We start from the raw sequence: 57,671 nt of genomic DNA, 5'->3' as shown, positions 1-57,671 counted from the left end.
TCATATGTGGAGACAAACTAGTGGTTGTGAGGATAACTCTTTTCAGTATAGTATAGGACCTGCAAGGTACCAAAATATTTTTAAGGAATAACGTTATGACACAGTTCAGGCAGGAATGGGATACAGAAACGGCAATGGAAATCCTCAACCATCCGACAGTGGACAGTAAGGTATGGGCTGAAGCGGTGGAATGGCTCCTTGTTTATGGCCCTCCGGAAATACAGGAACTGCTCAAACACGCATCCGGCCATGCCACCATGGAAAGTTTTCCAGAGTTAGAACCTCTCGGCTATGGCAAAGACGGAACCCCCTGCTATTCATTGTCACAATTAGCCGACTCACTGGATATAAGTGAAGAGGAAGCCGAGGCAATCATCAGCGAAAAAGAGAAAAAACACGGTATCAGCCACCGGGTTGACAACAGCGACACAACCTCACTCCAGTAACCCTATACAAACAGAGGGCCTCATCCACAGCTTGAAAATTTACCCGCCCAAACAGTTCTCTGCTTTCAAACAGATGCGGTATGGTAGGGTATGAGCTCAAAAATCCGCTTATGCGGGTTGATCTGAATGTGATAATAACGGTTTTGCGGCATATAAATGTAGGGTATTTCTTTTTCCTGGCGAGAAAGAAATTTGGACAGAATCATCCTGTTCACGGCCTTATGGCCGACAATCATAATATTTTCATCGTAATTGTTGAGATAAAATACTTTTTTCAGACCACGATGCACCCGCTCTTCCATGGTCTTATACCCCTCGCCTTCAGGATAAATATAATTATATTTATTCAATCTTCTTGCCCTGGCGACATGCGGCATTTGCTCGCTGATCTGCTTATAGGTCATCCCTTCGCAAACACCGCCATGAATTTCATTAAATTCAGGTAAAGCAATAATTGAGCAAAAATCCTGACGTTCCCTTATAGTTTCTGCTGTTTGCAGGGTTCGCTTATAATTGGAAGTGAATATGATAGGAATGCGCTGGGTGGCAAAATGCTCGGCCAAAGATTTGGCCTGCTCAAACCCTTTGTCAGTGAGCTCACTGTTGCCGCCGATGCGGTCTTCCACATTAAAAAAAGTCTCTCCATGACGAACCAGGAAAAGATTCCGCACCACCCTGGTGGTTAAAATATCACGAATACGGTCATAATAAGGCACCTCATAGCTGGCTTGTTCCTGCAAAATACAACTTTCAAACGAATCCACCAGAATGCGGTTGGGTTCCACATCCAAAGGCTCATAGATGGATTCGTAGTATTTGATCCTTTTTAAAAAACTTGCTATCGCCTCTTCTTTGGTGCGATCGCTGAATTCACTGAGACCTGCCTTACGTTCAAGATTGGCTTCCAAAGCTTCATCATCCGCATTCATACATTCAATGAACAGTAAAGGTGTTTCAGAAAACGTATCTTGAATTTTCCGGCGCCGTTTACGAGTCACGTTACTGGCATCTAAAATGGCAACACAGCCCCCTTCGCGAAGAAATTTATGGGCATTCTCAATATTTACCGAAGATATTTTCTCTCGAAAAGCAACACCTTCAGGATTCCCCGGCGAAAAAAATATTGATGAAGAAGTATTCTCTTCACTCATCCGCCGGCGAAGGTCACCATTATTAAAAATCGTGCTTTTTACTCCATCAAGTTCCAACGTACGGCTTAACTTTCGCGCCATGGTCGATTTACCGCGGGCGGGCAGCCCCATCATCACTATTACGAGCTTTCTATTCATTGTTTCCTGCCTCTCTCCGTAAGCGCCTTTATCCCGGGTTGCTCATGCCTGCAGTATCAATTTGTTCAATTACATACATGTGCTTTACGCTGGGTAAATTCCTTTCTGATTACGTACAAAACTCAGCCAATTATCTACCGAAACAGACAGGGGACTGATTTTTTTCATGGTTTTTTATGAAAATTAGATAGCGAAGACTCCGATCTGTCTCCCGAGTCCCACAAAAAATGGCTGAGTTTCATGGGTAATCAGAAATTCCTATGCAATTCCCACTTTCAACAGTGGTAATGAAAAATCCAAGCTGTTGATTCAATATCTATTGTACGCATAACCAGCAAACAAGCAAACAATAAAGTATAACTGGCTGTTCTAACGAGTTGTTTACGAGAGAACTAAACCTTGGAGATGCAACGCAAGAGATTACGATCACTGGGGATGAACCGGGAAGAAGAATGCCGATGTCAGGAACACTGGTAGTGAAATAACATATTACCTAAATCCTACAATTGCCAAGTTTGCCGAAGGTGCGAGGCTGCGTACACGCAGACGTACTGTAGTACTTCAAGTGTACGCAAACAAAATAGATTCGGTAAAATCGGCAATCCCGATAGGTGGCAAGATTTAGGCATTACAGTTCCATGAGCGTAACGGAGGGATAAATCAAAGAATTCTCAGCCCGGTGAGTTACCTTTAGATAATCCTTAGAGTTCATACAATTTATCGTCATACACTGGTGGTTTTGGTCCTTTTTTCACTTTCTTTTTCATTGCTTCAAGGCTGAATGCATCATCCGAATCCATTAAGTCGCCCATTTCCTGCTCTATTTGTTCAGGGTCCTCGCCTGCTTCCATACGAGCGATGGCTTCTTCCATCTGTTCGCCAAGAGAAAGCCCGGTTTTCTCTGAAAAACGGCGCATTAAATTTGCCATCTGCCGCGGATCGTCTTCGTTCATTCCTTCGGCATCACGCATAAGTCCTTCAAAGGCCTGTTCCATTTTTGACTCATCCATGCCGGCCAAAGGATCACTCCCGTCATCCTCTTTTGCTTTGCCGATAGTGGCAAAGGTCGACATCATTTTCTCTAGCTCTACTTTACCGCACTTGGGACAATCTGGGCGTTTTTCGGTATTGACCCTTTGTGAAAAAAAATTAAAGACTGTGTTGCACTGGTCGCAGTAAAATTCGTAAATGGGCATAATGATTTTAATGTAATTATGAGATTGAAAGAGGAGTTAGCTTATAAAAAGTCAATTTTAACTATTACCAAGCACAAGGTCAATATCCTCGGGTCTCACCTGATCAGTAATAATGACCTTGCCTATCTCTTCCGGTAGGACGAAAAAAATATGGCCACCAACAGTTTTTTTATCTGTCTGTAAATAGGCTCTTATCTTTTTTCGATCGAGCTCAGCAGGAATTTCCAAAGGTAGGTTGTAGGCACCTAGTAAGTTATCCAGGGTTTGCAACACCGGATCCGTGGTGTATCCACCCTGGATTGCCAGTTGCGTTACCGCATGCATACCGATGGACACTGCCAGGCCATGGATAATTTTAAATCCGGAAGCGGCTTCAACCGCGTGCCCGATGGTATGCCCGAAATTTAAAATTCTCCTTAATCCGCCTTCTCGTTCATCCTGCTCAACAACGTTGGCCTTGATTTGGCAGCAAGTATAAATCATGGAAACAAGCGTTTCAGGTTCCATGGCCCTTATTGCCTTTTGGTTTTCTTCTAAAAAGGCAAAGAAATCCTTATCAATAATGACACCGTACTTAATCACTTCGGCCAAACCTCCACGAAATTCTTCGGGAGGTAATGTTTTCAATACGTCTATATCAATATACACGGCCTTGGGTTGATAAAAGGTACCTATCAGATTTTTCCCCTCAGGGATATCAACGCCTGTCTTGCCGCCGACAGAACTATCAACTTGAGCAAGTAAAGAGGTTGGAACTTGCACAAAAGGAATACCCCGCATGTAGATAGAGGCAAGAAAACCGGTGATATCACCAACAACACCACCACCAAGGGCAACAAGAGCATCACCGCGATCAAATCCTCGCCCGGCAAGCTCACTGGCTAGGTCGGTGACTGTCAGTGTGTGTTTCTGTTCTTCACCGGCTGGGAAGACGATCAACTCGCAAGCAAGGCCTGCGTCGGTTAACGAAGCGATTATTTGCTGACCGTATAGTTCTGCAACATTATCGTCACTGATGATCCCGTATCGCTTTCCTACCGGATCAGCAGCTAGAGTAGGACCAATTTGATTGAGCACGCCACTACCTATGTGAATAGGATAGCTACGCTCATCCAGACCGACTATGAGAGTTTGTTCCTTCATGATGCCCTTAACCTTTGGTAATCTTTTATGATACGAATCTTCTGGCGGTGCTACTTCTGTGTAGGGTGGATAAGCGTAGCGCATCCACCAATTCCAGGCATCTGATGCCGCGTGGATGCGCTGCGCTTATCGACTCTGTCGTAGGGGACGAACAGTATGAAAAACCGAGGGCCTCGGTGACCTATCACATTTTTTATGATAGGAATCGTTTACCCGTATATTGAAACAATGAAAAGAAAAAAAAGAGGGGATACCGTAACCCGGTACCCCCTCAAACAACAAACGCTAAAAGAAGAAGCGTTAATTACATGGATTCACCAGAAGCGGCACCCTGCATCTTAACTTCAACTTTTTCGGTAAGTCCTGCGTAGTAAGCTTTGAGGTGATCAAGAACTTCATCACGACCAAAGTGATCAACAATCTCAGCACCTTCAGAAAGTGCTTTACGCAGCTTGGTACCGGAAAGGATAACACGGTCATCTTTGGTATGCGGACATGTACGCAGACTAGCCATACCATCACATTTGTGACAATAGAATGTCCAGTCAATCTTCATTGGCTTACACTGGAGATCTTTAGCAGCATCACCAGTTTCAGGAATGCGATCAAAGATTTCCTGAGCTTCAAACAGACCATAGAAGTCACCAACGCCAGCGTGGTCACGACCGATCAGCATGTTATTTACACCGTAGTTCTGACGGAAGGTAGCATGGAGCAGACCTTCACGAGGACCAGCATAGCGCATATCAAGTGGGTAACCGGCATTGATAACGTTCTCTTTAACAAAGTAGTTTTCAATGAGAATTTCAATAGCTTTAACGCGAGTTTCCGCAGGAATATCGCCAGGCTTAAGGTTACCGATCAGAGAGTGAATCAAAACGCCGTCACATACTTCTACAGCAATCTTGGCAAGAAACTCATGAGAACGATGCATTGGGTTACGAAGCTGCAGTGCTGCAACGTTTGCCCATCCACGCTCATCAAACATAGCACGGGTTTCTGCAGGCTTCAGGTATACGCCAGGGTATTCTTTTTTGTACTCGCCTTCAGAAAGTACTTTTACAGGTCCGGCAAGGTTGAACTCTTTCTGGTTCATAACCATGATTACGCCAGGATGATCTTCAGGAGCGATTTCCCAGAATTTGCCGTCTACAGACTCTTCACCTTCGCCCATGAATACTTTTTCGCATTCCCACTTCTTGTCGGCTTCGGTCATTTCGTATTTTTCGGTAACTTTCATGGTGGCATATACTTCGCCATCATTTACCAGAGCAATTTCGTCACCTTCATTAATTTCACCGGCATCAGCAGCAGATACATCGAGGGTAATAGGTACAGGCCAGAATGTACCATCTGCCATCTGGAAATTTTCACAAACGCCTTTCCAGTCAGCTTTTGCCATAAATCCTTCAAGAGGGGAAAATCCACCGATACCCATCATGATCAAATCGCCTTTAGCGCGATCTGTAACTTCTACCTGCTTGAGACCTTTTGCTTTTGCCAATTCAGCTTCAAGCTCGGCACCTTCAAGTAAAGCACAAACAAGACCTTTACCGCCGTGAGGCGCAACTAACTTACTCATAATGTTTCCTCTCTGTTTAGTTATCAATAGGGATTAAAGCCTATAATAAATATCCGTTCTGACATCATCAAATGTGAATGTAGCAGCAGAACGATAAACTGAACCGCTATTCAGTAAATGATACTATTTAAATGGGAGTGAAGGAGAAGTCAAGAGAAAAAATTATGGATTTAATCAAAGAAAATGATAAAGCGCCTCCCCTACTGTTTAAAGTAAAGAAAGCGCTATATTTGAGCTAGTAATTTGAAATGAAGAGAAAGTGGGCTACCTCCTTTCCAACCAACTTGATTTACCAGATTTGGTAGCGCCAGGGGTGTCCTGCTGCTCTATCTTGATAGCACCGGTACTTGTTTGCAAAACAGCCTTGGAGCCATCGCTGCGCCCAACGTGCAGGTTAGGTGAAATAGCGAGCCCTTTACCTACACTGATACTTTTTGTTATTTTTGCAGGATCTCCCCCATCACCACCATCATTAAAAATGTGATTAGTATACGAGGTGCCAGTCTCATAGTATAATGCATACAGAAAACTTTCACCATCAACGAGGCATGGATTATTTATTACATCGGGTGGAACATAGGTAGTAAAAGTAAGCACCTCACCTAACAAAGCAGCTTGGCCGATGTTGCGCTCACCATCCCGAGAAAAATCAAGATACCAGCCAGCGCTATCATCCACCTCACCTAACAGGTCCTCCCAATTATCAAGGGTGGAATTATCGTCTGTTATAGTATCGTCGGTAAAGACCCAAACATCGGTCGCGTTAAACAAATCATCACGATTAACGGTTGACCAAGTGAATTCACCATCGTCATCTTGTGGCTCTTTTACCCCATAATAACTTTGCTGGTCCAGGTTTGCCTCATCACTTTCAACAAAATAACGACCTGTACCGAAGAACACCCACCTATTCATATCCTTATCAAGTGCAACAGATGCTGCAGCGGTGATTGGTTGCCCAACGTCAAGGACATCATTTCCATCAGTATCAAAAACAGTGGTAAGGTCGAGGAAGACACTATCCAAATCCCAATAGGATGGTGTAAACATGTCTACACTGTTTTCAACTACCAACCGGCGCATTTTTCCGGACCAACCATCATCTTCAGATCCCGTCACTGTTCCGAAATAAACAACGTCTGCTTTAAAATCAAGATCATAGTCAACCGCTACAGGATCAGTGACAAAAGACTGGTTCGCAAATTGCTGTGCATAAGCGTTCTCTGTGGAGTCTGTTGGATCGTATTCCTGGAGGGTACCATCTGTTCTTAAGGTGAACAACGTCCGATCTGTAGTATTTTTTCCAAGTCTGTTTAAATCAACCACATACAGTTTCCCAGTGTCTGTACTGGTCGCAGAATCTAAATCATCCGGACCATTGCCAAACACTAAATACCACTTGTTCCAGGTTGTAGTAGTCTCATCAAACTCATCCCCATCATCTTCTGCCTCATCTCTAGCTGTATCTTCACTCTCGTGGTCTCTTACAGGCACAGCTGTTGGGTAACACGTAGTAAAACCCAGTCCAGGAAAATTGAACTCAGCTAATACCTCGGGTGGAGCCTCTGGATTCGTGATATCTAAAACAAAATAGGCTGAAGACATCGTCCTGTCGGTGTCAGCGTCATATGTTGTATATGTGCTATCATCAGCCTTGTCCATATCCACCCGTATTTCGCCACCACCCAGTCGCATACCTCCAACTAAAACAGTTCCCCAGCCATATGGGTGAATACACTCCTCATGGGCACGCCCTTTAGCAGGATTGGTACAGGCATCCTCTTCCTCAAAAATTTTGGCATCAAACACCCTCGGCTTTAGATCAGCATAATAGACATGCGTTGCATCATAATCAGCCTCAGTTAACCAAAAAAGATGAGGCAAAAGGTTATAAGGGATATACCCCCATAATTCAGCTCCCAGATCTATATATTTACTATTATCATCACAGATTAAGGTATCAGTGTCATCAAGTTCACAATTTTCCCAAAATTTATTATAAATATACTCATATTGAACATCATCGGGATCGGTATCGTCTACTTCTATATACTCTTCCCTGAAAAAACCTGCATTGAAGGCGTGGAAAATACCGTCATTCGTCCCCATATACACAACACCTCGACGATACTGGTGTCTTGCTGCAAAAACTGCATACGTTAGGTCTCTGTATAAGAGGTGATATCCTTCTGTAGGACCAGCAAGCATTGTAGGAGTCGAATATACTGCATCCCCTAGGCGCCACTCAGTGTCGTCTACCGTACGCTTTCTGAAAGCGGGAATCACATACTCACCATCTTCCCCGTCTATGGTAGTCAGGTCGTCCTCAAGGTCGGCATCATCACCATCTTTGTCCTGGTCTTCTCCTCGTACAAATTCGACAAGACGCATGGATTGCTTTTGCAAATACTCTGTGAATGGGCGATTTGCATCACCATCTGTAATCGCACTCTTTTCTTCAGCCATCATGCCGCTTATACTATCGGGAAATGACCAAGGGTCACCGCTCTCACCACTGCCATCTAAAGATGAATAAAGGGTCAGATAAGGAAACACCAATGAAGAATTAGTTAATGAAGCTACAGTTGCTCCATCTTCTGTGCACCCCTCACATGTAAAAGGAATCTGCTCATCGGCATCTGCCACCATATCCTTATCAGTATCTACAAAGGTGAACAGGTAACGCCTGTCATTGGGATCGCCACCATCAGCTCCATACTCAGTAAAATCTGTCGACGAACGCTGAAGTTGCGGATCCACTACGGCATTTATCCAGTTAGAACCCTTCCAGAGAAAGTCAACATCGTCTATAGCAACTCCACATTCAGTGCAGGCTGTAAAATCACGGCACTCCACAAGATCATCGAGACAATCAATATCGCCAGCACAAAGCTCTTCATCGGCATCCCGGTAACCATTACAATCTAAATCTGCATTAAATCCGCAACTAATTGGCGCTGGAATGGCGTCTTTTTCCTCACAATCATAATAAACTTCTCCGATTCCTAGCGGATCAAGATAGAGATCAACAGTACCATCGTCTTGAAAGACGACTATTTTGTCAGTTTCAAGAGTTAATTTATGATCAAGATCAGTGTCTTCCCTCAGGTTTCCATAATCATCGATGAGCAAGGTTTGCAGCTCACCAATCCATTCGGCGGCATCTTTTTTCTGATAAAAAAGTGCCTGATAAATAGCTCCTACACCGGATCGAGACTGGGAGACGACACCAGCGGCAGTACCCGATGAAGCCTGATTTTGGATTTTAATGAAAATATTGGCAAGCACACTTGAGAGTGTTTTTCCATCTTGGGCGGCGTAGGCCTGACCGCCGGCATTATCTGCAGTATCTTGTAAAATTGGTCGAATATTACCATCTGCAAAGCCAACGGTATAAATGATCAAGTTTTGAACATTATCGATATCATCTCTTAAATCTGTTTCGTAAACGTATTTTCCAACGTCATCTAAATTATCTTCGGCATCTCGTTCATTGCCAAAATAATCAGCATATCCTTCGTCGCCGGAGTTTAACTGGTCGCAAATTCTGCCATCATCCGCATTCTCATCCTCGTCAAAATCAATATACTCAGTGGGGACACATCCATCCTTATAGGGATACCCGTCAGTAAAAACAAGAACATATGAATCAAGACAGTCAATTTTTTCCCTGTCATCCGGATCAACAGCATCATGGTTAATAACAAAAGGATCCCAAGCATCATCGACTTCATAAGGTGCGTAATCGACTTGATCGCCATACTCAGAATCAGCATTTTGCATAAAATAATTTGCCACTTCAACAAGATTTTCTGCTATTGGGGTTGTTCCCCACACCAGTGGATAGTGCTCGATAGCATCAACAATATTAAGTAAACCTGCTTCCCCTTCGGTAGCATCAGTGGGCTTGCCTTTTACGTAGGTATCAACAGTTCTAAATCGTGCTTCAGCCTCGGTACGCTCTGTAGCATTGTTCGGTGAGTTGCCGTCATCGGCGATCCACGCTTTTTTGACAAAAGGATTAAGAGGCATTTTCAGGCGTAACGTACCGCCATCATTGGTTTCACTATTATAGATGTTATTTGAACGATACTGATAATTGTAGAAACTGACACCTAAACGAACGTCTTCATACACATCATGCATAAGCCCGCTTGGTTCTTCGGTAACAAGAACCGCCACGTTATATTCAAGCTCAGCATCAATGGTCAGATGAAAATACCCAATGTCTTCTTCCACATGATTCCCATCATCATCCAATGATGTATCTTCTTCAACCAGGATAGTGTTATCGGTCATACGCAGTCCGACGGGGTCACTACCTTTATAGGTTTGCAGAGAAGCGAGTAGAAAACCACCACTCAAATCATGGGTAAAATCTCCTCTATTCTTTTCATCTTCAATGGGGTCCACCCCAACCCCGATTTGTCCATATTCCCAATCAACGAATTCACCCTGTTCAACGGCCAGGTAAGCCACTTTCTCTGCTGCTACAGCTGTTCCCACAGTTGCTTCTTGCGGTTGCAAGCCAATTTCAAAACCTGTATCGTCTATATCTCTTAAGCGTACCGTCAATGTCCTTGTTACTCTTTCCGTCACAGGTGTAGCAAGTACAATTGGATTAGATGCAAATGTACCTACAGTTGCATCCAGGCTATAGTTTTCATCAGTAAAGCCACCGGCCTCAAGATCATCGGCATAAATCAATGGACCATCGGCAATCTGGTGCGTGCCTCTTTCGATAGCTATGTAGTAAGCCGTTTCCTCTGTATGGGCCTGATTATGTGTTGCCTGATCTTTCAATTCATATTCGTCAACGCGGATTTGAAAGTCAGTAGTGGTAATGTTCTGGATTCGCAAAACAGACGGATCAGCACCTTCATAAGACAACGGGCCAGCCACCACAATCGGCGGAGCGGTAAAGGGCGTCGCAAAAGTAACAGTTGTCCATTCATCATCAAATTCAGGTGTTTGTCCGATTTCTCCAACAACGTCTGTCAGGTAGGTAGGGTTGCCATCGTCATCTAGTACAGGATTACCATCACCATCTTCTTCCACCGCAAAGACAGGATCACCGGAACCATCAACCCCATCGCTTTGCAAGGCTTCTAATATAGCGACACCAGGAACAACCAATAATTTACCGTATGGGTCATATCCTGGATCAGTGTCTCCTGTGGGAACAACACTTCCATTTTTTGCAGGACTTGACAGGGTGAAAGAGGCATTAGGAAAAGGGGAAAGGGTCGCACTGTTGGCATTACTTTTCGAAAGGTCCCTGTCTTCCGGTTCATTATTACCGACAATTTTCCAAGTATCAGCAATACCATCCGAGCTGGTATCGATACCGTCTCTATTCTCAACCTTGCCACCTACCAAAACCATACGAGCTGAGTCTATGCGCCGTGTGGTTAACCAATTCAAAAAATTTCCGCTCCAACAATTCCCGGCAGGTTCAATAACGCAAACATCGTCGACAACAAAAGCACCGGCTTTGGTCGTATCAATCTTTACATCATAGATGTCTCCATCTTCACCACCATATTGGCTATCATCTACAGCTACAGCTGGATTTCCAACAACATCAGTTACATATGCATAGTTACGGTTGGAGTTAAACATACCATAATATTCATTATCCGGATTAAATGAATTGCCATACATACTCGACTTCATACTTCCTGAGTTATCGAGCATAACCACAACGTTAGGTGGCACGGATGCCGTACTGAAAGGTGGATTGGAAATGTAATCCTCAACCTTTGCAGCACCAGCTGACTGAACCATGAAAACAGCAACGGTAATCAGCATAATGTGCAGAGAAAAAATGCATCTCAAGTATCTCATAGTTACCACCTAATTAATATTTACAGCCCACAAGGCTGCTTATAATATGACGCCATTGGAGAGCAACAATAGACTCACTGTTATTTTTGCCGACATGCTGTGAGTGCACCTCATATAAAATTGCCCCCCCACCGCTTGCAGCACCCTTCCCCTTTCCTTCGTAGCCGGCTGCCATCTGGATAGCACTCCCCGCTATATATTGGGTTTCACCCCAGATGGCCATATTGGTGTGTGTATCAGCATCACTTGGAACGGCAGGATCAAGAGGAAGACGCAACGAACGAATAGCATCTGAAGGAACGTCCCCTAAAGTAGTTGCACCGGTTGCACCAGCGACATCATCAATTGTCTCATCAAGGGCAAAATTGTTATCAAATACATTAACACCACTAATAGAAAAGAAGGTGGTTGCATCAGCGTTATCAAAGCCTGCTGGTGCCAGGGAAAATCCAGTAGGGCAACGAATATTCTGTTCGAGCACTTCAATGCTTGCTTCAAGGCCACCATCAGCTTTATGAAAAGACTCACCTGCCGTTTTATCGTTACCAGCTATTTTCAACTCAATATTCGTGGTTGAGGTAGCAGCTATGCCTATCAGGGTTAAGACCACCAGCATCAACAGGGCAGCGACCAATACAAACCCATCATCATTATGAAAATCCATTTTCATTCCACTTCGCATATCGGTTACCGTTAAATGATATCTGTTTTAATATAATCGTAAACAACACGGCGGCTTTTCCCCTGTTGATCAGAAACCACTATAACTCGGATGGTTTTATCATTAGGCATGGGCACGTCCTCTGCAATATTCCAGTAAATGGTATATACACCGTCTGGAGATACAGCCATGTGGTCAGCGGTCGCTGCCGTATCATTATCTAAACCAAAATTAGTATCGGCTCCAACACTATCCACCCCATCACGGTCAGGATCCTGATCAGTACCGTCTCCTGTACGATCACACATTGGATCATTAACGCATGTTAAAGATCCATCACTATACGGTGCGGCATACAATTGCTCCATCCTATCTGTTGCCCATGCAGAACCAGCGGTAATCCGATTTGCATGCGCATTGCCTTTGATGGCAGTAACCTGCATTGTCTGCAGGGTAAGTATACCAACAGTTAAAATGAACATGGCAATTACCGCTTCAATTAAGGTAAACCCTTCATCTCGTCTATTTTTATAATCCATCTCAGAGCCCCATATTTCGTGCTTGGATAGTCATGGTAACATAACGCCGACGATAATTATCATTGAAGGGTCCCCATACAACACCTGACGGTGTGGTGTATGATTGGCGATGTGTGAATTTTCGATCGGCCTGATCAGCTCTTGCCAAAAGGGCCACTTCAATCGTTCTTACAGCACCGGGATCAAGAGGGGTTAAAGTTTGCGTATCATCATTCAGCGTGTAATAAAATTCTATGCCTTCGATATTTTCTGCTATAGGTTGAAGGCCGCCGGCACCGCCAGATTCACGTGCAAGGGTAAACAAATGGTTACTAGAGTCTAACGTGCCATCTCCATCAGCATCTCCAGGAGTTCCGCCTGCCCATTGCCCATCAGCTCCACTCCCATTGGATAAATCATCGTATGATATAGCGTATCGGACTTGTTCGTTTGTAGCAGGAGTACCAATTAAATCATCCAACGTATTCTCGTCTGCTTCATCTATCTCACCATCGCCGTCATCATCAACTCCGTTACCAATATTCCTTGTTAGCTCAAAATCGCTGGCAGTAGCAGTTAATATTGACGCTCCCGCTTTCTTAGTTGGATCATACCCTGCCATTCGTATATCAGCCATCATCAGCTCTAAAGCTGCTCGCAAATTCTGTTGCATTTCAGCAACCTGCTCCTGTGCGAGATAACTATCCTGTTGTGACCTATACGCAGCGTAAAGCCCAGCCATAATAAAAGCGGAAAGAAGGAGGGCTACAAGTAATTCAATAAGAGTAAAGCCTGCTTCCTGCTTCAACTTCATCGCACTATAATCCATTACTTCCACCCCGTCCCCGCCCATTTTTTTACCCGAATAACACCGCTAACCAATGTACCAAGAGCATAAGAGGTTGTATTATCTTCGTGCTCAAGATAAACATACCCTGCAGCATTGCCGGTTCCTCTGGAATTAAAAACCAATGGCGCGCCATAGCTAATACCATCTGCCGGGCATGCACCACCTCCATCAGTGGCATTGGTTGTTGCTGCACCAGAACCAAATTGGATCCCGCTTTTATAACTTTCGAGCTCAACACTTTCCACCTTACTGTTATCGCCAAGTGTTGCCCAGTCGCCATCAGCGCCACTGTCTGAACAGATAAAATAACTGTTATTAGCAGCATCAAAGACTATTGCAAAAGATTGATTTTGCTGAATTGCTTCAAATCGAGTCTTCTGCATATTTGCCCTGAGGTCCTGCGCCGCTGTTTTCAACCGCATATTTGGCAACCATTTCAGGTAAGTAGGTATAGTAATTGCTGCCATAATAGATATGACGACCATAACGACAACGACCTCAATAAATGTAAATCCACCAATAGATGAAACAACTATGGGGGGTAACACTACGTCTTTATGTTGTGAAGTTTTACTAGCTCGTCTTTTCATTAGGTTTCCTGATACGGGAAGAAATATTAACTTGCGCTCAACTTTCAATGCACATCCTATACCAAAAAAAAAGAATGCTAATATTGTGAAATTTGGACACAAACATCAATTGAGGAGTGCACCTCCTGTTAACATTTTTAACAATGACAACAAAACTATTAATTTATTTTACACCCTTCCCATTTAGAGAAGGATAATATTGCTTGAGCTTACTCAATAGAGCAGGATAGCTAATCTCAAGCATCCTCGCGGCCATACTTTTATTGCCGCTTGCGGCCTCCATTGCCCTTGATATCATCTTCTCCTCCATAATAATTTTGGCTTTCTTTAACGAATAAGTCCCAAAAAAATCATTAATCCGCCGGTTCATGGATGTCGCACCAAAACTCTCGGGAAAAATCTCCGGCAAGACAGTTTCACTCTCGGTTAAAACAACGGCACGTTCAATTACATTTTCCAGCTCCCTCACATTGCCAGGCCATTCATGCTTGACAATAAGTTCCATGGCTTTTGATGAGATATCAACAACTTTTTTCCCGAAACGGATATTCATCTTTTTAATAAAATGTTCACACAGCAATGCAAGATCATCACGTCTATCACGTAGTGGCGGCACAACGATATTGACAATATTCAACCTGTAGAAAAGATCTTCTCGAAAGGTTTTCTCCTGCACCATACTCTCCAGGTCACGAGCTGTGGCTGCCAATACCCTTACATCGATTGGCGTGCTCTTTGCTGCGCCAATCCGTCTAATTTCATGCTCCTGAAGGACCCGTAACAATTTGACCTGCATCGCAAGGGGCAGTTCGCCTACCTCATCAAGAAAGAGGGTCCCTGTGGATGCTTCTTCAAAAAGGCCGGGCTTATCCCTGTTCGCACCGGTGAAAGCACCCTTCACAAAACCAAACAACTCACTTTCCAATAAATTCTCAGGGATTGACCCACAATTAATAGCTACAAAAGGACCGTCTTTTCGAAGACTGCGATTATGGATGCCCCGGGCAACAAGCTCTTTGCCAGTACCCGACTCACCAGTAATGAGGACGGTAGTGTTATACGGCGCCACCTTTTCAGAAATATCGAAAACGACTCGCATCAAAGGAGACTTCCCAATCATCCCTTCAAATCCAGAACTAACGGAGCACTCAACTTTTGCTCTTAATCGCTTATTTTCTTCTATGAGATGGGTCCGCTCTGTCGCTTTGTGCAAAACAAGCAAAATTTCATCTTCTTTAAATGGTTTTGCAATATAATCGTAAGCGCCCAGTTTCATTGCCTGGACAGCATCCTCGATAGTACCGTAAGCCGACATCATAATGACGGTAATATCGGGAACTTGTTTTTTTGCAGCCTGTAAAAACGTAAGCCCGTCCATCTCAGGCATACGAACATCACAGAGTGCAAAATCAAATGTCTGTTGTTCTAACAGCTGCAGCCCCTGCCTTCCATTGCTCGCTTCAAAAACGGTATAGCCATGCCGTTTCAGCAGATATGCGAGCATATGACGCATGTTTTCTTCATCATCAATAACAAGCAGTGGTTTGAGAATGTTGTCCATATCGTTTTAACGCTTTAACCCAGAAACAACTAAACGAGTTCATCACCATGAATAGCAAGCGGAAGAGACAACTCCATTATTGTCCCCTTGGAATCACTACTGGTACATGCAAGTTCCCCACCAAAAGATTCCATTATTGAACGTGACACAGTTAACCCCAGCCCGGTACCACTCCCAGGGGATTTAGTAGTGAAAAATGGGTCAAAAATACAATCAAGCTGTTCAGTTGGTATCCCTGACCCATTGTCGATAATCTGCAGCACTAATAAATCAGCCTTATCACTCTTTCTATTTTTCGATAGTATAGTTACGCGCCCTCCATTTTTGCCGTGCCGTTCTTTCACAGCATCAACAGCATTGAGCAGGCAATTAAGCAACACCTGTTTCAAGCCATCAATCCGAGCTTCAATTTCGTCGTCAACCGCATTCCATTCGACGACAAGCTCAATATCTTTATTCCCTTTTCCATATCGAAGCGTCTCGACAACACCTTCAACAATCGGCTGAGCATGAAAAAATTCCTTGCCTCCAAGAGCAGGACGGCCACAATCAACAAGCTGCTTAACAAGACCATGCAACCGGGTTAACTCCCCTTCCGCCCTGTCAATAAATTCTATTTTTTCCGCCGACGGAACATCACTTTTTTTGATTAACTCTAAATACCCGCCTATTATGCCTAAAGGATTGCCTATTTCATGGGCCAGCCCGGCTGCCAGCCTGCCTGTGACAGCCATCTTCTCAGCCTGAACCATTTCACGTCTGCCAGTTCTCAATTCCTGATTGGCCACTTCAAGCTGCTCAATCGTACTCCGCAAAGCTTGTCGATCGGTTTCAATCCTTTCCAGCATGGCTTGCATTGACCGGGAAAGCTGAACAAATTCATTACTATTGCCGGTATTGAGGAGTTCATATTGCCCATCTCCTTTGTATGCGTCAGCAAGTCCGACCAATTTATCCAATGGACGCAAAATAGTTTTTGATAACCTGAAAAAAAGAAGAACAGCAAGAACCAAAGCATTAACGAGGAGGTATACAACAATAATTTTTTCTTTGGCAAATAACTCTTGAGTGACGGGGCGTAATGGCGTTGCAAGGGCAACGAAAATTGGCTCCGCTCCCTGAGCTGTAATACTAGTAGCAACACTAAACCATTTATCGCTGCTCCAAAAAGGAGCCTGCACTGGTGTTATGCGACCAACTAATCCTTTTCGGGATGCGGCTTCAGTAGTAATACCCTCAAGAGATTTTTTACACATAGGATTTTCCCGAATCCATATTGGTTGCTCTTGTTTTATATAAATACATTCTGCGTGAGCATTTTCACCTATATGTACAAGCGCTCTTTTAACACTGTCCAGTCCAACAAAAGTATTTGCTTGATACAGAGCAGCAACCGATTCAAGCTGTTTTTCAACACTGCCTGTTTCCCTGACAATCGCATCCTTGTACCAGAAAAGAAGAACAAGACCATTGGCGAGCAACATGGAAACAAGAGCAAGAAAAAAACTTATGAACCCAAAAGAAATTTTTAGATTTTTCACAGGAGCTATTAAAAAAATTAACACATAGGATTCGAATCAATAATTATTTATATAGTTAGTACTACGTTAAAAAATAGGATGAATCAAGAATGAAACGCTATTGCCCATTATTTTCCCGAGGAAACACTCCCAACCAAGTGACCTTTTTTGTCACTCCCAACTACGACAGTGCCTATTTCGGTCACAAACTTCTACTACAAACCGCATGAAGGCAACTTGCAAAAGAGAATAGATGTTCCTCAACGTGAGGTCAGAGCGGCATAATTGAACAACAAACAACATAAAAAAAACTTTGGCACGCAACATGCTTAGTGGAGAGAAATTGAAAATCAGATTCACAAGCTAACATAATATTAACCAAAGGAGGATCGTATGATTCAAGCATTCAACAGGCAACTGAAAAGAAGAAACGGAGAAAAAGGTTTCACTCTGATCGAGCTTATGATCGTTGTCGCTATTATCGGTATCTTGGCTGCTATCGCCATCCCACAGTTCACCCGCTATCGTGTCCGTGCGATGAACAAGGCTGCCGTAGCTGACGCACGTAACATGTCTACAGAACTCCATGCGTACGCTGCCGACGAACAGGCTTTTCCAAACTGATCCATGCCTGAAAAAAACAACTATCTATTCTTACATATAAGGAGACACAAAATGAAAAAAAGATATTTACTGTTGGCAGGAGTATTAACTGTATCAATGATAGGGCAAGCTCAGGCGGCTAACTTGGATACCGGTGCACCAGGTCAAGCAATAAGTGTTGCGGCCGCCGACTTAAATACTGATGAGACCTTTAATTTTCAACCTTCTCCAAACGTAAACATTCTCTGCACAACCTCAGCTTCGCAATATGCCATGATGACTTGGCACGAGAGTGCCGTCAACTCATCCGGCGGTGAAGGCTACGGTATGACCTCAGAGGCAAGTGGCTTATACACCATTCCTATCGAAGCCCTGGCTGACTCAACTGCTGTCGCAGGGAAAGTTACGGTTGCGGAAACTGACGCTGCTTTTTTCAGTGATGCTGCATGGGTAAGCCCTTCTGACACCTGAGCCGTTGATTTGATAACCCTTTTTCAGTATCTTACTGCTCTTCCCGGTCTTCCGGGAGGAGCTTTTTTAGTTTCTGCAATTCTATGAATATTATTTCCTGCATACATCTTAGTAAAACCTATCGACATGGCTTCTTACAAAAAAAGAATAAACCTGCACTGAAAGACCTTAACCTTACGGTCCAACGGGGAGAGGTGTTTGGCATTATCGGACCCAATGGTGCCGGAAAATCAACGACCATTAAAGCCATCATGGGCTTTATCCGGCCAGACAGTGGTACGGTCAGTATTGACGAGGTTGCAGCAAACGATCCTCATAGCCATGCTCATATCGGTTATCTTCCGGAAACACCATGTCTGTACAAGCATCTCTCCATTACTGATCACCTCTACTTTGCCGCCAAACTAGCACAAATTAACAGAAAACAAGCCGCTCAGAAAATAGAAGAAGTTCTTACCATCGTCAACTTGGACCATGTGCCCAAAATACCCATCCGACAATATTCAAAAGGCATGACCCAACGAGCAGCCCTAGCATACGCCCTGCTGCTTGAACCGAATATTCTTATCCTCGACGAACCCATGTCCGGCCTGGACCCCTTGGGCAGGCACCTTGTAGTGAATATTATTCGTGACTATCACGCAAAGGGCAATACCATCCTGTTCTGCTCCCATGTTCTTTCTGATGTAGAGCGAATCTGCACCCGTATCGGTATTATGCACCAGGGTGAATTGGCCACCATTACCACCCCTCAATTCTTGCAGGATAATATCACCCCACACACGCCTGACACAACCCCTCTGGAATCCTTTTTCCTGAAAACAGTGCAAGGAATCACCAATGAATAATGCCCTACAGATAGCGCTGCTCTGTTACAAAGAAAGCTTACATCACAAACTCATTTACGGCATTTTAACCATCAGCTGCCTATTAATGGCCTTTTCTGTCCTCATCAGCGGCCTTTTCATGCGAGATATCTTAAAAATTATTCTCGACATTTGTTTGGCAGCCACGACCATCGGCGGATTGCTCGTACCCTTTTTCCTGGCAGTTAATGTCCTCGCTGGTGATATCGATCAAAAAACGATTTACACTATACTGGCCAAACAGGTTTCAAAACCTTCTTATATCATTGGTAAGTTTCTTGGTTTAGGCATGCTGACAGCTACAATCATGGGCATGCTGACAATAGCAACCCTTCTTGCAGTGGCTACAGCCTATTCGATATATCCATCCGCTTTTTTTGTCGATTTATCGATTTCTTCCATCCTGATTACCATAATAATCAAATCCCTCGGCATCCTTGTTCTCAACAGCGTAGTCTTACTCTGGTCGGCAGTGACAACCAGTACATTTTTGGTGACCCTACTCACCCTGCTCACCTATTTCATCGGACAAACTGTTGAAGATGTGGTTCGGTTCATTACCCTCAACCCTGAAGGGATAGAGTTTACAGCCTTGATGGAAACAATTGCAAAAGGGAGTCTTTACATCTTCCCCAATCTCGCCGCCTTTGACTTTTCCTATCAAGCCGCATACGGATTGCCAATCCCTATAGGCCTCATTGGTATCGCCGTTCTCTATGGTACAGCATACATCGCAGCCATTATATCACTGACCACCTTTCTCTTCCAACGAAGGGATCTCCCATGAAACGCAACCTTTCCTTTTTTCTTCTTTTTACCCTCGCCATTTTCACAGCTACTTTATGCAACCAATTTCTGTACAAAGAACACCAACGAAATCCGACAAACGCCATCAGTCGCCTCATTTACCTGCCTGGTTACGTGGCCAAAGCTGTCAGCCTTGAATTTTCAGGCCCATTGTCTGACTATCTATTTCTTAAAACCATGGTCTTTCTTGGGGAAAAGGTTGCATTCAAAAAAAAACCAACCAAAGAAGAATGGAAAGCCACCTACATTGCCCTTAACCAGGTAACAAACCTTGACCCAAGATTTTGGGATCCTTACGTGCTTGCCGCCATGACCTTTCCCTGGGAAGCAGGCATGATAAAAGAAACCAACACCTTGCTCGAAAAGGCTGCAGCCGTCAGAACGGAGGACCATAGACCCTATTTCTTTCTATGGTTTATGAAATATTATTTTGAAAAGGACATGCAGACAGCAGGGCAGTACTTAAAAAAAGCCTCTTTAAAGCCGAAAGCTCCAACCTATTACGCAAAACTTGCCGCACGGATGGACCTCTATGCTGGCAATACGATCACCGGAGCCCTGTTTCTTGAAGATTTATTGCGTAAAAACCCAAACCCGACAACTCAAAAAATATTAGAGATACGCATTGACGCGTTGAAAAAAATCGCCTTTTTGGAAGAAAAAGTAAGGCATTATAAAAAAGAAAAAGGATCTCGTCCAGAAACGCTAAAGACACTAGTGGAAGAAAAAATCATACCACGAATCCCCACCGATCCCTACGGAGGGACTTTTTATATAATGGAAAATGGACGCGTTTACTCAACCTCTAAATTGGTACACATCAAAACAGATAAAAAATAGCTTATCTTATATACAAATGCTAATTCTCACTTAGTCGATGCCAAAAGAGCCCCAAAAAAAACCTCTAAAACTTAACTACAAAGATCCATCTTTCCAAAATCCAGGACTATCCCGACCCTTATTTGATACAATTTCCCCTGTTTGTTTGAATCCATAATGGGTATCAGCAAGATAGTGTAGCATAGCCCCAAGAGACAACAGCAAAAGCAGACACATTATCCCCCCCCCTCGCTGCCATTGCATACAATGACGAGTAGTTTCCATATCTATGGGGTATCTTTCTTCCTTTTCTTGCAACGACCTATAATCAAGGTATGCCAAGGTAAGCATGAGAAATCCTGCAGCATGGCTGGATGGCATAAGATAGATACCACTCAGCATACTATGAACAAACGCCACTGTCACTGCAGTTAATAAACCATAACTTTGAATTAATCGTTCAAAAGACAACCGACTGACTGCCCCACTGATTGCTTGTTGATACCGCCACATTCCCCAACAAATGAAACCGAAAAGTAATAAAGTGAAAAGCAAACCACACTCGGTGAGTAGCCAGAGAAGAAAATTATGAGGATGACTAAATCGAGCTGAATAATGGGCATATGCCAACGGGCCAGAACCAAACACAGGACTATCAAGCCACAGATCGAATGCGAAAGACCATATGTCAAGTCTTCCTGAACTGGTAATACGTGCTAAGAGAATACGCGGCGCCTCCGTGGACAACAACCATGGTAGAAAGTCATTAAAGAAAAAATAAACCAGTGTTCCTGTCAACAGAACCCCTACTGCACACTTGACAACGGGGAAATAATTGCGACCAAACCATAAAGAGAACATTACCAGTGTAAAGGTCCAGGCAGCTAGCATCCCGCGGCCTCCGGTAAAGAACAATATGCAAACATATACCCCTATAAGCAACCAGAACAAGCCCTTAACGAACCCCTTAACGGAACGAGACAAAGGCACAGGAACCTGGACAAATAGGGGCAACAAACAGACAACGGGCAAAAGCCAGGACTGCACCTGATTTAAAAAACGTTGATTCACAAAGCCTTGGTACATCGTTGTATCGAGAAAAAAAGGTTGTTCAAAAACTATAAGAGCAACCATATATTCCACAAATGAAAATGCGTAAAAGGCAACAGCAAGGCCGACAACGGCTAATGGGTACTGCGCATCAAAAGTTGTATTACCTTTTACCAACCCTTGAAAGGCCAAAAGAGCAATTAAACAGTAGGATAAAAAGGCCAGAGACTTTGCCGGGTTGACAGATATAGCAGAAGAAAAAAAAGCACAACAGAGTAGCAAAAACAGCCCTACAGAAGCGGCATTAATTTTGAAATTAAAAGAGTATAAAAAGCGGAAGGTAACAAAAAGGGTAGCGGTAATACTTATAAACAGAATAAAAAGTAGCCGCTTGAGATTATAAATACTCAAGGCTTCAACTGGTACAAATACTAACAGGCCTGAGGCTTGAACGGCAACAAGTAGTACCAAGAAACCTAACAATACTGATTGGATTCGTTTCGCCACCATCGACTTTCACCTCGCGATTACTATCACCTATGTGATTTTTTCCTAGTATTTAGCCTAATCATTTCCGCAAAACTTGATACAAAACCATCGAAACAATAGGGGGAAGGCTGGCAGCTATGTCCACAGGAAGGCTAACACATCAATCAAAAATTGCACAAGGCATCATGAATGAATACATATTGGGAAATCGCATGATTTATCTAAGTTGGGCAGAAAAAGGATGCATTTTACCAAAGTAAAATACACAAACCGTTAGTAAATCATCTTGTAGCTGGCTGGGAGACAGGGATTCGAACCCCGATAAGCGGAGTCAGAGTCCGCTGTCTTGCCATTAGACCATCTCCCAGTGGCAAAAAAAGGTGGCGTGAAATTAGATGAATTCGACTTACTTGTCAAGAAAAATAAGTGCTCAAAATCAGGTTAACTGACAATTAATCTAGCATAGCCGACAACTTGGTTTGTGTCGACCCCAGAGTAAACTGATTTAAATCAGTTTTACTTGAAAGCGCCTAGAGTAATTCAAATGTGTCATGGTTTATTGTCTTTAATTGCAGCATCTGAATTTTGTTCTCTCTAACCCAAAGTATCTACTCAAAAAACACAATTTTTTTTTATCCAAGGATCGTATCTGGACAACCTCCTGCATCATTCTTTCTCTGTTGTATAGTTTTTTGAGTAGATACCAGTCTTCCAGAGTGCCCCTGGTAACAACCCGCGTTATGATGAACCTGGAGTGTTCCTCAATATCTAGGGTATCAAAATGAATATCCCAAAAAAGGGCTTTAAATTCAGGTGGCACGTTTTGTAGTAGCATGTTCAATGCCTGATCAAATTATGAGATTAAACTTAAGAGTTACGTTAATGCCGTTTGGGATTCAAATAGGCAGGCTGAATAAACAATAGCGCATCCGCAAAATCGAGGCATCGCATCCCGCGCGGATGCGCTGTACTTATCCACCCAGTCAAGCTGGGCAGATCGCGGCCAACAATGGGTGCCGGTTAACGATTACGATAAGTTATTCTACCGGTGATCACGGGTATGCCACAATCGCAGGACATAGATAGTCGATTCCTGGATCTCATAACACACTTTATATGTCCCCACAAAAATTCGCCGTATCTCGCGCGGTTCAAACTCAAATAATTGTTCACTAAGGCGCGATTTTGTCTGCAAAGTGGTCGTCGCCTTAGCCAAAGCTTGCACAACATGTGCAGCAGCCGGCTGGTTTACAGGTGCCGGAAACTCATACAGTCGTGCCAGATCGGATATTGCCTTACGGGTCCACTTCACCTCCATCAACGCGGTGTAGGCAACGGATCGTCAGTGCTGAGGCTATCGGTCCATGCCAGTACAGCCTGGTGGTCTATCACACGACCAGCGTCTACGTCGGCAAGCGCCTCACGTGTCAACCGATTACGTTCTTCTTCTTGATTAATCCAGGCTGATAGTGCTTGCTTCATTATACAACCACGCGAACGTTTAAGCCGAGCAGCCATTTGATCGACCTTTTCGGCAAGCGGTAGCGGCACATGGGTAGTTAATACTTTGGTTTCAGTTTTCGCCATTGCCATCACTCTCTATTAGTCTTGATTTAAATTTAATCATAGTGATTAAACACAAATAAATCACTTGCATTTTCGGATATCAGATTAACCATCCCCCAACCTCACGTCAGAACACCTGGCTCAAATACGTGGGCATTAAAACCCAACTTTGTGAAAGGAAACCAAAATGCCATGTATGAGCCTGTTGATTTTCCGTCTTTTCGCCCAATCTCTTCGTTATGCTGAAAAAATAATTCTCGGAATATCAACTATATGCCTGTGGTTATTTTTTCAGCATGCCTTGACCTTGAACGAAAACCCTAGGAAATCAAGAGACTCATGTATTTCAAACATGTTAGCGGCAATGTGCCGCTCAGTATGGCACTATTTATTGTGTTAGAAATAAAAGACAGTCTCTGCGGTACCAGGAATGTCCGTTTGTTAAGCTTGCCCGTTTTCTTCTACCTTTATTCCTTGCTAACCAACCACACAAAGTGTGTATTAACGATATATACTAAGGAGGTGTAATATTATGGAAACTGCTAAACTTTTTCGGAACGGAAATTCACAAGCCGTAAGAATTCCAAAAGAATTTAGAATGCCTGGTGAAACGGTAAAAATATCCAGAAAAGGCAATCAGATCATTCTCGAGCCGTTAGAAACGACGTGGGATGCATTTTTCGAATCTCTCCGCGATTTTCCCGATGACTTTATGCAAGAAGGACGTGACCAACCCTCCATGCAAAAAAGGAAATCATTCTAATGCATTACCTGCTTGACACCAATATCTGTATATACCTTATAAAAAAAACGACCAATGGAGGTGCTTGACCAATTCAGGCAACATCCTCTGCAGGATGTTGCTCTCTCAACTATCACGCTTTTTGAACTTGAATATGGAACACAAAAAAGCCAACAAATCAAACGTACCCAAAAGGCCCTTGCCAGGTTTTTCCTCCCGCTCACTATCATTGACATCGACCGCCCCGCTGCTGCCGATGCCGCTATCATCCGAGCCAAGCTCGAAAGTAAAGGCACCCCTATTGGCCCTTATGACTTGCTGATCGCTGGCCTTGCCAGATCTCGCAAAATGACCTTAGTGACTAATAATACAAAGAAATTCGAAAGAATTGATGATCTGCTCCTGGAAAACTGGGTTGAGAACACCATGGGGTAATCTTGATTCTTCCTTTTCTGAACAAAAGGGACACCCATTAAGAGACTCTTAAATCAACAGGCTCATAGAGTAGATTTAAAAGATACAGAGGACAAAAAAGGGGGGCTGATTTTAACGACCAAGCGAATGCAACCGGCCTTTAAACGGCAGCCTATCAGTCTGGCAAGCCCGTTCCTTGCCAAAGGATAAGTGCTCAAAATTAGGTTAACTGACAATTAATCCAGCATAGCCAACAACCTGGTTTGTATCGCCGCTGGCTTCCCCTGAATCGGTATAGCGCACCAGCTCAACTTTCTCGCTTTTCAGCTCTCTTGATGCCAGCAACGTTATCACCGTCGGGACTACACCGCACATGGATATCCGGCGTGCATGGACTGTTTCGTACAATCCCTTAGGATCAAAAGCCAGCATATTTTCAATGGCCAAATGATCCTGAGCTGAGGCCTGCTCCCTTGATTTATAATGGGTCATGTCTGTGGATGCCACGAGCAGCACCGGTCTTGACACTGCTTGTACGGCCTTTGCGATGTCTTTAGCCACCTCTTCGCATTCAGCGTAGGGAATATGCGATACACAGAGAGGAACTATATGCAGGTTGTTTTGCATAAACTGCAAAAACGGCACCTGGACTTCCAAAGAATGCTCGCTGCTATGGGCCTGCTCATCTTGCGTGATAATCTGCGAGATTTGTAAAAGCTGGGTGGCCAATTCCTGATCAATCGGCACGGTTCCCATGGGCATCTGCCAGGCAACAGTGCCCAGGGCAACAGCTGCACCACGACCATGATGATTGGGACCAAGGATGATAACCGTTTCCGGAACCTGGACACGGCTGATGGTCAGTCCAGCTGTTGCACCGGAATAGACATACCCTGCATGGGGCATAATCACCGCCGTTGCGGCTATTTTCTTGTTCTCATCAACTACAGGGGTGAGGCCGGCAACGGTTTGCTCAAGTTGCGCAGGATCTCCAGGATAAAATTGATTGGCAACAACTGGTTGGCGCATCATATTTCCTCCTTATCGTGATGAAAACTACAGCAATTCAGATACAACCAAGCGAGTTATTTCACATCCCAGGTTGTTCCATCCGGGCCATCTTTGAGCACAATATTACTTGCCAGCAACGTGTCACGGACCTCGTCACTTGTGGCCCAGTCCTTATTCGCCCTGGCCTGGTTGCGTTTTTCAATCAAATGAGTAATCTCTTCTTCTGTGAGCTCAATGGCTGCCAGTAATTGCTCTTTCTTCTGCTGCATCACCTCAACAGGGTCATGCTGAAGAATGCCAACCACCTCACCAAGCTGTTTAATGGTCGCTGCAGTAGTGGTAAGCAAATTATAATCATCTGTAGCGACTTGACCACCAGCAGCTCGCAAAACCTTGTTCAAGGTCTTGACCGCATCAAACAACAGACCAAGTGCTTGGGCGGTATTAAAATCATTGTCCATGGCATGCTGAAAACGCTCTTCGAGCGATTCCAGCTTATCCCGATCCTTCTTGCCGACAACCTGCGGCCCCTGCTCGTCCCCGGCTGGTAACTGTTCGATCTTGGCTAAACAATCGTACATCCGCTCCAATCCGGCGCGAGCGTCCTGTAATGCATGTTCGGAAAAATCTAAAGGATTGCGATACTGGGTGGAAAAAATAAACAGTCGCAGTTCTTCTGCACTGTACTGTTGCAGTACATCACGGATGGTTAAAAAGTTGCCAAGGGATTTTGACATCTTTTCATCTTTGATGGTCACAAAACCATGATGCATCCACAGGTTCGCAAACTCCATTCCCGAGGCGCCGCAACTCTGGGCAATCTCGTTTTCATGATGGGGAAAAATAAGATCCTTGCCACCACCATGGATATCAAACGTTGCACCCAGGTATTTTTTGCTCATGGCAGAACATTCTATATGCCAGCCAGGCCTCCCGGCTCCCCAAGGGCTCGTCCATTTTGGTTCTCCAGGTTTGGCAGCTTTCCAGAGGACAAAATCCATGGGATTTTCTTTCTGCTCGTTCACCTCAATACGTGCACCAGCCTGCATATCTTCTAAAGAACGGCCGGACAGGCGTCCATATCCATCGTAACGATCCACCCTAAAATACACATCGCCTCCGGATGGATAGGCCATGCCTTTATCAATCAGGGTTTGGATGAGCTCTGTCATCTCACCGATATGTTCGGTAGCTTTTGGTTCGATATCAGGGCGCACCGTGCCCAAAGCGTCCATATCCGTATAAAACTCGTCAATGAACCTCAACGCCAAGGCTGCGGAGTCAATATCCTGTTCATTGGCTCGTTTGATAATTTTATCGTCAATGTCGGTAAAATTGCGCACAAAAGTCACTTTATAGCCCCGATAACGTAAATAACGGACCACCATGTCAAACACAAGTGCTGACCGAGCATGACCAATATGACAGTAGTCGTAAGAGGTAATGCCGCACACGTACAGTTTCACGTGATTGTCTTCTATGGGCTGCAGCAGTTCTTTTTTGCGAGTAAGGGTGTTGTAGATTCGTAAAGGCATAGGGGCAATGTTGGCTATTTTTAATCTGATTACGTACAAAACTCAGCCAATTATCTACCGAAACAGACAGGGGACTGATTTTATTTCTCTTTAAACCCGGGAGACAGATTAATTTTCATAAAAAACCATGAAAAAAAATCAGTCCCCTACCTCAGTACTGAGAAATTTAGGTAAGCGAAGACTCCGATCTGTCTATCGAGTCCCAAAAAAAATGGCTGAGTTTCATGGGTAATCAGAATTTTTAATGTGACTATTCAGCAGCACCCCACGGAGTCTGCGCTTACCTCTCCGCACAAACAGGCAGGAAAACACAGCGTTACTATACTTATCCTACCTGCGGGCACGCATCTGGAGCACCGCTGAGCAGTTACAGATCGAGAACAAGGCGTGGTTATTTTTATAATTTGCTGACCAGTTACAGTATATTAATCTATGTGTAAGACCTGTCGGGAAAAATTGCAATCATCGGCGGAAAAGTATCATCTGTATTCGTAGGGTGGGGTAAGCGCAGCGCATCCACCAATGCAAGCCATCAATTCCGCGTGGATGCGCTGCGCTTATCCACCCTACGTACCTGCACAGCTACACAGTAGTTACACGATTACGTTAAATATCGACACAAACGAGCACTCATTTATAATGGTACAGCTTTGCCACCCAGTGTAACAGAAACAGGCCAGGGATGGCAACTACTGTACAACAAAAGAAAAATCCGACCCACCCTATTGACTCGGCCATAAATCCTGTGGGGGCGGAGGCGAGCACCCGGGGGATTCCCATCAGGCTGGATAACAGCGCATACTGGGTAGCTGTAAATTTTTTATTGGTCAGCGATGCCATATAGGCAACGTACGCAGCCGTGCCCATACCACCGCTCAGATTTTCAAAAGCTATAACGGCTGCCAACCCGCTGAGACTGGGACCGATAAGGGCAAGCAGAGAAAATCCGGCAGTAGAAATAGCCTGGAGTATACCAAACAGCCAAAGGCTTCGAATAATGCCGGTTCGTAAAATGACCAACCCACCAACCAAACCGCCGATAATAGTTGCCCAAAAACCAAACAGTTTAGCCACCGCGCCGATCTGGGTTTTAGTAAAGCCAATATCCAGATAAAAAGGAATGGTCATGGTGGAAGCCATCTGGTCGCCTATTTTATAAAACAGGACAAAGAGCAGGATGAGTAAAGCGCCATTCCTGCTGAAATATTCTACAAAAGGTTGAACCACCGATTCTTGAAAATTGGTTGGTGCTGCCTCCTCCACCTGTGGTTCTCTGGACAAGAGAGTAGTTATAATTCCGATCCCCAGACTCGCAGCCATAAATAAATATACCTGGGCGAAAGAAAAATAGTCAGCAAGGATCAAACCACCGCTGCCCGCAAGCAGCATCCCCACCCTATACCCATTGACATACAGCGAACTTCCCAACCCTAACTCGTTGTCAGCGAGATCTTCACGGCGATAAGCATCGACAACAATATCCTGGGACGCGGAGAAAAAAGTAACAAAAAGGGCAGCCAAGGCAACTAACCATGGTGCTTGACTGGGATTGGTCATCCCAAGCAGGACCAGAGCCCCCATAAGCAACAACTGAAATACCAGCAACCAGCCACGCCTTCTGCCCAAAAAAGGCAAGGTGAAACGATCCAGTACCGGCGCCCACAAAAACTTAAGAGTATAGGGCAAGCCTACCAACGAAAAAAGACCTATTACCGAGAGATCAACCCCCTCTTCCTTCATCCATGCCTGGAGTACGGAAAGAGTCAACAGCAATGGCACCCCACAAGAAAACCCCATGAGAAAGGACACCAGCATCCGCGGTGAAAAAATCTGTCTATAAATGGGGATATTCATGTTGTACCGGGCGTGAAGAAGTGGTTGGAAAAAAAATAGGTGGTATTGCTCCTGGGTACTTCTTACGGAGCTTCTCCTTTTACAACAAACAGGTGTAATTCCCTTGGACCATGCGCACCATGAACCATGACCAACTCGATGTCTCCAGTCTTACTTGGACCGGAGATGAGCGACAGACAGTTGGTCAACCCTTGAGCCTGTTCTTCCGGATCCCACTTCAAAAGCGTGTACAGCTCCTCCAGGTTGGCCAGTAATTTCTCTTCCTCAAGCACCACAATATGAATGGACGGCACCAAAGAAGCTGAACGGGCATGGCCTGGTCTGCTTCGCATGGCCAGGGTGGCAGTAGCAGCAACAAGATAATCGGCAGAGGTGATGCCGATAAAAGAAGCTTCAACATTTTCCCTTATAGCTGAGCGCTGCGCAGCTGCTGAAACCTTAGCATCAAGTCCCCCCGACACACAATCGGTTGTATGGAGAGTAACTCCATCAAGCTCGGCAAGGGATTCCAGGTGCAACCGGCTCAAAAGAGGATGGTCCCAGCGAACAACACTTTTCTCTGTCCCCCACTCTGGATCTTTTTCAAGAATCAACCTGCCAATGGCACCTGCAATATCGTCCAGGTTGTCCTCAGGATGAAAATCAATGTGTAGCGGCCCTGCTACCTGCTCAACGATGCCCCGCAGTTGTTTTCTCTCTGCTGCTAATCGTGTTTTGATTCTTGCAAGCAGTGCTTCCTGTTCCGGCGAGGCTGTTGTGGTGAAAATATCTGCATCAGCAGCATTCCCTGCCCCTCTTCCCAGTGCCTTACCAATGGTTTGTATAAACTCTGTTCGCCCCGGCATTACTGTTTTCCTCCCTCTCGCTCTTTCCATCTCTGCATAAAGGTCTTGGCAGCCAAAGGCTTTAGGTTGCGATTATTGGTCCAGCCGTTAAATGGAAAAGGAAGACGACGGATCATACCATCCTGTGCAGGCAATATTTTCTGCAGCACATAGCCGATTTTAAAAAAAAGGTCATACACCTTGCGCCGCTTGATGATTTTCTGCCATGCTTCAAACATCAGTTTTTCCGACTTTCCTTTGGGCTGCACCTCCCACTTGGCATCACCTTCAGAGAGCTTCGCACGCAAGGCCAACAGCATCCTTGGCAGGTTAATTTCCAACGGACATGCCTGCCGACAGGCTCCGCACAACGTCTCGCCGGTGCAGAGATCAGCAGCATTGTTCACCCCAAAAAGAAGTGGAGTGACCACCGCACCAACCGGTCCGGAATAGGCAGATCCATACGCTTGTCCGCCAATCTTGCCGTACACCGGGCAGACATTTAAACAGGCTCCACATCGAATGCAACAAAGCATCTCTCGAAATTCTTCATCTGCAAGAATTTTTGACCGGCCATTGTCCACTATAATCAGATGAAAAGCCTGTGGCCCGTCGCAGTGATCTTCTGCTGCCGGCCCGCCTATATAACTCACATAGCCACCGATCTGTTGACCTGCAGCGCCCATGGACATCAACCTGAGGATGGACTGCTGCTCTTCCAGGTTGGCAACGATCCGTTCCATGCCCATAAAGGCTACATGCACCTTGGGCAAGGTCGTGGACATCCTGATGTTCCCCTCATTGGAAACCGTTGTAATATGTCCTGTTTCCGCACAGGCTAGATTGCAGCCTGTAATGCCCATATCAGCAGTCAAAAATTTCTCACGCAGGGCCTTTCGCGCGTCAAAGGTCAAGGAGGGAGGGTCTTCCGTATATGGGGTACCAAGTTTTTCTGAAAAAAGTTTCCCAACCTGCTGCCTGGTCTTATGGATGGCAGGAGCAACAATGTGAGTCGGCTTTTCGTCTGCGAGCTGGATGATGAATTCACCAAGATCAGTTTCGGCAACGTCAATACCCGCCTCTTCAAGGGCGTGATTGAGGCCGATTTCTTCGGTGACCATGGACTTCCCTTTAACCACTTTTTTTACATTGTGGTCGCGGGCTATGTTTAAACAGATGTCCACAGCTTCCTTATCCGTTGCTGCAAAATGTACCGTGCCGCCATTTTTCTGTACATTATCAGCCAGGGCTTCGAGAAGGATATCTAAATTATCGATTGCCTTACGCCTGTACCCATGGGCTATCTTCCGTAATTCCTGCCCTTCGGGAAGATTCTGATAAAGATTCTGCGTTGCCGGGCCAAGCCGGGACTGGAGACTTTCCAGTGCAGACTGCAGTACTGGATCTGCAATGGAATGGCCTGCTACTTTTTTATACTCTGCTGATGTTATTTCACTCATAACTCTTTCCTGCAAGCAGCTCTGCAATATGCATAACCTTTACCGGCGACTGCTTTCTGCTCAGCATCCCTTCAATATTCATCAAACATCCCATATCACAACCAGCTACCACATCGGCTCCTGAAGCGATAATATTGTTGACCTTGTCCTCTACCAGCGCCTCGGATATCTCTGAAAACTTGACCGCAAAGGTGCCGCCAAAACCGCAGCATTTATCCGCATCTTTCATTTCGACAAGTGTCATATCACTAATGTTGGCAAGCAATGCTCGCGGTTGCCGGTCAATATGCAGAAATCGATTAAGATGGCAGGACGCATGGTAGGTCACCTTGCCGTTGAATCGTGCCCCGACATCTTCAACCCCCAGCACATCCACTATATACTCGGTAAATTCAAAGGTCCGTTCACCGATAGCTTTGACACGGGCCAGCATTGCAGGGTCATCCTTAAATAAATCCTGATAGTGATTTCTCACCATATTCACGCAAGAACCTGATGGGGAGACAATGGTTTGCGCCCCTTCAAAAATGGTGATAAATTTTTCAGCCGCAGCACGTGCAACCTGCTGGTGCCCGGCATTAAAAGCAGGCTGCCCGCAGCAGGTTTGTTCAGTGGGACAGTCAACATGCAGGCCCAGGCCCTCAAGCACATCAACCATTGACTCGGCAACTTCGGGATACATCGTATCCACAATACATTGCACAAAAAGGGTGACGTTATCTTTTTTCTGCATTGTAGGTCTCGCTTAATATATAAGATGGGATGGTAACCATGTAATTAATGAAGGAAAGATAATTAAAAGAATGATAGCAAGCACCTGCAGCCCGACAAAAGGCATCACCCCGCGATAGATATCAATAGTCTCGACATTTGGCGGCGCAATGCCTTTTAAATAAAAGATGGAATACGCAAAAGGCGGGGTGAGAAAAGAAATCTGTAGATTCACCATCACCAACACTGCAAACCATACCGGATCAAAACCCAGCTCTGCTGCAATGGGGGTTATTAAGGGCACGATAATAAACAAAATGCCCATCCAATCGATGAACATACCGCAAAAAACCAAAAGCAGCATGATCGTGAAGAGAATACCCCATTTGCCTATGGGCAGGTTCATAAACATACTGGTGATCACCTCGTCTCCACCAAGTGCCACAAAAACAGTGGAAAAGAAAGTCGCGCCAATGGCGATCATCATGATCATGGCTGTAATGCTCAGGGTCTGCCGGCAGGCATCTTTTACGACCCCGACATTGAGCTTACCATAGGAAGCAGCCAGAACCATACTGGCAGCAGCGCCCACAGCAGCAGCCTCGGTAACCGCAGCAATTCCGAAAAAAATACTCCCCAGTACAGAAAAAATAATGAGGGCCGGGGGAATGACAGAAGTTGTCAAAATTAATATTTTTTCCTTAACCGTTGCCTGACGTTCTTCAACCGGCATTGGTGGGCCATCTTGAGGCCTGAAGTAACAGCGAATGCCAATATACAACATATAGAGCAGGGTCAGTAACAGGCCGGGGACAAGGCACCCAAGAAAGAGCTTGCCCACGGATATCCGGGCAATGGGGCCGTAGACAATAATCATGACACTCGGCGGAATGAGGATGCCCAAGGTACCACCGGCGCAAATAGCACCACACGCCATGGATTTATTGTATTTTTTGGCAAGCATGACCGGCAGTGCCATGAGACCGATGGTAATCTCAGAAGCTCCGACAACACCAGTTGCAGCAGCAAAAATAGCGGAAATGGCTATGGTAGAGATGCCAAGTCCACCCCTGAAACGACCCCACAAGATGTGCATCGCATTAAAAAGACGCTCAGCCATCCCGGATTTTTCCATAAATACCCCCATAAACAAAAACAGGGGCACTGCGAGCAGGGTGTAGTTTTTCATCAACCCGAATAATCGAGCAATAAAAAGGCCGTAAATATCGGCTCCCATAAAATTGGCCCCAAAAAGAAAGGCCACTCCACCCAACACAAATGCCGTGGGAAAACCGAGAAAAATTCCGGTAAACAGCGTTGCAAACATCAGTGCAACAGATATCTCAGGACTCATCGTATCTCACCGCCATTGCAGACAAAAACAATGTTGCGCAAAAACTCTGCAAAACCTTGCAATACAAGTAAACCAACACCAATGGGCATCACCGTTTTAAAGGGATATATAATGGGCTGCCAATACCCCTGCATCGATCTTTCTCCGATTTCCCAGGAAAATGCCACATACGGAAGCAAGGCATAAAAGAGACCACCCCACAACGGAAAGAAAAAAACAAGATACAGCACGGCATCGACCAGCGCCTTTGTTTTCGGTGAGAACCGATTGTACAAGATATCTATCCGTACATGGTGTTTCTTCTTAAGCGTCCATGCCTCGCCCAGCAGAAAAAAAGTACCGCCAATCATATAGCTGAGATCAAAAGACCACTTTGTCGGCTGATTCAGGACATAACGGGAAAAAATTTCATACCCAATAACAACGGTCAGCAGCATAACCAACCAGATGATAATTTTAGCCGAAGTTTCGCTGATGGCATCAATCGCCTTCACAATACTACGTATTATTTTCATCTCGGAAAAACCTGTGCTCCAACAAATAAAGGAGCCGCCGGGTATGCCCGGCGGCTCCTTTAATGAATGAATATATTTTTATTATTTAAAAGAGGGAGTCATAAGTGCTTTGTACTGATCATATCCAGTGCGGAATTTTTTCTGGGATTCGTACACCTTTTTAAAGAAAGGATCATTTGCGCTCTTTTTCTCCATCAATGCGGCGGCCTTCACAGCCAAAGCTCTCTGGATTTCCGGATCGAGGTACTCAATTTTCACACCCTTTTCCTTGAAAAAGTCGAGGGCAGGCACATCTCTTACGATGCATTTGGTTAGTAGTTCTATGGTTGTAGCCTTTGCAGCAACACGAACGATCTCTTTAAGATCTTCGGGAAGTTTATTCCAGGAACGCTTGTTAATCTTGAGGTCAAGAATGGTACTTGTCTGGTGAATGCCCGGAACCAGCAGGTAATCTGCAATTTCGTAAAAGGCAAGGTCCTTATCAATGTTGGGAATGCTGAACTCTCCGGCATCCAACACTTTCCGTTGCAGTGCTTCGTATACCTCACCGGCTGGAAGCATCATCACAGAGGCGCCTGCTTCGCTTAAGATTTCACCCCAGTACCCGGAAGTACGAAACTTCAACCCTTTGAAGTCTTCCATCTTGGTAATGGGTTTATTGGACCAGGCAAGATTCTCACTGGGGATAATACCACAGGGAGCAACATAACCAAGATCAAATTTCGCATACAATTCATCAAGTAACTGACTCCCTTCCCCTTCGTACAGCCAGGTAAGATACGGAATCGCTTCCATGCCAAAAGGAATATAGCCAAACAAAGGAGCGGCAGGCAACTGGCCGACCGAGTAACTTGGCGAGGAGTGGGCAGCATCGATAACGCCCATCCGCACCGAATCGGTTACCTCCAACGCACCCATAAGCACTCCGGCAGGGTAGGTTTTAATGGTCAGCCGACCATTACTCATTTTCGTTACTTGATCGGCAAAAGAAGTAGCTGATTCCTGAAGAATTGTCCCATCCGGCCATGATGTAGCCATTTTCCAGACAAATTTATCAGCTCCCAGCACGCTGGTGGTCGTGACAGTCGAGACAAAAAACAAAGCCGCCACAGTCAAAATTACTTTTTTGAGTTGCATCCAAACCCCCTTGAGATTGATGATAATCCAATACCTTTAGCCCGGATTTCTCATCAGTGAAGTTTTTCGCAGATCGAGGCGCAGGACATGCAGCTGTAGTAAGCTACAGCAAATGGCCTGCAACAAAGAGTCTGCGGAAAAATCCGCTGACCCGGAGGGTGAGTTTTTGATTATCGACGAAAAAAACAGTCTGTTTATTTAGTGCTGCCGTATTTTTTATCAATATCAGTAGGTTAATTCGGAAATAAAAAAACTCATGAGAAATCCGGGTTAGTATCTAAAATAGGGAGTTAAATAAACGCCGGAGCTGCAAATTGTCAATGATTTTATGCGATGGGACTGAATAACAATTCAGTATCAGCCGGAGGGGCTACAGGTAAGCACCAGGCAGGACGCATGCTGCTGGAAACCTATCGCTTGCGATATAGCTACGTGTAATTTCAGTTCAATAAATGCCAAAAGCAGGGTAAATAGCCCAGAAATGAAAGTTATTTTTTTTGGCTCTAGATCCCCTTTACATATCCATATAAAATGTATTTAAATTTCCGCTCTTTTAATAAGCTACGCATTGTAACGGCTGTCATTGTTTTCCTTCTTGCCATCATTTATCTTAATGGAGGAGAAAAATTCTCCCTTGTCGGTTTTGCGACGCTCAGCACTGTCGTTGCATTCCTCTGCAACAAAATCCGAAAAGGAATCATGCCCGCCGCCTGTGATCTCTGCGGCGCCAAGGCAACAATGAAGGCTGAATATGGCGCCGGCTTTTCCAATGCAAAGCTGGTGATCGATTGCCCCAGGTGCGGCAGGGTGATTAATCAAGCCAAACAGGGGGTCAATCCACAAAAAGAAAAAACGTAATTGTTTAGATAAGCCACAGCTGTTCAGGGTGGATAAGCGTAGCGCATCTCCAATGCCAGGCATCGGATTCAGCGTGGATGCGCTACGCTTATCCACCCTGAACACTGGACGGATCGCGGAAAAAAACAGCTGCCGGTAAACAGTTACGACAATTAGGGCTTGTTAAACAGCAAATCTGGTGATGTAGCACTCTTTCAACTCGCCGCGCAACGGGAAACCAAAGCAAGGGCGAGAAGTACGGTGTTATTTTTTCTCAGTCAGCGATACAGATAACGTTGCCAACGATTGCAAAAGAATGTCGATAACATCGGTAACGCGCTCTGCAATCAGCGGGGAAAGGTCCATTCCAGGTTCCAGGGTCTGCGGGACAACGGTTATAAACTGCACCTGCTCCGGTACCTTTCCTCTGATTTTACAGATATCAAGAATCTCCAGCATTCCTATTTGGTGGGGTGACATTCTCGTCTGCACATCCCCTGCCCTGACATCTTCCTCTGTAAAAAGATGAACAGAACCTGGATCGTCTTCCAGATCAATCACATCCAAAACATAAAGTCGATCACACTGCTCTATAAACGGCGCGAGCAATATGCCGGCTGTACCGCCATCGAAAACACGTATATTTTCAGGTATCTCATAGCGCTGTTCAATGTGCTGCACACAGTGAACCCCGAAACCTTCATCACCCAGCAGCAAATTACCGATGCCGAGTATGCCAATGGTTTTATTGTGCAAACAGGTCATATTTTAAACCTTAAAAAGAGGACAACCCCACCACTTAACCAATGTAACAGGAAATCAAGTGATGGGGCAGCCGAGTTACAATAAGTCTCGCTGGTTGTCAGACGTGCGAAAAATCCTACATCACCTTGATGGTAGACAATTTCCCCCCTTCAGGGTTTAACATATGCACGGCACAAGCCATACATGGGTCAAAAGAGTGAATGGTCCGCAGGATTTCAAGCGGCTTTTCCGGATCAGCAACCGGGTTGCCGACCAGGCAACGCTCATAGTATCCGGGTTCATCATTGGTTCCCCTTGGGCAAGCAAGCCAGGTAGACGGAACAACTGCCTGGTAATTCCTGATTTTGCCGTTTTCAATCACGATCCAATGAGAGAGGGTACCCCTTGGGGCCTCATGAATGCCGACACCGCGCTGCTCACCTTCTGGGAAATGAGGCTCATTGAAGGTTGTATTGTCGCCGGAATCAATATTGGAAATCAGTGCCTCCCACTGCTCGGCCATGGCATCCTGAACCACTGCCGCCCTGATGCTCCTTGAGATATGGCGCCCCATGGTTGATGGAAGAATATCCGTATCAAATGTGGTCTGACCAATGGACGCCATTGTTTCCAGCATCGTGTTGGTATACTTAACAGCAGGTGCATGCCGTGCTGCAAGCATGGCAAGCACACTTGCCACTGGACCGACTTCGGCCGGTTCATTCTGAAATGATGGTGATTTAACCCAGGAGTACTTGCCATCCGCCTCCTTCCCTGTAAAGTTAGGCTCTGTTTCCTCTACATAAGGATGCCGTGTCCAGTCACCTGCATAGTAGGAATGCTTAACACTTTCTTTGACATTATCCTCAAAAAATGGGTCTTGAGAGCTGCTTATTCTTCTGAAGCTCTCCATATCGCTGCCCTTTATATAGCCGCCAGGCATGGCAAAGTTCTTGCCTTGCTCATCCATAGGCATTTCCGGAACAGAAAGATAATTGCCGTTACCTTTACCATAAGCACACCACTCGGGATACATTGCCCCGATTGCAGCAACATCAACCATATACACCTGCTGAACAAAATCCCGCACCTCATCCATCAGGGTCTTGATGTAATACAGTCTTTCCATGGTCAGCGTAGCCGGGCTGTCCAGATTAATGGGGTTGGCAACACCGCCCACAGCAAGATTCTGGATATGCGGTGTCTTTGATCCTAGCACCGTCACAACCTTGTTTATTTTTCGCTGATACTCCAGTGCCTGGAAATAATGCACAGCAGCGATAAGATTAACATCAGGATCAAGCTGCATTGCCGGATGGCCCCAATAGCCACTTGAAAAAGGACCCAGTTGGCCCGAGCTTATAAATTTCTTTAGTTTATCCTGGGTCTGTTTAAACTCCTGGTAGCTGTTATTTTTCCAGGGAGAAAGCTTCTGGGCCAAAGCCGCCGCTGTTTTGGGGTCTGCTTTGGTGGCTGCCGATGCAATATCTACCCAGTCAACTGCGGAAAGGATGTAGAAATGAATGATATTATCGGCAAGACAATGGGCACCAACAATCATATTCCTGATGTACTGCGCATTAACAGGGACTTCAAGGCCCAATGCATTTTCAACAGCACGTACGGAAGCCATTGCATGGACAGTGGTACATACCCCGCAGATGCGCTGCACGATCAGCCAGGCCTCACGAGGGTCCCTACCTTTTAAAATGGTTTCAATACCGCGCCACATGGTTCCGATGGATCGGGCATCCAGTACTTGGCCGTTTTCCACCTCACACTCAATGCGAAGATGCCCCTCAATTCTGGTTATAGGATCTATTACAATTTGTTCAGACATGACAAAACTCCTTACTAATTCAATTCAGCCGACTTATGAACGCTGAAAACAGGGAAAACTTTTACAAAGAGTGTATACGCTGCAATTTCGAAGGCAATAAGCCCGTAGGTAATCATTTGTTCACCGATGGATGGAAAATATTTCCATCCCGTTCCAGGATCAAAACCAATGATATAGGTGTTGAATCTGAACAAGGAACCACCGATCAACACCGCCACTGCAGCAACAAAAAGCAATCGCGGATTAGAGCGGTAGTTGGGATAGGCTAAAATGAAAAGGCCAATGAGAAGCATCAAGTTTTCAACAAGAAACATGTTGCCGAGGAAAGTGCCTGAGAAGGCATTGGCCATCTCGCCGCGCATAAAAATATTCTGAAAACGGATGATAAGATAAAACCCTAAAACCCAGGACATTATCCGCGCGACCTTGGAAAGCATATTGGTCTCATCGCCAAGAGCATAGACCCGGGAAGAAATGGTCGCTTCAAACACCACCATGGCAAACCCCATGAACAAGGCAGTAAGCAAAAAAAGTAACGGCAGTGTGCTTGTATGCCACAGGGGAGAAAGTTTATACCCTGCCATGAGCATCATTGTTCCCAGCGAAGACTGGTGCATGGTCGGCAGCAGCACTCCGAGGGCAATCAAGGCAAAAATCACTCGATTGAGTCTTTTGCCGAAATTTTTTAACTTCCATTTTTCAACAAAAGCCGGCGTAAACTCCAACCACAGGACAAAGATATAGGTCCCGATGCACATGGCCACCTCAAACATGACCGAATGAAAATTCATCTGCCAAGGCAGGTAAAGGTTATAGACATTCAGGTACCTGCCGATATCGAGAAAAACGGAAACACCGGCAAGAGTATAACCAAACATGGATGCCAGGAGCGCAGGTCTTACCAGAGGATGAAATTGACCTTTATTTAAAATATAGACAAGCAGAGCCATCACGTAGCCGCCGCAGGCAAAGGCGGTACCGACAACAACGTCATAGGCTATCCATATACCCCACGGAAACCCATCATTCATATTTGAGATAGACCCTATCCCAAAAACAAACCGTTTAACCGCAAAATAACCTGCGATGCCGACAATAATCAGGCAGACGAGAAAAGTTGGGGTAAATATTCTACCGCCCAGGGGTTTTGCTTCTTCACTCATGAGTATCTCCTTTGACGGTATCTTTTTTTTCTATTTTTTCCTGTTCCTCTGCATTTTTATTTTTCTTCACCATGAAAACAAGTCCGGCAAGAACTACCAGGGGATACACCATTCCCTTATAGATGGCGTACTGAATACCACTAGCCATGGAAACAAAAGATTCCTTGGGAAAGGTCGGCAGGCCGAACTTCTCAAAAGGCACTGCGGACATATACATTACCTGGGTGCCGCCAAGTTCCTCCCTGCCATACACGTGACGTACATATTTGGGTGCCTTAAAGACATGGCTCTTTCCTGAATCAATGGAGGAAACGGGAAAATCATATTGCTTGCCGGGTTTCATTTGCAGCCGACGCCGGGTCTCTTCAATCAGCTTTTCCACAGGACCAAACAATGAAGCCCCAGTTGGGCATACCGAACAACAGGCGGAAATACCGCCCTTGGCAATAAGATGAGAACAAAGCTGGCATTTGACGATTTCCGGATACGGATCATCCCACTCAAATTTAGGAATATTGTACGGGCAGGCCACCTGGCAATACCTGCAACCTATACAGGCATCCTTATTGTAACTCACAATCCCACTTTCTTTATCCTTTGTAAGGGCGCTTACAGGGCAGGCCGTCACACAGGATGGGTCCACACAATGCAGGCACTGGCGCTTAATAAATGCATACCCGTCTTCGACAACATCTTTGTTAACCCCCTTACCACTGGAAAATTTCTTGATAATATTGAGCGTTTTCGAAGATAGATCCTGAGGCTTATCCCAGATGGTATTACCCTGGCCAAGTTCAGCTTGCATTGAATTAGCGTCTTTACAAGCCGACATGCAGGCGTTACAGCCCACACACAAGGTCGAATCATAAAGAATACCCAAAGCATTTGGCGGAAGTGCTTCTACAGTTCTGGCATCAACAACTTGACCATCCAGAGTTAACAGGGCCAGACTACCGGCTGCTCCTTTAAGAAAATCACGCCTTTTCATCTTCATCTGCAGACCCCTTGGTTCCAAGCTTCGCGGTAAAAACTGCTCCGGCGCCGATTGCAGCACCGCCTAAACCGGCCATAAGAGCTGCCGAACCAGCGGATACGCCCTGTCCACGTTCAACCGTGATGGGGGCATGCTCTGCAGCTGGAGTTGCGTGAAGGACAGGGCTGGTAGAAAACTGAGGCATATGAAAGCCAACCCCTTGTTCTGCGCAGCCGAAACAGGGATGACCTATTGCCACCGGCCAGCAGCCGGATCCGGCATCACCGAATTGACTGGTCGAACAGTTCGCATAGGTTACCGGCCCCTTGCAGCCAAGATAATACAAACAATATCCCTGACGATGGCCTTCGTCACCGAATTGACGGGCAAAGCGCCCGTTGTCAAAATGCGGTCTCCGTTCACAATGTTCATGAATTAAACGCCCATACGCAAATTTTGGTCGATTTTTCTTATCAAGGGCAGGCAGCTTATTAAAAGTGAGGTAATGGATCACGGTTGAAAGAAGGTTGTACGGATTAGGTGGGCAACCAGGAATACTAACCACTGTTTTATCGGTCAGGACAGACTGAACCCCTACACACTCGGTAGGATTCGGCTCCATCGCAGCAACACCGCCCCACGAAGCACACGAACCAACGGCAATAACGGCTCCGGCCTGGGCTCCAATTTCTTTCACACTATCAACAAAATTTTTGCCACCAACCTGGCAGTAAATCCCCCCGTCTTTGAGTGGAATCGCCCCCTCAACAACCAGGATAAACTTACCGTAGTTTTCCTCCACAGCCTGATGCAAAGCGCCCTCAGCCTGATGCCCTGCTCCGGCGGAGAGGGTTTCGTGAAAGTCGAGCGAAATGAGGTCAAAAATCAGTTTTTCTATTGAGGGGTGCTCTGACCGGAGTAGAGACATACTGCAGCCGGTACACTCAGAGCCATGGAGCCATATGACCGGCGGTCGCTGAGGGCTGCTAATAGCATGTGCTATCTTCGGCACTACAGCTTCGGGTAAAGCCATGCCCGCAGCGACTGCAGAGCAAAATTTCATAAAATCCCTGCGCGTGACTCCATTTAATTTTTCCTGAATTTGCCTAAAATTCTGTTCCTTCATACTCTCTCTCTTGATTACCGGCCCGCACGCAACCCTGCTGCGACAGCGCCTATAGCATTTGTACGTATTTTCACCTGCAAATATCATCAGTAACCGCTGAAGGTTCACTAAGACATTTTGCAAGCACCTTACGCTCCTTCTCAGATACGTCTGCATGTAATGTGTTCATTGCATCTATAATACCCAACCACCGGCCATAACCTTCGCCCACTTTTGCACAACTGGTTGAAAGACCATGACAGCTGCTGCATTTGTTTACTAGAATTTCCCGGCATCCCTTATCGGATCGGCACCCTGCAAGGGCGACAACCAAAAACCCTACAAGTAATACATTTTTAATAAACATTTCAGCTGACTAAATGGTTAAAAGAAGCAATAACATCAAGACGTCAAGAGATCCTTCCCAGGAATCCGGCCTGCACGCAGCATACATTGCTGCAGCAAACGAACCCCTACACTTAGGCAAAACCACTTAACACATAACGCACACTTTGCACATTTTCTTCTGTTTGTATCAGCATTAATGATGGCAAAACGCTACAAATAATTATATGGGTCTTGAAACACTGCACAAGAAGCTCTTGCCAAGTTTGAAAGACAAACAGAGGTTTACATGAAGGTGAGCAGCAAGGGGCCATTAAAAAGAGATACCAACAGAACTGCACTTATTCAGATATTTACAAAGACAGAGACAGGAAGGAGGTTACAAACAGGCTACCAGCGAGAGATATCCAAAAAGAATTGAAGAGGCAAAGCTCGACGAGGGGATAATGTATCGGCTAGATACACGCATACACGGAATTTACTGCTTACTTTCCACATCCGCTACATGTTTGCAGTCGAGTATCTATCAAAATAAAACGAATAAAATCAGATGATAAAGAGGGATACATCAGAAAAGAATTCAACGCAAACCATATAACGGAGATATTTTCTTACTGCCTGGTTAGTGATTTTTAAAACAATACCGGAAAAATAAATAATAATGATTAATTTTTAAATATAAGAAGCAGGGAAATCCAATGCGACTATCCGTTCCTGCGCTTAACATCCGCTGTTTGCACTTTTAACCATAGGGAATTATCATGAAAAGGCTCTTTTCACGTCAATCCCAGCTCAAATCACTGACCAAGGTCTGCAGAAACTCCTACCTCACAAGCTGTTGCCAGGCAATTGTTTACGGATCATTCATAACCATTCTCATCCAAGCCTGGGAAACGGGAGATGCTTTTTTTTTACTGGCCGGCTACTCAGAAGAAACCATGAAGTTTGTTAGAAATTGGGTAACCTTTGGCTACGTCCTGACTATAGTTCATTTTTTCATCAAGCTGGAACAGATCCCAAAGTATCTCGACGTTGTGCAGTCTGATAACCCTAAATACGATCTAAAAAGACATCTTGATTGTGTTCGTTGGGTCGGAGTGGTCTGCGGATTTACCGCGGGTATGCTGTTATCCTACTGGTACATACACTCTGCTACGGGTCCCGACTCCAGGCTGATCTGGTCTGTTATAATCCTGATGTTTATCATCATGATCGGAACCGGCAAAGACTTTTGGAGAATGTCGGGACTTTCCCCAAATATTGCAAAAAAAATAGAAGCTCTGACTAGTCGGTATGTGGTCGCGAGGAAATTTTGTCTTGAAATCCTTGAACACAGACCATTCGTTGATGTTGATTTCGATCTCCTGACCCAGGAACTTAGAAGAACTGCAGTTATATAGCTCGAATTTATCAGGGCCAACACCTCCTCTTACATAGAGCCGGAGGCTTGAAAAAGAGGTTTCACGAAAGAGACAAAAGAAAGTAATGCGGAAATGCATTACCTCATAAAAAAAGGGTAGTTGGCTGATTGCCAACTACCCTGAATTTTTTATGGCGGGATCGACGAGACTCGAACTCGCGACCTCCGGCGTGACAGGCCGGCGTTCTAACCAAACTGAACTACGATCCCTTGCTGTGGTGGGCGAAACAGGGCTCGAACCTGTGACCCCCGGCTTGTAAGGCCGATGCTCTCCCAGCTGAGCTATTCGCCCCCAGCGATGAAGAAGGTATTTAGCAGGATACGCCCTGTCAGTCAAGCACTTTATCTATTAAAATAACATTTTAAACACAATACAGCTTAGACGGACGATGTCACAAAAAAGCAACCCTTATCTCCATCCGCATCATAAAAAAAACCTCTGCCACCTCCCAGCTTCCGAGACATCACTCAACCATCTCTACACATGCCCTTGTGACCGATAGAATACTTCTCTACAAAGTTGAAAGGGTACCATTAACATTGGCCGGCGTAACAACTTACTATCCATTGAGGGGCAAGGTGGGCTTCTTGCGAGAGCACTTCCTGCAATACAAAAAAAAAAGGGGTTAGCCTAATCAGGCTAACCCCTTATATTTTCTTATGGCGGGATCGACGAGACTCGAACTCGCGACCTCCGGCGTGACAGGCCGGCGTTCTAACCAAACTGAACTACGATCCCTTGCTGTGGTGGGCGAAACAGGGCTCGAACCTGTGACCCCCGGCTTGTAAGGCCGATGCTCTCCCAGCTGAGCTATTCGCCCCCAGCGATGAAGAAGGTATTTAGCAGGATACGTCCTGCCAGTCAAGAAAAAAAACTCTTTAAGTTAAGTATTCTTGAATTAAACGTTACGCGTTCTAATTCCCCTGCCCTTTTATTGCGCAGGCGTATTGTGTGAGGAGAGAGTAAAGTCACTATAGATGGAATCGAGCGACACATCTTTAAACAATGACTCGCCCTCTCTGGAAATCAACGCTTTTTGCAAGACATCATTCACGTTATCGACCAGTTCAACCTCCAGGCTATCGCGTATCTGCTGAGGAACATCTTCCAGGTTAGGCTCATTGGCTTTTGGAATAATAACCCTGGTGATATTGCCTCTTTTTGCAGCAAGCAGTTTCTCGGTCAATCCACCAATAGGCAACACCCTGCCTCTCAGCGTAATTTCACCGGTCATGGCAATATTTCTATCTACCGGCAATTTAAGTATTGCCGAGACAATACTAGTGGCCATGGTTATACCTGCAGAGGGTCCGTCCTTTGGTATAGCTCCTTCGGGGACATGGACATGGACATCGATCTTATTATAAAAATCGGGTTCAAGCCCAAGACGCATTGAGCGCGATCTCACAAAGGAGAGAGCTGCCTGGGCAGACTCCTGCATCACATCACCAAGTTTCCCGGTGATGATCATCTTGCCCGATCCCGGCATAATAGTCGCTTCGATCTGCAGTAATTCTCCCCCAACTTCCGTCCACGCCATACCGGTAGTAAGGCCGATCTCGTCAAACTTTTCAGCAAGGCCATATCGATATTTTGGAACCCCGAGATAATGGGCAACACCATCTATCCCTATCTGGTATTTTTTGCCAGTCTCCTTGTTCTTTAATCCTTCCCTGGCTACCTTCCTGCAAATACCGGCAATGGTACGCTCCAGATTACGAACGCCTGCTTCACGAGTATATCGACGGATAATTTCTAATATGCCCGGCTGATCAATAATAATCTGCTGCTCGGCAAAGCCATTGGCTTCAAGCTGTTTAGGGAGTAGAAAATCATTGGCAATATGCAATTTTTCTTCTTCTGTGTACCCGTTGAGCTGAATGATTTCCATTCTATCCTGCAATGGCAGGGGAATACCGTGCAAATTATTGGCAGTGGTTATGAAAAAAACACCGGAAAGGTCATAATCAAGATCAAGATAGTGGTCGTTAAAGGCGTAATTCTGTTCCGGATCAAGCACTTCAAGCAGCGCGGAAGAAGGGTCGCCCCGAAAATCCACGCTCATCTTGTCCACCTCATCCAAACAGAAAACAGGATTAACCACCCCTGCCTTTTGCATCGACTGAATGATCTTCCCCGGCATTGCCCCAATATAGGTACGACGATGACCGCGAATTTCAGCCTCATCCCTTACACCGCCGAGGGAAAGCCTGATAAACCGGCGCCCCATTGCACGGGCAATGGATTTGCATACAGATGTCTTTCCAACGCCGGGAGGACCGACCAGGCAAAGAATCGGGCCTCTAAGTTTTTTAACCTGCGTTTGCACAGCAAGGTATTCCAAAATACGTTCTTTTGGTTTTTCAAGACCGTAGTGGTCCTCATCAAGGACAACTTCCGCTTTATCGATATCTATTTTCGACCGCGACTTCTTTCTCCACGGCAAATCAAGGATAGTATCGATATAGTTGCGCACCACTGTAGTTTCGGCAGACATAGGGGGCATCTGACGAAGTTTTTTTAATTCTTTGGCAACCTTGTCTTTGGCAATTTTAGGTAATTTCTTCCTGTCTACCGTCGCTTCAAGTTCAGTCAGATCGTCGCCGCCCTCACCCTGGCCGACCTCATCTTGAATAACGCGCATTTTTTCAGAAAGATAATAGTTGCGCTGTGTAGCGCTCATCTTTTTCTTTACCTTGGTATGAATATCCTTTTCCAAGGCAGAGAGCTCCATCTCCCTGTTAAGGATTTCAAGAACCATTGAAATCCTTTGCGGTACAGAGGCTTCCTGTAAAACATTTTGTTTTTCTTCGGTTTTCAGCTGGATATGGGAAATGACCAAGTCAACCAACCTGGAGGGGTCTTCAATAGCGGTAACAGTATTATAGACCTCCCTGGGAAGCTTTTTATTATCCTGGGCAAACAGGCCAAAGGTTTTTTTCAATTCGCGTACGTATGCATAAACCTCTTGGCTCTGCGCATCGACATCTTCAATCATCTCCAAGGCCGTAGAATAGTAAACGTCTTCTCCACTCCCCTCAAGTTTGGAATCAACAATACGGGCCCTACTCTTCCCTTCGACCAATGCCTTAATTGTACCGTCAGGCAAACGCAACAATTGCATCACCGATGCTATGGTACCGATTGTATACAAATGACGTTGCTCGGGCTCATCAACAAGAGCGTCCTTTTGAGTGACCAAGAAGACCAGACTGTTGTCTTCCATGGCAGTCTCCAATGCCAGAATGGACTTTTTTCTGCCAACAACAAGCGGAGCAACCATGCCCGGAAACAGCACAATATCTCTCAAGGGCATGAGAGGAAGTCTTTCAGTGGTAAATTGATCCATAAAACTGCTCAGGCACTCTTTTTATTTTCTGAATTATCGTACAAGATAACAGGATACTCACCTTCGGTAATCACCTGTTCGTTAATCACACATTCTATAGCGTTCTTATCAGAGGGAAGTTCATACATGACTTCCAACATGGCTTCCTCCATAACAGAACGTAATCCTCGGGCCCCTGATTTTCGCTCCAAGGCCTTTTTAGCAATAGCATCCAAAGCCCCTTCGGTAAATCTCAGTTTAACCCCTTCCAGGTCAAACAGTTTCATATACTGCTTGGTCAGGGCATTTTTAGGTTCCTTTAAAATACGTATCAGGTCTTCTTCAACCAATTCTTCCATGGTGGCAATAACGGGCAGCCGACCGACAAGTTCTGGAATCAGACCAAATTTAAGCAGATCTTCAGGTTGGATACCGCTTAAAATTTCCCCAACACTCTTATGAGAATCGCTGACGACTTTAGCACCAAAGCCGATTGCCTTCGTGCCGGTGCGCCTTTTTATCACTGTATCCAGACCGACAAAGGCTCCGCCAACAATAAAAAGTATATTGGTGGTATCAATACGTACCAATTCCTGCTGAGGATGTTTCCTTCCTCCCTTAGGAGGAACTGAAGCGGTTGTACCTTCGATGATTTTCAACAGTGCCTGCTGCACGCCTTCACCGGAAACATCACGGGTAAGAGATGCGGAATCAGACTTTCGGGCAATTTTATCAATTTCATCGATATAAATAATACCGCGCTCTGCCTGATCAATGTCGTAATCAGCTGCCTGAAGGAGACTGACCAGGATATTTTCGACATCATCACCCACATAGCCGGCTTCTGTCAGCGTGGTCGCATCAGCTATAGTGAAAGGAACATTAAGGACCCTGGCCAAAGTTTGCGCAACAAGAGTTTTACCGCTACCGGTCGGGCCAATGAGTATAATGTTTGATTTTTGCAACTCAACACTGTCCTTCTCATTAACCGGACCCACATCAATACGCTTGTAGTGATTATGCACAGCCACTGACAACACTCGCTTAGCATAGTCCTGGCCGATGACGTAATCATCAAGGTGTGCTTTTATTTCCTTTGGCTTAAGCACTACCTTTTCTGCGTCAGTGGTGATTTCTTCCTCACCAGCGGAATCAACAATTATTTCATTACAGAGGTCAATGCACTCATCGCAGATATAGACATTAGGCCCTGCAATCAGCTTACCTACTTCCTCCTGGCTTTTTCCACAGAACGAACAGGTACAGTTGCCTCCATGCTCATCATGGAATTCTTCACTCACTATTATTTCTCCCCGTCGATTTCCTCACGACTGGTCAACACTTTATCAATAATCCCATATTTACATGCTTCTTCAGCACTCATGAAATTATCTCTTTCTGTATCAGCCTCAACTTTTTTCATTGTCCTACCGGTATGGTGAGCCAAAATAGAGTTGAGATCCTTTCGCATGCGCAGGATCTCCCTGGCATGGATATCAATATCAGTTGCCTGCCCTTGAAAGCCACCCATGGGCTGATGAATCATAATGCGGGAATTAGGCAATGCAAAGCGCTTACCCGCCGCCCCAGCGGCAAGCAGCAGCGCACCCATTGAAGCGGCCTGTCCCATGCAGAGAGTTGCCACATCACAACGAATGTATTGCATTGTATCATAGATAGCCATCCCGGCAGTGACGACACCACCGGGTGAGTTGATATAAAAAGTTACATCCTTATCCGGATCATCTGCCTCAAGAAAAAGTAACTGCGCAATGATAACACTGGCAACTTCATCGTTTACCTGTGATCCCAAAAAAATAATACGCTCTTTTAAGAGGCGTGAATATATATCAAAAGCCCGCTCACCACGTGGGCTTTGTTCCACAACCATTGGAACCAAATTCATACGAGTATCTCCAAAATACGGTACATCTGTTTAGAGGCAGAAGCAAAAGGCCAATTTATGAGCCCGTTGATTTACTGTCTTTTCGCCCTATCTCTCGGAGTCTAGCGCTTACCTCGTTATGCTGAAAAAATAATCCTCGGAATATCAACCATATGCCTGTGGTTATTTTTTAAGCATGCCTCGGAGTCTGCGCTTACCTGACCTTGAACGAAAACCCTAGTAAATTAACAGACTCATTTATTCTGCTGTTTTTACCTCAACAGCTTCCTCTGCCTTTCCGTCAGTGACTTCATCCACCTCAATCAGGTTAGCTGCGTCACGCAAGTAGCCAAGAATTTTTTCATTCAGCAGTTCATTCATAAAAGGCAGGATTTCCTCACGGCGTTTGAAGTACCCCTTAACCTCATCAACGGTCATGTTGTACTGATCAGCAATACGCTGATATCCGCGCTGAATGTCTTCATCTACGACCTTAATATCCTCAACTTCCGCTATTTTTTTAAGCAAGAAATCGCCTTTCACTCTTTTCACTGCAATTTCACGATTCGACTCGACCAGTTGCTCCAGATTAATTCCAGCCGATTCGAAACTAAGGCCGCTTCGCTTGAGATTTTCCTCGGTCTGCTTGAGCATTTCCTGAATCTCGAATTTAACAAGGCGCTCAGGAACTTCAAACTCATTGAGTTCTATAAGTTTATTCATGAGCCGGTCATCGAGATCTCCCTGCATGGTCTCTTCCTTGGCCTTTTCAAGATTTTTCCTGATCTCAGCTTTCAAGTCATCGATGGTAGCATGTTTCTCGTCGATATCTTTAGCAAACTCATCATCGAGTTCAGGCATCAACCGCACTTTCACCTCTTTCACTTCAACCTTGAACTCTACTTTTTTACCAGCAAGGATTGGATTCGGGTAATCTCCGGGAAAGTCAATTTCATAGAGTGTTTTATCGCCCTTCTTCAGGCCGATCAATTTCTCTTCAAACTCTTCTCCAAGTTTATTAAGTCCTACATCTACACTGTAGTCCTCATTACGTACCTGCGGCATGGCTTTGCCATTATGAAAACCTTGGAAATCGACAACAGCCATGTCGTCCACAGCTATACCGTGTCCTTCTTCAGCTGTTTGCAGAGCCGCATTTTCACGCTGCAACTTTTTAATCTCGATATTGACTTCTTCGTCCGAAACCTTGGTCACGGGCTTTTCGACATCAATCCCTTTATACTGGGAAAGATCGAATTCCGGTTTTACATCAACCATTGCCACATAAACAAATGTTCCGCTTTCCGGGAAGGAATGCTCTGTAATTTCAGGATGTACTACGGGTTCTATTTTTTCCTGCTCAATAGCGTCAAAGTAGGTTTCCTGTACAAGTTGTTCGCCGACTTCAGCCTGAACCTGCTCTTTAAAATTTTTCTCCAATACAGTCCGTGGCACCTTACCCTTACGAAACCCTTTGAGTGAAACGTCCTTATTTACCTTGTTATAGGCCTTGTCAAGGTTCTTACGTACGAGTTCCTTAGGCAGGGTAATGGTCAGTTTTTTGGTCAAATCAGAGACATTTTCGACTACGATTTCCATGGACTGCAGTTCCTTTGTTGTCCTGTCATATTAGTTCACAGGATAATTTATAATGATCAGCGATATTTTGTTCGCGTTATTTACAGATGGTGCGAAAGGGGGGAGTCGAACCCCCACAAGCTATGCTCGCTGGATCCTAAATCCAGTGCGTCTACCAATTCCGCCACTTTCGCGTTAACCGAGTACTAATAATCAACATAGTTGCACACGTCAAGTAGTGCATTATCAAAAAAATATAGTTTCACAACAACTTTAAGAAGTTAGGCTGTAAATTCCGCTGGTTAAATTTAGACGTGGTAAAGAGTTACGATATACTTTCCGGTAAAAAAGCGTTGCCAACGTTTTAACCCGTATTTTTCATCAGTTCAGGTTGCGTCAGCTTCAATGTTTCCACCAATAAACCTCTATTCATAGCCAGAAAGACTTAGCGGATCTCACAAACATTCAGCAACCATGCGAAAACATGCAGCTCTCTTTGACTTCGCATAACAAAAAAAAAGCAACCAATGTAGTAAAGTCACACAATGGCCATGCGACAATCGGGTCGGTGCCGAATTCCGTATCAGGTGGCCGTGCTTATCATATAGGCCCCAAGATAGGTGAAAATAAGAACAGCTGCACCGCTGACGTAAAAAGCCCACTGTATTCCCCATACATCCATGGAAACTCCGGCCAAGATAGCGCCGGAGAAAACACCTGCACTCATGGCCAGATTAAAAACCCCCATCATCGTTCCCTGCCCATAATGGGCACGTCCTTCTTCTGTGGCTAGTGCTCCTAGAACAGGCCAGATAACAGCTTCTCCTAAACCAAGAAGCATATACAGTACCACCATCATGGATACTGACCGGCCCGAAGGAATGGCGAGGATAACAGCGCCCATACACGAACAGCCGATCACCAACAGTAAAACCTTGCTGTGGCGGTCAGCCAATTTACCAAAAGGCACCTGCAACAGAGCATTTACCAGTGTTCGACAGGCAATAATCAGCCCGATCTGCATGCCCGTTGCCTTGTGCTGGCTGCTCACAAGAAGTGGTAAAAAAGCCATTGTAGGTACCATCATAATCATCGTAGAAAATCTGGCAATCAACATACCCATGGTTTTTCGACGCCCAACCATCTTGCCAAGACTACGAAAGAGGCCAAGCGGACCGGTTGACTCATGCTGCGTGTTATACGGCATATTGACGATTACCAAAGTAAGGGCACAGCCGCTTAGCGCCGCCATTACATAAAAAACCGAAGATAAACCCCACTGATCGGCAACGGCCCCACCGATAACAGGGCCGCATCCTATCCCGCAGAACAAGGCTATATTCAAATACCCCATGTAACGACCTTCATGGCCTTCTGGAGCTAACGACCCCATGTAGGCCATGGCAATGGGGATAATCATAGCAGATCCTACTCCCTGAAAAGATCGAATAAAAATAAGATCGAGAACACTGGTCGCCTTGGGGACCAGTAGGCCGACAATGGCAAAAATTGCAAGGCCGGCCATCAGAAACCCCTTGCGACCCCACGCATCAGACCAATTGCCGACTACAGGCTGCAGCACCCCTCTGGTTACTGAAAAAGCAGCAATGATAAAACCTAGGGTAAAACCGGTTGCGCCCAGATCGGTGGCAAAAAGAGGCATCACCGGAATAATGATTCCAACCCCCAGCATGGCGGTAAATACGGTAAACAGTACTGTTACCAGAATTTGTTTTTCCACTACCACCTCGTAAGCATTTTGCAATCGGCTGTTCCAGACTCTATACGGAGAGAGGATACCACTTTTGTTTTTTATTATAAATATTTAACTGCGAGACCGTATAATAAGGGATACTCAAAAAAAAGCCCTGTCCCAATAGCGCTGAATGAAGCTCAGGTCTTAACCCGGATTTCTCATCAATAAAGTTTTCGCAGGGCAAGGCACAAGCCGCGCAGCAGGTAAGCGAAGACTCCGGTAGTAAATTGCCACAAGTGGTTTGTAACGCAGATCCTGCGGAAAAATCTATTGACCCGAAGGGGGAAATTTTTGATTTAAAACAAAAAACAGACTTTCAATTATGCAATTACTCATTAAGCAATAATATCAATTACTTAAGTTTGAAATCAAAAATTTCATGAGAAAGCCGGGTTAGTGTCCAGTCAGTTTATCAAACACACCCCAATATTTATCATGCACGACCTGTCGAAACTCGCCGGACAGGGCAATGATACGCTTTTGCAGATAATAGAGGGTCGGAACCACAATCAAGGTCAAAAAGGTAGCCACAACCAGACCAAAAATAACCACCACAGCCATGGAACGCCACCACTGGCTCGATTCACTCACCCATGAGATAGCCAACAGGTGAAAATCAAAAGAGACACCGGTAACCATCGGCACCAGGCCGAGAATCGTTGTTACAGCGGTTAACAAGACTGGTCGTAATCGGGTTGCACCTGCAGAGATAACGGCATCTTTGAGTGAAAAGCCTCTTTCCAACAACTTGTTAGTGTAATCAATAAGAACAATAGCATTATTAACCACTACGCCGGCAAGAGAAATAACACCGACACCGGTCATGATGATGCCGAAAGGCTGCTTAAACAGCATCAGGCCGAGAAATGCACCTCCCAGGGAGAGCATAACCGAGCTCATTATCAAAAACGGCTGACCAACCGAGTTGAACATCGCCACCAGGATAAGAAAAATAAGCAGCAGGGCAATAATAAAAGCCTTGGTCAGGAATGCTTCCGACTCCTGTTGAAACTCAAATTCTCCGGTAAACTTTACCGAATATCCTGAAGGCAAATGGAGTGCCGCCAACAGCTCCTCGGCCTTTGCCCGTATAACGGGGCCGGTGGTCTTGGTTTCATCAACATTGGCCTTTACAGTGACCACCCTTTCGTTATTTATTCGCGTAATATCGCCGAAAGAACCTGCAAATTGAAATTTGGCAAGGGTTGATAGCGGCACCAACACACCCGTTGGAGCGGGAATAATCAGCTCGTTGAGCACATCGACTACCTTCCGATCACCTTCAGCCAGCTGAACAGTAATATCGTAATCATCACTTCCTTCCCTGTAAGACGATACATCAAGTCCGTTATAAGCGGTTTTCAAGGCAAACCCAATGGCATCGGTTGTTAACCCAAACAGGGCCGCCTTTTGCCGATCAATGACCACTTTTACAGATGGTGTTCCCTCACTAAAATCATCCCGGACATCTTTGACGTTGGGAACATCGGCAAGAATATTTTTAATTTTTTTGGCCAGCCCTCCAAGCACCTGAAAATTATCACCGGCAATCTCTATATTAATGGGCGCCCCGGTCGGAGGCCCCTCCTCCTCCATGGCAATGGTAATTTTCCCACCGGCAATGTCATTGACCCGCTCTCGAATATCATCCACGGTTTCGTGGGTAGAGCGGTGCCGATCCTTTAAATCGATAAACCGAACCCCTACATGGTTGGGTGAATTTGGATCAAAGGCTGATCCAGGCCCAGCGGTCACCACACCTTTGATGTAAAGGTTTTTAATATTTTCCAGATCACTGGGGCCAAAGTATTTTTTTCCTGAAGCGTCCACATATTCCTTGGGTTCCAGGGATTGCACATAATCGTCATGATTAAAGCTATCGGCAGCAATAGCTTGCTGATCAGCACCGGCCACCGCCATTTCAACCCGCTTCATCACCCGGTCAATGTAATCCAGGTCCGCCCCTTCAGGCACATCAACATTGACATACATCCCCTTGGGATCTATCTCTGGAAAAAACTCCACCGGTTTTTCAAGCCCTATCACCAACAGCCAGCCCTGCACCATTAGAATTAAAACACAGATGGAAAATCCAATAATAACAAACGGCTTGTGCAGTGCAAATCGAAGTACCTTTGAATATCCCTTCAACAATGGGGAATCCAGCGACACAGGCTGCTCAAAAGAAGCGCCGTTTGCTGCCGGTTGCTTTATATCACCCTTTACTTTAATGAAAAGAGAAGCTAGTGCCGGATTGATGACCAGGGCAACAAAAAGGCTTGAGCTAAGCGTCACAATGAGGGTGAGTGGCAGATAACTCATAAACTCACCCATAATGCCAGGCCAGAAAAGCATTGGCGAAAAAGCTGCCAGGGTTGTCAATGTCGAGCCAATCACAGGGTAAGCAACTTCTGAGGTGGCTTTCATTGCCGCCTCAACCCGCGAGGCCCCCTGCTCCATAAAACGATAAATATTTTCAACAATGACGATCGCATTGTCAACCAACATCCCCAGTGCCAGGGTCAGGCTGAACAATACAACCATATTCAGCGTCACTCCCATAACATAGAGCACAATGAAGGTCAGTAGCATGGAAAACGGAATAGCCATACTGACCAGAATGGCATTACGAATCCCCATGGCAAAGAAAATAACAATTACCACCAAAACAAGACCGGATAAAATATTATTTTCCAGGTCGGCAACCATTTGTTCAATATCTTTGGCCTTGTCCATGACCTTGGTTATCTGGGTTCCCAGAGGCCAGGTCTGCTGCCGTTCAGTGATTATTCGATCAACCTCGCGGCTGATATCTATAATATTTTCACCAGAACGCTTTTTTATAGCTATGTTAACGGCACTTCTACCGTCCAGGCGAGCGCGGCTGGCCTCCTCCTTAAAACTGTCGACCACTCTGGCCACATCTTTTAAGTAAACAGGTTCACCGTTATGAATCCCTACCACCAGCCAATATATTTCTTCAGGTGTTTTGAATTCTCCAGGTACCCGTAACAGGAAACGACCTGAACCCAGCCGAATAGCGCCGCCGGAGGTATTTTTATTCTCGCTCTGAACGACCTGCTGCAGCGTATTAAAAGTGAGACCATAATATCCAAGCTTTTCCGGAAAAACCTCAACTCTGATTTCACGCTCCAACCCACCGGTAACATCCACTTCGAGCACACCGGTAACGGCCTCGATATCATCTTCCAGGTCATCAGCAATTTTTTTCAGGCAAGGAAGACCACAGGTTCCGGAAAGAGAAAAAACCACGATAGGCATTTCGGAGAAGTTGACCTCAAAAACCGAGGGATCCTCGTCCAGGTCAGTGGGCAAATCGCCCATGGCCTCATCAACCTTATCTTTAACATCCTGCAGGGCCTGATCAATATCAGTCCCTGTCACAAATTCAACATTTATATTGGAGGCGCCTTCGGTGCTCACCGATTGCAGCTTTTTTAATCCGTCCAACCCTTTGAGCTTCTTTTCAATCTCAATGGTAACCGAGGTTTCAATATCCGTGGAAGACACGCCCCTGTAGTTGGTAGAAACAAATACATTGGGAATGGTTATATCAGGGTCACTTTCACGGGGTAACACTTTATAACAGTAGGTACCGAACACTAAAATCAGTACGCCCAGAACGACAACCGTTATGCTCTTTTTTACGGCAGTATCAGATATGATCATAACAAACGCTCGGCAGGATCAGTAATTACTTTCACGATGTTGATCTGCTGTCCATCTTCCACGTCACGGTGCCCCTCAATAAGTATTTTATCACCGCTCGATAATCCCTTGGTCACTTGAATCTGCCATCCCTCGATAATTCCCAGTTCCACAGGTTGCCTGCGCACCTCGTCACCATCAACCACATAGACATACTGGGCGTCACTGCGGCTTATTATTGCATACAGAGGAACCATAATGGCATTATCAACCTGTTCTTTAATGATATTAGCCCGGAGGAACATGCCGGGTAAAATTTCATGCTCTGCATTTTCCAGGGCTAGTTCAAACCGATAAAGATAGGCTGTTGTCTCAGGCGCTGGTGCGAAAAAATGGGCTTTACCCATGAAATGCTTATTGTCCAGTGCGCTGATGGTTATATCCACTTGTTGCACTTTTCGTACGGCCGCCACATCAGATTCGGGTATCCCTACCACCCCTTTTACCCGGTCCAGCTGAAGCAACTGGGCCAAAGGATCGCCAACATTCAAAAAGGCGCCGACCTTAGCATCTATTCGCTTGACCACACAGTCAATAGGGGCCGTAATAGTACAACGGGACAACTCCAGTTCAGCCCTTTCAAGGTCCGTTTTCGCCTTGAGCAGTGCCGTTTCACTGGTTTCCAGGCTCGCCGAAGGGATGACTCGCTTTTTCAGCATGGCCTGGTTCCTGGTAAACTCGGACTTTGCCAGGGTATATGCGGCCTTAGCAGCATCAAGGGCGATACGGTAGTCATCTTCCTCTATCCGTGCCAGCACATCGCCGACCTGCACCGAGTCACCCTCTTCCACCAACACCTCAACAATGGCCCCCTGGACCTTGGCCATAAGCTCTAACGTGGACCACGGCTCAATCGTCCCCGGCAGGTTAATCACATCATGAATGGTACGCGGTTGAAGCTGCAGCAAAATAGCGTTAACTAATTTTTTTCGGTCAACATGCTCCTCTTTTTTTGCGGCTTCCAGTTTGGCTTTTTTCTCGCCTATGGTGCCAAAAAGGGAAAGAATGACTGCAATAAAGATAACCAATGCAAGCCGAGGCAAATTATTCCATATGAAGAAAAGGAGCCCGGATCGTTTGGGATCTGCAGACAATGTTTTGGGATTCTTTTTACTATCCATGCATCACTCTCCATTACTCATGCAGGTGCAAGGCCATACATGGTTTGATAAAACATTGTTTTTAATGTCTCGAGAAAATCATCACCTGATGCGAGCCGCTCAGTAAACCACGCTGATATGGTGATAAGAAATAGACCGTAAAAATGACCTATAACCAGAATGAGATCGAGTTCAGAGCGTAATTCACCACGTTCCTGGCCACGTTGAAGGATAGGAACAAGCATATCTATATAGAGGTTTTCTATTTTTTGAGATTGTTCCAGATTATGTTCAGTTGGGAAAAAAGACTCACGCAGCATAAGCCGTCCAAATTCCCTATCCTGTTTTATAAAGTGAAAGGTGCCGGTAAAAACCGCCATCATCTGGTCGACCACATGGTCTTCACAGCTTGCAGAAAGGACTATATCCTGGTTGA

At 45.3% G+C, this 57,671-nt stretch carries 46 protein-coding genes, 6 tRNA genes and 1 pseudogene (1 of these 53 only partly in view); 9 read left to right on the top strand and 44 right to left on the bottom strand.

What is annotated here, in order from left to right:
- Positions 1–95 precede the first annotated feature (95 nt).
- On the top strand, positions 96–446 hold the full coding sequence (locus ACHZCY_RS01315) for a hypothetical protein (RefSeq protein ID WP_319547574.1): 351 nt from the start codon (positions 96–98) through the stop codon (positions 444–446).
- A 65-nt stretch (positions 447–511) separates the two neighbouring features.
- On the opposite strand, the gene ACHZCY_RS01310 is transcribed toward ACHZCY_RS01315, so the two are convergent.
- The 11 genes from ACHZCY_RS01310 to ACHZCY_RS01260 all read right to left on the bottom strand — a co-directional run bounded on the left by ACHZCY_RS01310 (position 512) and on the right by ACHZCY_RS01260 (position 17,224).
- Entirely contained in the window at positions 512–1,735 is a 1,224-nt protein-coding gene (locus ACHZCY_RS01310) for a bifunctional nucleoside/nucleotide kinase/histidine phosphatase family protein (RefSeq protein ID WP_319547573.1), read from the bottom strand.
- A gap of 701 nt (positions 1,736–2,436) precedes the next feature.
- Positions 2,437–2,931, bottom strand: coding sequence for an FmdB family zinc ribbon protein (locus ACHZCY_RS01305; RefSeq protein WP_319547572.1), 495 nt, complete (start codon positions 2,929–2,931; stop codon positions 2,437–2,439).
- A gap of 57 nt (positions 2,932–2,988) precedes the next feature.
- The gene (gene aroB, locus ACHZCY_RS01300; RefSeq protein ID WP_319547571.1) at positions 2,989–4,074 is read right to left on the bottom strand and encodes a 3-dehydroquinate synthase; all 1,086 of its coding nucleotides are present in this window, start codon (positions 4,072–4,074) and stop codon (positions 2,989–2,991) included.
- A gap of 304 nt (positions 4,075–4,378) precedes the next feature.
- The gene (gene sat / locus ACHZCY_RS01295) at positions 4,379–5,656 is read right to left on the bottom strand and encodes a sulfate adenylyltransferase (protein ID WP_319547570.1); all 1,278 of its coding nucleotides are present in this window, start codon (positions 5,654–5,656) and stop codon (positions 4,379–4,381) included.
- Between the two features lie 264 nt (positions 5,657–5,920).
- Entirely contained in the window at positions 5,921–11,503 is a 5,583-nt protein-coding gene (locus tag ACHZCY_RS01290; RefSeq protein WP_319547569.1) for a hypothetical protein, read from the bottom strand.
- A gap of 13 nt (positions 11,504–11,516) precedes the next feature.
- On the bottom strand, positions 11,517–12,167 hold the full coding sequence (locus ACHZCY_RS01285) for a pilus assembly PilX family protein (protein WP_319547568.1): 651 nt from the start codon (positions 12,165–12,167) through the stop codon (positions 11,517–11,519).
- A gap of 29 nt (positions 12,168–12,196) precedes the next feature.
- A complete protein-coding gene (locus tag ACHZCY_RS01280) occupies positions 12,197–12,703 on the bottom strand; it encodes a prepilin-type N-terminal cleavage/methylation domain-containing protein (RefSeq protein WP_319547567.1) in 507 nt (168 codons plus the stop codon).
- A gap of 1 nt (position 12,704) precedes the next feature.
- Positions 12,705–13,511 carry a PilW family protein gene (locus ACHZCY_RS01275; RefSeq protein WP_319547566.1) on the bottom strand — a complete coding sequence of 269 codons (807 nt, stop codon included), beginning with the start codon at positions 13,509–13,511 and terminating at the stop codon, positions 12,705–12,707.
- Complete coding sequence (locus tag ACHZCY_RS01270) at positions 13,511–14,122, bottom strand: GspH/FimT family pseudopilin (protein WP_319547565.1); 612 nt, start codon at positions 14,120–14,122, stop codon at positions 13,511–13,513. Before ACHZCY_RS01270 ends, ACHZCY_RS01275 begins: the two co-directional genes overlap by 1 nt.
- Before the next feature lie 163 nt (positions 14,123–14,285).
- A complete protein-coding gene (locus ACHZCY_RS01265) occupies positions 14,286–15,683 on the bottom strand; it encodes a sigma-54-dependent transcriptional regulator (protein WP_319547564.1) in 1,398 nt (465 codons plus the stop codon).
- Positions 15,684–15,712: 29 nt separating this feature from the next.
- Positions 15,713–17,224: a sensor histidine kinase gene (locus tag ACHZCY_RS01260; RefSeq protein WP_319547563.1), complete on the bottom strand. Its 1,512-nt coding sequence runs from the start codon at positions 17,222–17,224 to the stop codon at positions 15,713–15,715.
- A 372-nt stretch (positions 17,225–17,596) separates the two neighbouring features.
- Between ACHZCY_RS01260 and ACHZCY_RS01255 the strand changes: the two are divergent.
- The 5 genes and pseudogenes from ACHZCY_RS01255 to ACHZCY_RS01235 form a co-directional block, all read left to right on the top strand.
- A pseudogene (locus ACHZCY_RS01255) lies at positions 17,597–17,723 on the top strand (prepilin-type N-terminal cleavage/methylation domain-containing protein); the annotation flags it as partial.
- A gap of 155 nt (positions 17,724–17,878) precedes the next feature.
- Positions 17,879–18,277 carry a hypothetical protein gene (locus ACHZCY_RS01250; RefSeq protein ID WP_319547561.1) on the top strand — a complete coding sequence of 133 codons (399 nt, stop codon included), beginning with the start codon at positions 17,879–17,881 and terminating at the stop codon, positions 18,275–18,277.
- A gap of 83 nt (positions 18,278–18,360) precedes the next feature.
- Positions 18,361–19,125: an ABC transporter ATP-binding protein gene (locus ACHZCY_RS01245; RefSeq protein WP_319547560.1), complete on the top strand. Its 765-nt coding sequence runs from the start codon at positions 18,361–18,363 to the stop codon at positions 19,123–19,125.
- The gene (locus ACHZCY_RS01240; protein ID WP_319547559.1) at positions 19,118–19,930 is read left to right on the top strand and encodes an ABC transporter permease subunit; all 813 of its coding nucleotides are present in this window, start codon (positions 19,118–19,120) and stop codon (positions 19,928–19,930) included. Before ACHZCY_RS01245 ends, ACHZCY_RS01240 begins: the two co-directional genes overlap by 8 nt.
- Positions 19,927–20,790: a hypothetical protein gene (locus ACHZCY_RS01235; protein WP_319547558.1), complete on the top strand. Its 864-nt coding sequence runs from the start codon at positions 19,927–19,929 to the stop codon at positions 20,788–20,790. The genes ACHZCY_RS01240 and ACHZCY_RS01235 overlap by 4 nt, the downstream gene beginning before the upstream one ends.
- 75 nt (positions 20,791–20,865) lie before the next feature.
- Here the strand turns inward: ACHZCY_RS01235 and ACHZCY_RS01230 are convergent, their stop codons facing one another.
- The 5 genes from ACHZCY_RS01230 to ACHZCY_RS01210 form a co-directional block, all read right to left on the bottom strand.
- A complete protein-coding gene (locus ACHZCY_RS01230) occupies positions 20,866–22,329 on the bottom strand; it encodes an O-antigen ligase family protein (RefSeq protein WP_319547557.1) in 1,464 nt (487 codons plus the stop codon).
- A gap of 272 nt (positions 22,330–22,601) precedes the next feature.
- Positions 22,602–22,675 (bottom strand) — tRNA-Gln (locus ACHZCY_RS01225).
- 198 nt (positions 22,676–22,873) lie between these two features.
- Positions 22,874–23,143 (bottom strand): DUF6922 domain-containing protein, encoded by a 270-nt coding sequence (locus ACHZCY_RS01220; protein ID WP_394713349.1) that lies wholly within the window; start codon positions 23,141–23,143, stop codon positions 22,874–22,876.
- Between the two features lie 207 nt (positions 23,144–23,350).
- Positions 23,351–23,626, bottom strand: a complete 276-nt coding sequence (locus ACHZCY_RS01215; protein ID WP_394713348.1) for a type II toxin-antitoxin system RelE/ParE family toxin — start codon at positions 23,624–23,626, stop codon at positions 23,351–23,353.
- Positions 23,626–23,895 (bottom strand): CopG family ribbon-helix-helix protein, encoded by a 270-nt coding sequence (locus ACHZCY_RS01210; protein ID WP_319547555.1) that lies wholly within the window; start codon positions 23,893–23,895, stop codon positions 23,626–23,628. The genes ACHZCY_RS01215 and ACHZCY_RS01210 overlap by 1 nt, the downstream gene beginning before the upstream one ends.
- Positions 23,896–24,406: 511 nt before the next feature.
- Here ACHZCY_RS01210 and vapB point away from each other — a divergent pair.
- Together vapB and ACHZCY_RS01200 are read left to right on the top strand one after the other, a co-directional pair.
- Positions 24,407–24,637, top strand: a complete 231-nt coding sequence (gene vapB / locus ACHZCY_RS01205) for a type II toxin-antitoxin system antitoxin VapB (protein ID WP_319547554.1) — start codon at positions 24,407–24,409, stop codon at positions 24,635–24,637.
- 54 nt (positions 24,638–24,691) lie between these two features.
- On the top strand, positions 24,692–25,051 hold the full coding sequence (locus ACHZCY_RS01200; RefSeq protein WP_319547553.1) for a PIN domain-containing protein: 360 nt from the start codon (positions 24,692–24,694) through the stop codon (positions 25,049–25,051).
- 204 nt (positions 25,052–25,255) lie between these two features.
- On the opposite strand, the gene amrB is transcribed toward ACHZCY_RS01200, so the two are convergent.
- From amrB to ACHZCY_RS01125, 15 genes are all read right to left on the bottom strand, one after another.
- A complete protein-coding gene (gene amrB / locus ACHZCY_RS01195) occupies positions 25,256–26,062 on the bottom strand; it encodes an AmmeMemoRadiSam system protein B (RefSeq protein WP_319547552.1) in 807 nt (268 codons plus the stop codon).
- Between the two features lie 53 nt (positions 26,063–26,115).
- A complete protein-coding gene (cysS, locus tag ACHZCY_RS01190) occupies positions 26,116–27,576 on the bottom strand; it encodes a cysteine--tRNA ligase (protein ID WP_319547551.1) in 1,461 nt (486 codons plus the stop codon).
- Between the two features lie 630 nt (positions 27,577–28,206).
- Positions 28,207–29,430, bottom strand: a complete 1,224-nt coding sequence (locus ACHZCY_RS01185) for an AmpG family muropeptide MFS transporter (protein ID WP_394713347.1) — start codon at positions 29,428–29,430, stop codon at positions 28,207–28,209.
- A 62-nt stretch (positions 29,431–29,492) separates the two neighbouring features.
- Positions 29,493–30,275, bottom strand: a complete 783-nt coding sequence (locus ACHZCY_RS01180; RefSeq protein ID WP_319547550.1) for a LutC/YkgG family protein — start codon at positions 30,273–30,275, stop codon at positions 29,493–29,495.
- Positions 30,275–31,714, bottom strand: a complete 1,440-nt coding sequence (locus tag ACHZCY_RS01175) for a LutB/LldF family L-lactate oxidation iron-sulfur protein (RefSeq protein ID WP_319547549.1) — start codon at positions 31,712–31,714, stop codon at positions 30,275–30,277. Before ACHZCY_RS01175 ends, ACHZCY_RS01180 begins: the two co-directional genes overlap by 1 nt.
- Positions 31,707–32,447: a (Fe-S)-binding protein gene (locus tag ACHZCY_RS01170; RefSeq protein ID WP_205223007.1), complete on the bottom strand. Its 741-nt coding sequence runs from the start codon at positions 32,445–32,447 to the stop codon at positions 31,707–31,709. The genes ACHZCY_RS01175 and ACHZCY_RS01170 overlap by 8 nt, the downstream gene beginning before the upstream one ends.
- Positions 32,448–32,459: 12 nt before the next feature.
- On the bottom strand, positions 32,460–33,779 hold the full coding sequence (locus tag ACHZCY_RS01165; protein ID WP_319547548.1) for a TRAP transporter large permease: 1,320 nt from the start codon (positions 33,777–33,779) through the stop codon (positions 32,460–32,462).
- A complete protein-coding gene (locus ACHZCY_RS01160) occupies positions 33,776–34,294 on the bottom strand; it encodes a TRAP transporter small permease subunit (protein WP_205223005.1) in 519 nt (172 codons plus the stop codon). The genes ACHZCY_RS01165 and ACHZCY_RS01160 overlap by 4 nt, the downstream gene beginning before the upstream one ends.
- A gap of 81 nt (positions 34,295–34,375) precedes the next feature.
- The gene (dctP, locus tag ACHZCY_RS01155; RefSeq protein ID WP_319547547.1) at positions 34,376–35,431 is read right to left on the bottom strand and encodes a TRAP transporter substrate-binding protein DctP; all 1,056 of its coding nucleotides are present in this window, start codon (positions 35,429–35,431) and stop codon (positions 34,376–34,378) included.
- A 561-nt stretch (positions 35,432–35,992) separates the two neighbouring features.
- Positions 35,993–36,352, bottom strand: coding sequence for a hypothetical protein (locus ACHZCY_RS01150; RefSeq protein ID WP_319547546.1), 360 nt, complete (start codon positions 36,350–36,352; stop codon positions 35,993–35,995).
- 180 nt (positions 36,353–36,532) lie between these two features.
- Positions 36,533–37,033, bottom strand: a complete 501-nt coding sequence (locus tag ACHZCY_RS01145; RefSeq protein ID WP_319547545.1) for a HyaD/HybD family hydrogenase maturation endopeptidase — start codon at positions 37,031–37,033, stop codon at positions 36,533–36,535.
- Between the two features lie 115 nt (positions 37,034–37,148).
- The gene (locus tag ACHZCY_RS01140; RefSeq protein WP_205223001.1) at positions 37,149–38,852 is read right to left on the bottom strand and encodes a nickel-dependent hydrogenase large subunit; all 1,704 of its coding nucleotides are present in this window, start codon (positions 38,850–38,852) and stop codon (positions 37,149–37,151) included.
- Between the two features lie 14 nt (positions 38,853–38,866).
- On the bottom strand, positions 38,867–40,015 hold the full coding sequence (gene hybB / locus ACHZCY_RS01135) for a Ni/Fe-hydrogenase cytochrome b subunit (RefSeq protein ID WP_319547544.1): 1,149 nt from the start codon (positions 40,013–40,015) through the stop codon (positions 38,867–38,869).
- Positions 40,008–41,003 (bottom strand): hydrogenase 2 operon protein HybA, encoded by a 996-nt coding sequence (hybA, locus tag ACHZCY_RS01130; protein ID WP_319547543.1) that lies wholly within the window; start codon positions 41,001–41,003, stop codon positions 40,008–40,010. The genes hybB and hybA overlap by 8 nt, the downstream gene beginning before the upstream one ends.
- A complete protein-coding gene (locus ACHZCY_RS01125) occupies positions 40,990–42,114 on the bottom strand; it encodes a hydrogenase small subunit (RefSeq protein WP_319547542.1) in 1,125 nt (374 codons plus the stop codon). Before ACHZCY_RS01125 ends, hybA begins: the two co-directional genes overlap by 14 nt.
- A 1,085-nt stretch (positions 42,115–43,199) precedes the next feature.
- On the opposite strand from ACHZCY_RS01125, the gene ACHZCY_RS01120 reads away from it, so the two are divergent.
- Positions 43,200–43,838: a hypothetical protein gene (locus ACHZCY_RS01120; protein ID WP_319547541.1), complete on the top strand. Its 639-nt coding sequence runs from the start codon at positions 43,200–43,202 to the stop codon at positions 43,836–43,838.
- 152 nt (positions 43,839–43,990) lie between these two features.
- On the opposite strand, the gene ACHZCY_RS01115 is transcribed toward ACHZCY_RS01120, so the two are convergent.
- From ACHZCY_RS01115 to ACHZCY_RS01055, 13 genes are all read right to left on the bottom strand, one after another.
- Positions 43,991–44,068: transfer RNA gene (locus ACHZCY_RS01115), tRNA-Asp, on the bottom strand.
- 6 nt (positions 44,069–44,074) lie between these two features.
- Positions 44,075–44,150 (bottom strand) — tRNA-Val (locus ACHZCY_RS01110).
- A 369-nt stretch (positions 44,151–44,519) separates the two neighbouring features.
- Positions 44,520–44,597, bottom strand: a tRNA-Asp gene (locus tag ACHZCY_RS01105).
- Between the two features lie 6 nt (positions 44,598–44,603).
- Positions 44,604–44,679, bottom strand: a tRNA-Val gene (locus ACHZCY_RS01100).
- 111 nt (positions 44,680–44,790) lie between these two features.
- A complete protein-coding gene (gene lon, locus ACHZCY_RS01095) occupies positions 44,791–47,208 on the bottom strand; it encodes an endopeptidase La (RefSeq protein ID WP_205222996.1) in 2,418 nt (805 codons plus the stop codon).
- Between the two features lie 8 nt (positions 47,209–47,216).
- Entirely contained in the window at positions 47,217–48,488 is a 1,272-nt protein-coding gene (clpX, locus tag ACHZCY_RS01090) for an ATP-dependent Clp protease ATP-binding subunit ClpX (protein ID WP_205222995.1), read from the bottom strand.
- Positions 48,489–48,490: 2 nt separating this feature from the next.
- Positions 48,491–49,093: an ATP-dependent Clp endopeptidase proteolytic subunit ClpP gene (gene clpP, locus ACHZCY_RS01085; RefSeq protein WP_205222994.1), complete on the bottom strand. Its 603-nt coding sequence runs from the start codon at positions 49,091–49,093 to the stop codon at positions 48,491–48,493.
- A 237-nt stretch (positions 49,094–49,330) separates the two neighbouring features.
- The gene (gene tig / locus ACHZCY_RS01080) at positions 49,331–50,671 is read right to left on the bottom strand and encodes a trigger factor (protein ID WP_319547540.1); all 1,341 of its coding nucleotides are present in this window, start codon (positions 50,669–50,671) and stop codon (positions 49,331–49,333) included.
- A gap of 87 nt (positions 50,672–50,758) precedes the next feature.
- Positions 50,759–50,844: transfer RNA gene (locus ACHZCY_RS01075), tRNA-Leu, on the bottom strand.
- Between the two features lie 389 nt (positions 50,845–51,233).
- Positions 51,234–52,391: an MFS transporter gene (locus ACHZCY_RS01070; RefSeq protein WP_319547539.1), complete on the bottom strand. Its 1,158-nt coding sequence runs from the start codon at positions 52,389–52,391 to the stop codon at positions 51,234–51,236.
- 408 nt (positions 52,392–52,799) lie between these two features.
- Complete coding sequence (locus tag ACHZCY_RS01065) at positions 52,800–56,096, bottom strand: efflux RND transporter permease subunit (protein ID WP_319547538.1); 3,297 nt, start codon at positions 56,094–56,096, stop codon at positions 52,800–52,802.
- Positions 56,093–57,256, bottom strand: coding sequence for an efflux RND transporter periplasmic adaptor subunit (locus tag ACHZCY_RS01060; RefSeq protein ID WP_319547537.1), 1,164 nt, complete (start codon positions 57,254–57,256; stop codon positions 56,093–56,095). Before ACHZCY_RS01060 ends, ACHZCY_RS01065 begins: the two co-directional genes overlap by 4 nt.
- A gap of 17 nt (positions 57,257–57,273) precedes the next feature.
- Positions 57,274–57,671 carry the 3' portion of a TetR/AcrR family transcriptional regulator gene (locus ACHZCY_RS01055; RefSeq protein WP_319547536.1) on the bottom strand. It continues 208 nt past the right edge of the window, so 398 of the gene's 606 nt are visible here — the last part of the coding sequence; the start codon falls outside the window, past its right edge — the gene reads right to left on this strand; its stop codon occupies positions 57,274–57,276.

The organism is Desulfogranum marinum (assembly GCF_963675105.2).
Taxonomy (GTDB): domain Bacteria; phylum Desulfobacterota; class Desulfobulbia; order Desulfobulbales; family Desulfobulbaceae; genus Desulfogranum; species Desulfogranum marinum.
The sequence above is the reverse complement of the archived record's forward strand: the minus strand, read 5'-3'. Positions and strand labels throughout refer to the sequence as shown.

Bases quoted from the DNA above. Each gene is read 5' to 3' on its own strand.
- ACHZCY_RS01150 (WP_319547546.1), bottom strand. From the start codon at position 36,352: ATGCCTGGCATTGGAGATGCGCTACGCTTATCCACCCTGAACAGCTGT.
- clpP (WP_205222994.1), bottom strand. From the start codon at position 49,093: ATGAATTTGGTTCCAATGGTTGTGGAACAAAGCCCACGTGGTGAGCGG.
- ACHZCY_RS01305 (WP_319547572.1), bottom strand. From the start codon at position 2,931: ATGCCCATTTACGAATTTTACTGCGACCAGTGCAACACAGTCTTTAAT.
- ACHZCY_RS01240 (WP_319547559.1), top strand. From the start codon at position 19,118: ATGAATAATGCCCTACAGATAGCGCTGCTCTGTTACAAAGAAAGCTTA.
- ACHZCY_RS01145 (WP_319547545.1), bottom strand. From the start codon at position 37,033: ATGACCTGTTTGCACAATAAAACCATTGGCATACTCGGCATCGGTAAT.
- dctP (WP_319547547.1), bottom strand. From the start codon at position 35,431: ATGCAACTCAAAAAAGTAATTTTGACTGTGGCGGCTTTGTTTTTTGTC.
- ACHZCY_RS01220 (WP_394713349.1), bottom strand. From the start codon at position 23,143: ATGCTACTACAAAACGTGCCACCTGAATTTAAAGCCCTTTTTTGGGAT.
- sat (WP_319547570.1), bottom strand. From the start codon at position 5,656: ATGAGTAAGTTAGTTGCGCCTCACGGCGGTAAAGGTCTTGTTTGTGCT.
- ACHZCY_RS01250 (WP_319547561.1), top strand. From the start codon at position 17,879: ATGAAAAAAAGATATTTACTGTTGGCAGGAGTATTAACTGTATCAATG.
- lon (WP_205222996.1), bottom strand. From the start codon at position 47,208: ATGGATCAATTTACCACTGAAAGACTTCCTCTCATGCCCTTGAGAGAT.
- ACHZCY_RS01270 (WP_319547565.1), bottom strand. From the start codon at position 14,122: ATGAAAAGACGAGCTAGTAAAACTTCACAACATAAAGACGTAGTGTTA.
- ACHZCY_RS01245 (WP_319547560.1), top strand. From the start codon at position 18,361: ATGAATATTATTTCCTGCATACATCTTAGTAAAACCTATCGACATGGC.
- ACHZCY_RS01265 (WP_319547564.1), bottom strand. From the start codon at position 15,683: ATGGACAACATTCTCAAACCACTGCTTGTTATTGATGATGAAGAAAAC.
- ACHZCY_RS01165 (WP_319547548.1), bottom strand. From the start codon at position 33,779: ATGAGTCCTGAGATATCTGTTGCACTGATGTTTGCAACGCTGTTTACC.
- ACHZCY_RS01125 (WP_319547542.1), bottom strand. From the start codon at position 42,114: ATGAAGGAACAGAATTTTAGGCAAATTCAGGAAAAATTAAATGGAGTC.
- hybA (WP_319547543.1), bottom strand. From the start codon at position 41,003: ATGAAAAGGCGTGATTTTCTTAAAGGAGCAGCCGGTAGTCTGGCCCTG.
- ACHZCY_RS01235 (WP_319547558.1), top strand. From the start codon at position 19,927: ATGAAACGCAACCTTTCCTTTTTTCTTCTTTTTACCCTCGCCATTTTC.
- ACHZCY_RS01285 (WP_319547568.1), bottom strand. From the start codon at position 12,167: ATGGATTTTCATAATGATGATGGGTTTGTATTGGTCGCTGCCCTGTTG.
- ACHZCY_RS01200 (WP_319547553.1), top strand. From the start codon at position 24,692: ATGGAGGTGCTTGACCAATTCAGGCAACATCCTCTGCAGGATGTTGCT.
- ACHZCY_RS01120 (WP_319547541.1), top strand. From the start codon at position 43,200: ATGAAAAGGCTCTTTTCACGTCAATCCCAGCTCAAATCACTGACCAAG.
- ACHZCY_RS01215 (WP_394713348.1), bottom strand. From the start codon at position 23,626: ATGGAGGTGAAGTGGACCCGTAAGGCAATATCCGATCTGGCACGACTG.
- ACHZCY_RS01160 (WP_205223005.1), bottom strand. From the start codon at position 34,294: ATGAAAATAATACGTAGTATTGTGAAGGCGATTGATGCCATCAGCGAA.
- ACHZCY_RS01275 (WP_319547566.1), bottom strand. From the start codon at position 13,511: ATGGATTATAGTGCGATGAAGTTGAAGCAGGAAGCAGGCTTTACTCTT.
- aroB (WP_319547571.1), bottom strand. From the start codon at position 4,074: ATGAAGGAACAAACTCTCATAGTCGGTCTGGATGAGCGTAGCTATCCT.
- hybB (WP_319547544.1), bottom strand. From the start codon at position 40,015: ATGAGTGAAGAAGCAAAACCCCTGGGCGGTAGAATATTTACCCCAACT.
- ACHZCY_RS01185 (WP_394713347.1), bottom strand. From the start codon at position 29,430: ATGAATATCCCCATTTATAGACAGATTTTTTCACCGCGGATGCTGGTG.
- vapB (WP_319547554.1), top strand. From the start codon at position 24,407: ATGGAAACTGCTAAACTTTTTCGGAACGGAAATTCACAAGCCGTAAGA.
- ACHZCY_RS01065 (WP_319547538.1), bottom strand. From the start codon at position 56,096: ATGATCATATCTGATACTGCCGTAAAAAAGAGCATAACGGTTGTCGTT.
- amrB (WP_319547552.1), bottom strand. From the start codon at position 26,062: ATGATGCGCCAACCAGTTGTTGCCAATCAATTTTATCCTGGAGATCCT.
- ACHZCY_RS01230 (WP_319547557.1), bottom strand. From the start codon at position 22,329: ATGGTGGCGAAACGAATCCAATCAGTATTGTTAGGTTTCTTGGTACTA.
- ACHZCY_RS01170 (WP_205223007.1), bottom strand. From the start codon at position 32,447: ATGCAGAAAAAAGATAACGTCACCCTTTTTGTGCAATGTATTGTGGAT.
- tig (WP_319547540.1), bottom strand. From the start codon at position 50,671: ATGGAAATCGTAGTCGAAAATGTCTCTGATTTGACCAAAAAACTGACC.
- ACHZCY_RS01310 (WP_319547573.1), bottom strand. From the start codon at position 1,735: ATGAATAGAAAGCTCGTAATAGTGATGATGGGGCTGCCCGCCCGCGGT.
- ACHZCY_RS01140 (WP_205223001.1), bottom strand. From the start codon at position 38,852: ATGTCTGAACAAATTGTAATAGATCCTATAACCAGAATTGAGGGGCAT.
- ACHZCY_RS01060 (WP_319547537.1), bottom strand. From the start codon at position 57,256: ATGGATAGTAAAAAGAATCCCAAAACATTGTCTGCAGATCCCAAACGA.
- ACHZCY_RS01290 (WP_319547569.1), bottom strand. From the start codon at position 11,503: ATGAGATACTTGAGATGCATTTTTTCTCTGCACATTATGCTGATTACC.
- cysS (WP_319547551.1), bottom strand. From the start codon at position 27,576: ATGCCTTTACGAATCTACAACACCCTTACTCGCAAAAAAGAACTGCTG.
- ACHZCY_RS01210 (WP_319547555.1), bottom strand. From the start codon at position 23,895: ATGGCGAAAACTGAAACCAAAGTATTAACTACCCATGTGCCGCTACCG.
- ACHZCY_RS01280 (WP_319547567.1), bottom strand. From the start codon at position 12,703: ATGGATTATAAAAATAGACGAGATGAAGGGTTTACCTTAATTGAAGCG.
- ACHZCY_RS01315 (WP_319547574.1), top strand. From the start codon at position 96: ATGACACAGTTCAGGCAGGAATGGGATACAGAAACGGCAATGGAAATC.
- ACHZCY_RS01175 (WP_319547549.1), bottom strand. From the start codon at position 31,714: ATGAGTGAAATAACATCAGCAGAGTATAAAAAAGTAGCAGGCCATTCC.
- ACHZCY_RS01180 (WP_319547550.1), bottom strand. From the start codon at position 30,275: ATGCCGGGGCGAACAGAGTTTATACAAACCATTGGTAAGGCACTGGGA.